At 60.0% G+C, this 57,671-nt stretch carries 46 protein-coding genes and 1 pseudogene (1 of these 47 only partly in view); 33 read left to right on the top strand and 14 right to left on the bottom strand.

Going from position 1 to position 57,671, the window contains the following annotated elements:
• Positions 1-8: 8 nt before the first annotated feature.
• The 3 genes from C7534_RS08345 to C7534_RS08335 all read right to left on the bottom strand — a co-directional run bounded on the left by C7534_RS08345 (position 9) and on the right by C7534_RS08335 (position 2,274).
• A complete protein-coding gene (locus tag C7534_RS08345; protein WP_109785501.1) occupies positions 9-380 on the bottom strand; it encodes a translation initiation factor Sui1 in 372 nt (123 codons plus the stop codon).
• 265 nt (positions 381-645) lie between these two features.
• Positions 646-1,203, bottom strand: coding sequence for an NUDIX hydrolase (locus C7534_RS08340; protein ID WP_077432418.1), 558 nt, complete (start codon positions 1,201-1,203; stop codon positions 646-648).
• Between the two features lie 3 nt (positions 1,204-1,206).
• Positions 1,207-2,274 (bottom strand): DUF2333 family protein, encoded by a 1,068-nt coding sequence (locus tag C7534_RS08335; protein WP_077432417.1) that lies wholly within the window; start codon positions 2,272-2,274, stop codon positions 1,207-1,209.
• A gap of 419 nt (positions 2,275-2,693) precedes the next feature.
• Between C7534_RS08335 and C7534_RS08330 the strand changes: the two genes are divergently transcribed.
• The 13 genes from C7534_RS08330 to C7534_RS08265 all read left to right on the top strand — a co-directional run bounded on the left by C7534_RS08330 (position 2,694) and on the right by C7534_RS08265 (position 20,806).
• Positions 2,694-4,364 carry a response regulator gene (locus C7534_RS08330; protein ID WP_109785500.1) on the top strand — a complete coding sequence of 557 codons (1,671 nt, stop codon included), beginning with the start codon at positions 2,694-2,696 and terminating at the stop codon, positions 4,362-4,364.
• 52 nt (positions 4,365-4,416) lie between these two features.
• Positions 4,417-6,363 carry a methyl-accepting chemotaxis protein gene (locus tag C7534_RS08325; protein ID WP_109785499.1) on the top strand — a complete coding sequence of 649 codons (1,947 nt, stop codon included), beginning with the start codon at positions 4,417-4,419 and terminating at the stop codon, positions 6,361-6,363.
• Between the two features lie 198 nt (positions 6,364-6,561).
• Positions 6,562-8,307 (top strand): protein-disulfide reductase DsbD, encoded by a 1,746-nt coding sequence (locus tag C7534_RS08315; RefSeq protein WP_109785497.1) that lies wholly within the window; start codon positions 6,562-6,564, stop codon positions 8,305-8,307.
• Between the two features lie 132 nt (positions 8,308-8,439).
• On the top strand, positions 8,440-8,892 hold the full coding sequence (aroQ, locus tag C7534_RS08310) for a type II 3-dehydroquinate dehydratase (RefSeq protein ID WP_109785496.1): 453 nt from the start codon (positions 8,440-8,442) through the stop codon (positions 8,890-8,892).
• A gap of 48 nt (positions 8,893-8,940) precedes the next feature.
• A complete protein-coding gene (gene accB, locus C7534_RS08305) occupies positions 8,941-9,405 on the top strand; it encodes an acetyl-CoA carboxylase biotin carboxyl carrier protein (protein ID WP_046032993.1) in 465 nt (154 codons plus the stop codon).
• Between the two features lie 17 nt (positions 9,406-9,422).
• Positions 9,423-10,781, top strand: coding sequence for an acetyl-CoA carboxylase biotin carboxylase subunit (gene accC / locus C7534_RS08300; RefSeq protein WP_027921899.1), 1,359 nt, complete (start codon positions 9,423-9,425; stop codon positions 10,779-10,781).
• Positions 10,782-11,108: 327 nt separating this feature from the next.
• Positions 11,109-11,987, top strand: coding sequence for a 50S ribosomal protein L11 methyltransferase (gene prmA, locus C7534_RS08295; protein ID WP_046032994.1), 879 nt, complete (start codon positions 11,109-11,111; stop codon positions 11,985-11,987).
• A gap of 30 nt (positions 11,988-12,017) precedes the next feature.
• On the top strand, positions 12,018-13,250 hold the full coding sequence (locus tag C7534_RS08290) for a DUF3426 domain-containing protein (protein WP_046032995.1): 1,233 nt from the start codon (positions 12,018-12,020) through the stop codon (positions 13,248-13,250).
• Positions 13,251-13,435: 185 nt separating this feature from the next.
• Entirely contained in the window at positions 13,436-14,446 is a 1,011-nt protein-coding gene (dusB, locus tag C7534_RS08285; protein ID WP_109785495.1) for a tRNA dihydrouridine synthase DusB, read from the top strand.
• Positions 14,443-14,763: a DNA-binding transcriptional regulator Fis gene (gene fis, locus C7534_RS08280; RefSeq protein ID WP_007907419.1), complete on the top strand. Its 321-nt coding sequence runs from the start codon at positions 14,443-14,445 to the stop codon at positions 14,761-14,763. Before dusB ends, fis begins: the two co-directional genes overlap by 4 nt.
• Positions 14,764-14,844: 81 nt before the next feature.
• Positions 14,845-16,452: a bifunctional phosphoribosylaminoimidazolecarboxamide formyltransferase/IMP cyclohydrolase gene (gene purH / locus C7534_RS08275; RefSeq protein WP_046032997.1), complete on the top strand. Its 1,608-nt coding sequence runs from the start codon at positions 14,845-14,847 to the stop codon at positions 16,450-16,452.
• Positions 16,453-16,632: 180 nt separating this feature from the next.
• Complete coding sequence (purD, locus tag C7534_RS08270) at positions 16,633-17,928, top strand: phosphoribosylamine--glycine ligase (protein WP_109785494.1); 1,296 nt, start codon at positions 16,633-16,635, stop codon at positions 17,926-17,928.
• Positions 17,929-18,028: 100 nt separating this feature from the next.
• Positions 18,029-20,806, top strand: a complete 2,778-nt coding sequence (locus C7534_RS08265; protein WP_046032999.1) for a hybrid sensor histidine kinase/response regulator — start codon at positions 18,029-18,031, stop codon at positions 20,804-20,806.
• A 27-nt stretch (positions 20,807-20,833) separates the two neighbouring features.
• On the opposite strand, the gene C7534_RS08260 is transcribed toward C7534_RS08265, so the two are convergent.
• The 3 genes from C7534_RS08260 to C7534_RS08250 form a co-directional block, all read right to left on the bottom strand.
• Positions 20,834-21,514, bottom strand: coding sequence for a hypothetical protein (locus C7534_RS08260; protein WP_046033000.1), 681 nt, complete (start codon positions 21,512-21,514; stop codon positions 20,834-20,836).
• Complete coding sequence (locus C7534_RS08255; protein ID WP_046033001.1) at positions 21,511-22,245, bottom strand: hypothetical protein; 735 nt, start codon at positions 22,243-22,245, stop codon at positions 21,511-21,513. Before C7534_RS08255 ends, C7534_RS08260 begins: the two co-directional genes overlap by 4 nt.
• A gap of 63 nt (positions 22,246-22,308) precedes the next feature.
• Positions 22,309-23,106 carry a hypothetical protein gene (locus C7534_RS08250; protein ID WP_109785493.1) on the bottom strand — a complete coding sequence of 266 codons (798 nt, stop codon included), beginning with the start codon at positions 23,104-23,106 and terminating at the stop codon, positions 22,309-22,311.
• Positions 23,107-23,374: 268 nt separating this feature from the next.
• On the opposite strand from C7534_RS08250, the gene C7534_RS08245 reads away from it, so the two are divergent.
• Positions 23,375-23,971: a MarC family protein gene (locus C7534_RS08245; RefSeq protein ID WP_046033003.1), complete on the top strand. Its 597-nt coding sequence runs from the start codon at positions 23,375-23,377 to the stop codon at positions 23,969-23,971.
• A 50-nt stretch (positions 23,972-24,021) separates the two neighbouring features.
• Here the strand turns inward: C7534_RS08245 and C7534_RS08240 are convergent, their stop codons facing one another.
• The 5 genes from C7534_RS08240 to cobG form a co-directional block, all read right to left on the bottom strand.
• Positions 24,022-31,140 carry a TcdA/TcdB pore-forming domain-containing protein gene (locus tag C7534_RS08240; RefSeq protein WP_109785492.1) on the bottom strand — a complete coding sequence of 2,373 codons (7,119 nt, stop codon included), beginning with the start codon at positions 31,138-31,140 and terminating at the stop codon, positions 24,022-24,024.
• A 269-nt stretch (positions 31,141-31,409) separates the two neighbouring features.
• Positions 31,410-33,119 (bottom strand): precorrin-3B C(17)-methyltransferase, encoded by a 1,710-nt coding sequence (cobJ, locus tag C7534_RS08235; protein ID WP_109785491.1) that lies wholly within the window; start codon positions 33,117-33,119, stop codon positions 31,410-31,412.
• Positions 33,119-33,850, bottom strand: a complete 732-nt coding sequence (locus C7534_RS08230) for a precorrin-2 C(20)-methyltransferase (protein WP_046033006.1) — start codon at positions 33,848-33,850, stop codon at positions 33,119-33,121. Before C7534_RS08230 ends, cobJ begins: the two co-directional genes overlap by 1 nt.
• On the bottom strand, positions 33,850-34,476 hold the full coding sequence (locus C7534_RS08225; RefSeq protein WP_046033007.1) for a precorrin-8X methylmutase: 627 nt from the start codon (positions 34,474-34,476) through the stop codon (positions 33,850-33,852). The genes C7534_RS08230 and C7534_RS08225 overlap by 1 nt, the downstream gene beginning before the upstream one ends.
• Positions 34,469-35,776 (bottom strand): precorrin-3B synthase, encoded by a 1,308-nt coding sequence (gene cobG / locus C7534_RS08220; protein WP_335739949.1) that lies wholly within the window; start codon positions 35,774-35,776, stop codon positions 34,469-34,471. Before cobG ends, C7534_RS08225 begins: the two co-directional genes overlap by 8 nt.
• A 144-nt stretch (positions 35,777-35,920) precedes the next feature.
• Here cobG and cbiE point away from each other — a divergent pair, with 144 nt between their 5' ends.
• From cbiE to C7534_RS08180, 8 genes are all read left to right on the top strand, one after another.
• Positions 35,921-37,132: a precorrin-6y C5,15-methyltransferase (decarboxylating) subunit CbiE gene (cbiE, locus tag C7534_RS08215; protein ID WP_109785489.1), complete on the top strand. Its 1,212-nt coding sequence runs from the start codon at positions 35,921-35,923 to the stop codon at positions 37,130-37,132.
• The gene (locus C7534_RS08210) at positions 37,125-38,222 is read left to right on the top strand and encodes a cobalt-precorrin-5B (C(1))-methyltransferase (RefSeq protein ID WP_109785488.1); all 1,098 of its coding nucleotides are present in this window, start codon (positions 37,125-37,127) and stop codon (positions 38,220-38,222) included. The genes cbiE and C7534_RS08210 overlap by 8 nt, the downstream gene beginning before the upstream one ends.
• Positions 38,219-38,947: a cobalt-precorrin-6A reductase gene (locus tag C7534_RS08205; protein WP_109785487.1), complete on the top strand. Its 729-nt coding sequence runs from the start codon at positions 38,219-38,221 to the stop codon at positions 38,945-38,947. Before C7534_RS08210 ends, C7534_RS08205 begins: the two co-directional genes overlap by 4 nt.
• A gap of 304 nt (positions 38,948-39,251) precedes the next feature.
• The gene (locus C7534_RS08200) at positions 39,252-39,650 is read left to right on the top strand and encodes a DUF2946 domain-containing protein (RefSeq protein ID WP_109785486.1); all 399 of its coding nucleotides are present in this window, start codon (positions 39,252-39,254) and stop codon (positions 39,648-39,650) included.
• A gap of 48 nt (positions 39,651-39,698) precedes the next feature.
• A complete protein-coding gene (locus C7534_RS08195; protein ID WP_077432412.1) occupies positions 39,699-40,178 on the top strand; it encodes a copper chaperone PCu(A)C in 480 nt (159 codons plus the stop codon).
• A 21-nt stretch (positions 40,179-40,199) separates the two neighbouring features.
• Positions 40,200-40,655, top strand: coding sequence for a DUF2946 domain-containing protein (locus C7534_RS08190; protein WP_109785485.1), 456 nt, complete (start codon positions 40,200-40,202; stop codon positions 40,653-40,655).
• A gap of 85 nt (positions 40,656-40,740) precedes the next feature.
• Complete coding sequence (locus tag C7534_RS08185; protein WP_109785484.1) at positions 40,741-42,858, top strand: TonB-dependent copper receptor; 2,118 nt, start codon at positions 40,741-40,743, stop codon at positions 42,856-42,858.
• 114 nt (positions 42,859-42,972) lie between these two features.
• Positions 42,973-44,349 (top strand): PepSY-associated TM helix domain-containing protein, encoded by a 1,377-nt coding sequence (locus C7534_RS08180; RefSeq protein WP_077432409.1) that lies wholly within the window; start codon positions 42,973-42,975, stop codon positions 44,347-44,349.
• Positions 44,350-44,431: 82 nt separating this feature from the next.
• On the opposite strand, the gene C7534_RS08175 is transcribed toward C7534_RS08180, so the two are convergent.
• Positions 44,432-44,749, bottom strand: coding sequence for a hypothetical protein (locus tag C7534_RS08175; protein ID WP_077432408.1), 318 nt, complete (start codon positions 44,747-44,749; stop codon positions 44,432-44,434).
• A gap of 386 nt (positions 44,750-45,135) precedes the next feature.
• On the opposite strand from C7534_RS08175, the gene C7534_RS08170 reads away from it, so the two are divergent.
• From C7534_RS08170 to C7534_RS08155, 4 genes and pseudogenes are all read left to right on the top strand, one after another.
• On the top strand, positions 45,136-45,924 hold the full coding sequence (locus C7534_RS08170) for an ABC transporter ATP-binding protein (RefSeq protein WP_109785482.1): 789 nt from the start codon (positions 45,136-45,138) through the stop codon (positions 45,922-45,924).
• Positions 45,921-46,868 carry an ABC transporter substrate-binding protein gene (locus tag C7534_RS08165; protein ID WP_109785481.1) on the top strand — a complete coding sequence of 316 codons (948 nt, stop codon included), beginning with the start codon at positions 45,921-45,923 and terminating at the stop codon, positions 46,866-46,868. The genes C7534_RS08170 and C7534_RS08165 overlap by 4 nt, the downstream gene beginning before the upstream one ends.
• Positions 46,865-47,875: a FecCD family ABC transporter permease gene (locus C7534_RS08160; RefSeq protein WP_109785480.1), complete on the top strand. Its 1,011-nt coding sequence runs from the start codon at positions 46,865-46,867 to the stop codon at positions 47,873-47,875. Before C7534_RS08165 ends, C7534_RS08160 begins: the two co-directional genes overlap by 4 nt.
• 51 nt (positions 47,876-47,926) lie before the next feature.
• A pseudogene (locus C7534_RS08155) lies at positions 47,927-48,136 on the top strand (amino acid ABC transporter substrate-binding protein); the annotation flags it as partial.
• Between the two features lie 33 nt (positions 48,137-48,169).
• On the opposite strand, the gene C7534_RS08150 reads toward C7534_RS08155, so the two are convergent.
• Both C7534_RS08150 and C7534_RS08145 read right to left on the bottom strand, forming a co-directional pair.
• Positions 48,170-49,015 (bottom strand): hypothetical protein, encoded by an 846-nt coding sequence (locus C7534_RS08150; RefSeq protein ID WP_109785479.1) that lies wholly within the window; start codon positions 49,013-49,015, stop codon positions 48,170-48,172.
• A gap of 1 nt (position 49,016) precedes the next feature.
• Positions 49,017-49,787, bottom strand: coding sequence for a DUF2092 domain-containing protein (locus tag C7534_RS08145; protein WP_046033022.1), 771 nt, complete (start codon positions 49,785-49,787; stop codon positions 49,017-49,019).
• Between the two features lie 443 nt (positions 49,788-50,230).
• Here C7534_RS08145 and C7534_RS08140 point away from each other — a divergent pair, with 443 nt between their 5' ends.
• From C7534_RS08140 to urtE, 7 genes are all read left to right on the top strand, one after another.
• Positions 50,231-50,800 (top strand): YSC84-related protein, encoded by a 570-nt coding sequence (locus C7534_RS08140; RefSeq protein WP_077432405.1) that lies wholly within the window; start codon positions 50,231-50,233, stop codon positions 50,798-50,800.
• Positions 50,801-51,587: 787 nt separating this feature from the next.
• Entirely contained in the window at positions 51,588-51,959 is a 372-nt protein-coding gene (locus C7534_RS08135) for a DUF6124 family protein (RefSeq protein WP_109785478.1), read from the top strand.
• Between the two features lie 324 nt (positions 51,960-52,283).
• A complete protein-coding gene (gene urtA / locus C7534_RS08130) occupies positions 52,284-53,549 on the top strand; it encodes an urea ABC transporter substrate-binding protein (protein ID WP_046033026.1) in 1,266 nt (421 codons plus the stop codon).
• A 127-nt stretch (positions 53,550-53,676) separates the two neighbouring features.
• Positions 53,677-55,176 (top strand): urea ABC transporter permease subunit UrtB, encoded by a 1,500-nt coding sequence (gene urtB, locus C7534_RS08125; protein WP_109785477.1) that lies wholly within the window; start codon positions 53,677-53,679, stop codon positions 55,174-55,176.
• On the top strand, positions 55,176-56,255 hold the full coding sequence (gene urtC / locus C7534_RS08120) for an urea ABC transporter permease subunit UrtC (RefSeq protein ID WP_109785476.1): 1,080 nt from the start codon (positions 55,176-55,178) through the stop codon (positions 56,253-56,255). The genes urtB and urtC overlap by 1 nt, the downstream gene beginning before the upstream one ends.
• Positions 56,252-57,121, top strand: coding sequence for an urea ABC transporter ATP-binding protein UrtD (gene urtD, locus C7534_RS08115; protein WP_046033029.1), 870 nt, complete (start codon positions 56,252-56,254; stop codon positions 57,119-57,121). Before urtC ends, urtD begins: the two co-directional genes overlap by 4 nt.
• Before the next feature lie 142 nt (positions 57,122-57,263).
• Positions 57,264-57,671, top strand: the 5' portion of a protein-coding gene (urtE, locus tag C7534_RS08110; protein ID WP_046033030.1) for an urea ABC transporter ATP-binding subunit UrtE. The gene runs 291 nt beyond the window's last position; the window shows 408 of its 699 coding nt (coding positions 1-408); the start codon lies at positions 57,264-57,266; its stop codon lies beyond the right edge, outside the window.

Raw genomic sequence — 57,671 nt, 5'->3', positions numbered from 1 at the left:
AGAGGCTGCTAGCCGCCGGACTTCTTCGCTTTGAAACCGAGTTTGATCAGTTCGCCCAAGAGTAGCTCGACATGATCGCCCTGGATTTCGATGATCCCGTCTTTCAACGCCCCGCCGGTCCCGCAACGTTTCTTCAACGTGGTGGCCAGCTCCTTGAGCGCGTCTTCGGCCAACGGCACGCCGGTGATGGTCGTCACCGTCTTGCCGCCACGGCCCTTGCTTTCGCGACGCACGCGAGCGATGCCGTCGCCGGCCGGGATAACGGTCTGTTTGCAGATGCAGGCGTCCTCCGGTTTACTGCATTCCGGGCAATGACGACCTGCGTCGGTGGAAAATACCAAGCCACCAAGGGCGGCGAAGGATGCGGCTTTTTTGGCCACCGGCAATCCTCTTGGGAGGACAAAGACTGGTCGCAGCACTTGGGAAGGCTATCGACCGCGAAGCCCCACTCAGGCAGGGGCAGCGCTACTGAAACGGTACAGACTTGTAGGAGCAGAGCTTGCTCGCGATGCACGTCAACGATAACGCGCGGCATCAGACAGCACGTGTCGCTCACTCGTCCTTCGCGAGCAAGCTCTGCTCTTACAAAAGGTCGCGCAGTGTAACGGCAAAAAGCCGACTTGCTAAGAGCCAATCGGCGCCAATTTATGCCTTGTTTGCGACGTCGCTTTGCTGAGCCTTCAAATAGCGCTTCAACGCCGCCAAAGAGTCCGGGCAATAAGGCTTTTGCTCGATTTCCAGCATCACCTGATCGATGGGGATAAAGCGCGCTTCAAGCACCTCTTCCGGCTGCAGGATCAACGGACCGTCCCACACCGCCGAAAACGCCGAACACCACAGGCGGTTACCGGTGTCCTCAAAGAAGAAGTGATCGTGGGCGGTCAGCTCCACGCCACTGACACCCAGTTCTTCTTCGAGTTCGCGGGCGGCCGACTCGGCGTAGGTTTCGCTGGCGAGCACCATGCCCCCTGCCGCCACATCCCAATACCCCGGATAAATGGCTTTGCTCAAGGTTCGGCGGTGCACGCAAAGTTCACCCGCCGAATTGAACAGCATGATGTAGGTACCGCGCCCGATCAGCCCGCGCTCGCGCAAGTCTGACCGGACCAGGGCGCCGAGCAGGTTGTCCTGCTCGTCGACCCAGGCGATCTGTTCGGCATCCGAGGCCGCGCGATGGGCGGCCTCTTTTGAACTATCGACCATGACTCAGCCCTGATTGAGCAATTGACGCAAATCGATCACGGCGGCGTTGGCCCGGGAGATGTAATTGGCCATGACCAGCGAGTGGTTGGCCAGCACGCCGAAGCCGCTGCCATTGAGGATCATCGGGCTCCAGACCGGCTCTTGCGACGCCTCCAGCTCCCGAATGATCTGGCGCACGCTGACCGTGGCGTTTTTCTTGGCCAGGACATCGGCGAAGTCGACTTCAATGGCACGCAACAAGTGGGACAGGGCCCAGGCTTGACCGCGAGCTTCGTAGAACACGTTGTCGATCTGCATCCACGGGGTCTCGACGATTTCTTCGTCAACCTGTGGCACTTGCCCTGGCGCGAGGACTTCGGTCTTCAGCGAAGTGTTGAGTTTGACCCGACCGACACTGGCCGACAGGCGTTGCGACAGCGAACCCAGGCGAGTGCCGACGTCACCCAGCCAGTTGTTCAGGTTGTCGGCGCGGGCATAGAACAGCGCGCTTTTCTGGTTCGGATCAGACAAGCGCGCCTGATAACGGCTCAGGGAATTGATGCCTTCCTGGTACTCGGACTCACTGGAAGGCAGCACCCAGCTCTTGTTGTCAAAGTTGAAGCGCGGCTCGGCCTTGGCCAGATCGGCGTCTTCGGCGGACTGCGACTGGGAGCGGGCGAAGTCTTTACGCAGCGCACGGCTCAGGTCGCGGACCTGGACCAGCACGCCGTATTCCCAGCTCGGCATGTTGTCCATCCACAGGCCCGGCGGAAAACGGTCATTGGAAATATAGCCACCCGGTTTTGTCAGCAACGTACCGGCGACGGTCTTTAGGGTTTCCACCGTGGTGTAGCCGACCACCATCTGCTTGCCTTCTTTCTCGGCGGCAACCTGGGCCGTTTGCTGAACCGGGAACAGTGCAGGCTCCTCGCTCCAATACCAACCCAGCGCAATGGTAACCAGCAGGTAAAGACCGACCAGCGTGGCCAGCGCCCGGCTGAACAGCAGGCCGCCGAAATAACTGCGGGTGGCCGACTTCGGTTCAGCGGCACGTTCAGGCGCGCTGCCCGCGCGGTTCTTCCAGTCCAGCATGGCGATATCCTTTCAATCACTTGAGTTCATCGGTTCGACCACAACCCTACGCCATCGTGCCTCGTTTTGCCGCGTATTAATCGGCGCGCTGCGGTGAGCCAGGATTGCATCGTCGAGGCGCCACTATAAAGGAAGCACATACCTTGTAGCAGCTGGCGAAGCCTGCGTTCGGCTGCGCAGCAGTCGTAAACCTTGAGTGCGAGGTCTTTCTGAAACACCACATCGGCTGATTTCACGACTGCTGCGCAGCCGAACGCAGGCTCCGCCAGCTGCTACATGCGCCGATCCGACTGACCGGTCACAAACTGAATGACGTCGCAATACAGATTATTGATGTACGACACTCATCCAATTGAAAAGAGGTGCTAGCATAGAGCCACCAGTCGATCTCAGCATTTACCCTAACTAGTAGTCAGGTTATGACCGAGCCAGAAGACCCCAGCCATGAGCGCCTCAAGCACCACTTTGCCCAGCGGGTAATTCATCAGGCACGTCAAATTCTTGAGATCTGGCAGCGCCTGCAACGCAGCGAGTGGTCCATTACCGACCTGTCGGAACTGAGCGAAGCCAACCTTCGCCTGCTGCGCTTTGCCGAGCGCTTCGAACAACCGGAACACACTCAACTGGCGCGCCATATCGGCCAGTCGCTGGAAGCTGTCGACGCCAATCGCGGACGCCTGAGCAGCGGTCTGATCACTGACCTCAATCGCTTGATGCAGCGTCTGTCGCGCACCGGCCTGCGCCATGGCGATCAGTTCGAACAAACCTTCCTGCCGCCCTTGCGCAAGCCCATCTACGTGATGCTGCAGGATCACGACCGCGCCGAGCGCCTGGCCAAGCAACTGGAATTTTTCGGACTCAGCGCCCAGTCCCTGGACAGCGTTGCAGCGTTTCGCTCCTCGATGGTCGAGCGTTTGCCGGCGGCGATCGTCATGGACGTGGACTTCAGCGGCCCCGGCATTGGCCTGAAACTGGCGGCCGAAGCCCAGGAAGGTCTCGATCATCGGCTGCCGCTGTTGTTCTTCAGCCTGCACGAAACCGACACCCCGACCCGCCTCGCCGCCGTGCGCGCCGGTGGCCAGGAGTTTCTCACCGGCACGCTGGAGGCTTCGAGCCTGCTGGAGAAAATCGAAGTCCTGACCTGCGTCGCTCAGTACGAGCCTTACAAAGTGCTGATCATCGACGATTCGCGCGCCCAGGCCCTGCACACCGAACGCCTGTTGAACAGCGCCGGGATCGTCACACGCACACTGATTGATCCGATTCAGGCCATGGCCGAACTGTCGGACTTCCAGCCTGACCTGATCATCCTCGACATGTACATGCCGACCTGCACCGGTACCGAGTTGGCCAAGGTGATCCGACACAACGACCGTTACGTCAGCGTCCCGATCATTTACCTGTCGGCAGAAGACGATCTGGACAAGCAGCTCGATGCCATGAGCGAAGGCGGCGATGACTTCCTGACCAAACCGATCAAGCCGCGCCACCTGATCACCACTGTACGCAACCGCGCAGCACGGGCGCGCAATCTGAAAGCCCGAATGGTCCGCGACAGCCTGACCGGCTTGTACAACCACACGCACATTTTGCAATTGCTCGAAGACTGCAGCTTCCGCTCTCGCCGCGAGAGCAAGCCGTTGAGCTTTGCGATGCTCGACATCGACCACTTCAAGCGAGTCAACGACAGCCACGGCCACCCCATGGGCGACCGGGTGATCAAAAGCCTGGCGCTGTTCCTCAAGCAACGGTTGCGCAAGACTGATTTCATCGGCCGTTACGGCGGTGAAGAGTTTGCGATCGTCATGCCGGACACCGATCTCGAATCCGCTTACACAGTGTTGGATGAAATTCGTCAGCGCTTTGCCGAAATCCACTACCCGGCCCAACCACAGGATCTGTGGTGCACGTTCAGCGCGGGCGTGGTGGAGCTGTGCGAACACTCCGACAGCCTGATGATGGCCAGCCAGGCAGACGAGGCGCTGTACCGCGCCAAGGACGCCGGACGTAACCGTGTCCAGGCGGCGCGAACGTCACAGCAAAGTGCCACTTTTTCATCGGAATCTACCGATTCGGTCATAACCCTGTAACACAAACGCAATAAATTCAGGTGCTTACCATTCTGCCGCTGGTAGACCTGCTATGCGCCTGAAGTTGCTGACCAATCTCAACACCCTCCTTTTAGTCGCCGTGTGCGTGGCCCTTGGCGCCACACTGTGGTGGTCGCAAAAGGCCCTGGAGCGTCCCTATCTTTTGATGGAGCGTTACCTCGGCCTGTCCCAGCAATTTCAGAATGAAGTTGCGCGCAACATCGAGGACTACCTTGGCAGTGGCGATGCCCTGCGCCTTAGTAGCGCCAGCCAGGCCATTGATGCCTTGCAAAAGGAGCTCGGTGAACTGCCCCCGGCGCTGGCCGACACCTTGCGCCCGAGCTTGTCGGGCCTGGATGAATTCAGCAAAACCGACCTGTTGGCCGCCGGCAAACTCGCGGGTGACCCGCAAGCATTGTTGCTGCAAGCCGAGCGCGAACTGGGCGCCAGCCTCGACCAGCTCAGCCAATACGCCAGCGCTGACCCGGCCTACCTGACGCCGCTGCTCGCCGCCGCTCAACACTTGGGCAAACTGTCTCTGGCCCGGGACAAACTGGTCAGCAGTGGCCGCAGCGAACTGGCTGCGGACGTCGAGCGCGAAGTGGCCAACATCCGTACACAAGCGGAGCTGCTGGGCACCCTGCCGCTGCTCGGCGTCACCGCCAAAAGCGAATCGAACACCGATGATTTCGCGTCGATGATGGGCCTGGAGAACAACGAAAAAACCGCCGCCGAAGATGCCGGTGTCGGCCTCAAGCGTGAACTCAACAGCTTGCTGACGCGCTACCCGGCCGAGCTGGCGCGCACGCGCGACCAGATTCAGAAACGTACTGACCTCAGTGCCGCCACTCACTTGAAAATCGCCGCCGTGCAGCAAGCCATTGCCGGGCTCGAACCGGTGGTCCGCGCCCAGCACGGGCAGATCCAGAGCGAAGTGAGGTTGATGCAGGGAGTGATGATCGGACTCATCCTGTTGATCGCCTTGCTCATCGACACCCTGCAACGACGCCTGGCCCGAACCCTGACGAACCTGGCGCCGGCGCTGTCCACCTGGGCAGAAGGCGACTTCAGCCGCGACATCGAACTGGGCAATACCAATCGCGAACTGCATGACATTCAAGCGTCGCTCAATCGCTTGCGCGCCTACCTGGTGGACCTGGTCGGGACCATTCGCCTCAACGCCGAGCAGGTCGCTGGCAGCAGCCGAACCCTGGCCGATTTGAGTAGCGACCTGCACAGCGGCGCCGAGCATCAGGCCGGCGACACGGCGCTGATCCGCGATTCCCTCGGCGAACTGGAGGCGACCATTCAACAAGTCGCCGGCGATGCCAGCCAAGCGGCCGACGCCAGTCGCAATGCCGGCCTGGCGGTCGAGCATGGGCAGAAAGTCATCGGGCTTAGCCTGACGGGCCTGCACGCACTGGTGGGTGAAGTGCAGGGCAACGCGCAAATGATCGAGCACCTGGCGGAAGAGTCGGCGACCATCGGCGGTGTGTTGACGGTGATCCGCTCGATTGCCGACCAGACCAACCTGCTGGCCCTGAACGCCGCCATCGAAGCGGCCCGCGCCGGAGAATTGGGTCGCGGGTTTGCGGTAGTGGCTGAAGAGGTTCGCTCGCTGGCGCAACGCACCGCCGGGGCCACAGCCGAAATTCAAACGCTGATTGCCGGCCTGCAAACCGCCGCGCGCCAATCGGTGGAAGGCATGCGCGCCCAGGTCGAACACGCCGAAGCCACGGCCAATCAGGCGCAAGCGGCCGACGGCGCACTGGATAAAATCGTCGGGGCCATCCAGACCATTGCCGACACCGCCGTGCGCATCGCCGATGTCACCGCTCAGCAGAGCGGCGCCGTCAGCGAGATTCGCAACCACAGCGAGCGAATTCACCAATTGGGCGGGGATAATTTGCTGCGCATTGGTGAAGGGCGCGAGCAAGGGGAGAACTTGCTGGTGCTGGGTGGGCAATTGCGTACCGCCGTTCAGGCCTTTCGCGTCTGAAGACTTCTCCTTCCTGCTGATCATTCCCACGCTCTGCGTGGGAATGCCTCAACGGACGCTCTGCGTCCGCTTTTGGGACGCGGAGCGTCCCGGGCTGCATTCCCACGCGGAGCGTGGGAACGATCAACAGAACTCCCCGCCCTGCACGCTGGCTCGCCGTCCGCTATCATGCCCCCAATTCCGATACGCGAGATTGTCATGCGCCGCTTGCTCTGCCTGCTGCTTTTAGTGCTCGCCCTGCCGGCCACCGCCGCCGGGTTGCTGGACACAAGGCCCAGTTCCACCCTGGGCTCGATCAACAACAGCACCGACTTCCTGCCGGTGCGCGAAGCCTTTCAGCTGAGCCTGGTAGACAGCACAGCGCAATCGATCAAGCTGCGACTCGTCGCCACCGAGGGGTATTACCTCTATCGCCATCGTTTCCAGTTTCACGCTGATCCAGCCGAGATAAGCCTGGGCGCTGCACAACTGCCCAAGGGCGAGCAGAAGCACGACGAGTTCTTCGGCGATGTCGAGGTCTATCACGGAATTATCGAGGTCGAGCTGCCGCGCACCGATCCGCGCGCTTTCACCCTGGCCGTGACTTATCAGGGGTGCGCCGATAAAGGCCTGTGCTATCCGCCAGAAACCGAGCGATTGAGCATTGATGGCATTGGCACGCAGGCAACGGTGCAAGACTGGAGCTGGCGCGAACTCGCCCTGTTCTTCCTCGCAGGCCTGGGCTTGACCTTCACGCCGTGCGTGCTGCCGATGTTGCCGATCCTTTCCGGCGTGGTGTTGCGCGATCAGGTCGGCGGACTGCGGGGTTTCAATCTGTCGCTGGCCTATGTGCTGCCAATGGCCGTCTGCTTTGCCCTGCTCGGCGCCTTGATGGGCATGTTCGGTGCGCAGCTCAATCTCCAGGCACGACTGCAATCAGCCTGGGTGCTGGTGCCGTTCGCCATGTTTTTTGCCGTATTTGCACTGGCGATGTTCGGCATCTTCGAACTGAAACTCCCGCAGTTCATCAACAATCACCTGCATCGCATTGCCGGCCGCACTCAAGGCGGTTCGCTGTGGGGCGCGGCAGTTCTCGGGACGGTATCGAGCCTGATCGTTTCGCCTTGCGTGTCCGCACCATTGGCCGGCGCCTTGCTGTACATCAGCGCCAGCGGCGATGCACTGGGGGGCGCACTGAAACTGTTTGTACTCGGCCTGGGCATGGGCGTGCCGCTGATACTGGTGGCGACCGGTGGCGCCGCCCTGCTGCCGAAAAGCGGCCCGTGGATGGTCATGGTCAAAAACATCATCGGTGTCCTGCTGCTGGGTACTGCCATTGGCCTGCTGAGCCGCGTGATCCCCGGGCCGATGACGCTGGTCCTGGTGGGCTTGCTGTGGGCCGGGGTCGGCTTGTTTCTTGGCGCGCTGGAGTTCGTCTACAAACCCCCTCGAAAACGCCTGGCACAACTGCTCGGCCTGTTTCTGCTGTTTTACGCCATGGCCTGCTGGTACGGCGCCTTCAGCGGCCAGGGCGACCTGTTGAACCCCCTCGCTCGAACGCCCGTCGCGGCCAGTAGCAGCCAACCGCAGCTCACCGATGGCTGGCAAACAATCAGTACGCCCGCAGAACTGGATCGCACGCTCGCCGACGCCAAATCCTCCGGCACTCCCCTGCTGCTCGACTGGTATGCCGACTGGTGCATCAGCTGCAAAGTCATCGAACGCGAAGTCCTCAACGACCCCAACGTCGTTGAACGCCTGAAAGGTTATCGACTGATCCGCTTCGACATCACCGCCAGCAATGCCGAACAACGCGCCCTGCTCGACCGCTACACACTGTTCGGCCCTCCGGCCCTGATGTTTTTTGGCAAGGACGGCGTTGAACGCACCTCCATTCGAGTGATCGGAGAGATCAACGCCAAAGACTTCGCCGAACGTGCCGCGAAAGCAAATGACCAGATTTAATTACTTGGTCACATATTTCGCGCAAACATCGGCTATCGTGCTGGCTATTGCATAGAACTGGACAGTCACAAAGGCTTTGCGGCATAGTCGCCGGGTTCTGACAACTGCACACAGATAACCAAGGAACAGCAAATGGCGACTCTACTGGTGCTGCACGGCCCCAACCTGAACTTGCTCGGCACCCGTGAACCGGGCACCTACGGCGCGACGACACTGACGCAGATCAACCAGGACCTGGAACGCCGCGCCCGTGAAGCCGGCCATCATTTGCTGCACCTGCAAAGCAACGCCGAGTACGAATTGATCGACCGCATCCACGCTGCCCGCGGCGAAGGTGTGGACTTCATTCTGATCAATCCAGCAGCTTTTACGCATACAAGTGTCGCATTACGTGACGCGCTGCTGGCGGTGAGCATCCCATTCATCGAAGTGCATTTGTCTAACGTGCACAAACGCGAACCTTTCCGCCATCACTCTTACTTCTCCGACGTAGCGGTGGGAGTGATCTGCGGCCTTGGCGCCAGCGGTTATCGACTGGCCCTGGAGGCTGCACTAGAACAGCTTGAAACACAGGCAACGACTTGAACTACAAGCGTTAAACGCCCCTGACCGACCCTTGGGAGTTGATGATTCATGGATATCCGTAAAGTTAAGAAACTGATCGAACTGCTGGAAGAGTCCGGCATCGACGAGCTCGAGATCAAGGAAGGCGAAGAGTCCGTACGTATCAGCCGTCACAGCAAGACGCCGGCTCAGCAGTACTACGCACCTGCTCCAATGCACGCTCCGGCTGCCGCGCCTGCCGCTGCTGCTCCGGTTGCCGCAGCCGCTGCTCCGGCAGCACCGGCCGCCCCCGTCCTGAACGGCACCGTTGCCCGTTCGCCGATGGTCGGCACCTTCTATCGCAAATCTTCGCCATCCTCGCCTTCGTTTGTTGAAGTCGGCCAGACCGTGAAGAAAGGCGACACCCTGTGCATCGTCGAAGCCATGAAGATGATGAACCACATCGAAGCTGAAACCAGCGGTGTGATCGAATCCATCCTCGTCGAAGACGGCCAGCCGGTTGAGTACGACCAACCGCTGTTCACCATCGTTTGAACCGCGGAGAAACTTTGATGACTGCGAAGTTGGAAAAAGTTCTGATCGCCAACCGCGGTGAGATTGCCCTGCGGATCCTGCGGGCCTGCAAAGAGATGGGCATCAAGACTGTCGCCGTTTACTCCAAGGCTGACAAAGAATTGATGCACCTGGGCCTGGCAGACGAATCCGTCTGCATCGGTCCGGCCTCTGCCGCGCACTCTTACCTGCACATTCCGGCAATCATCGCCGCGGCCGAAGTGACTGGCGCTACCGCCATTCACCCGGGCTACGGTTTCCTTGCGGAAAACGCTGATTTTGCTGAACAGGTCGAGAACTCCGGCTTCGCCTTCATTGGCCCGAAAGCCGACACCATTCGCCTGATGGGCGACAAGGTATCGGCCAAGCACGCCATGATCGCTGCGGGCGTTCCAACCGTTCCGGGTTCCGATGGCCCACTGCCTGAAGACGAAGAAACTGCTCTGCGCATTGGTCGCGAAGTCGGTTACCCGGTGATCATCAAGGCCGCTGGCGGCGGTGGTGGTCGCGGCATGCGCGTTGTGCATAAAGAAGAAGACCTGATTTCTTTCGCAAAACTGACCCGCACCGAAGCTGGCGCGGCGTTCGGCAACCCGATGGTCTATCTGGAAAAATTCCTGACCAACCCACGTCACGTGGAAGTCCAGGTACTTTCCGACGGCCAGGGCCACGCCATCCATCTGGGCGACCGCGATTGCTCGCTGCAACGTCGTCACCAGAAGGTTCTCGAAGAAGCGCCGGCACCGGGCATCGACGAGAAAGCACGCCAGGAAGTCCTCGCTCGCTGCGTCAAGGCCTGCATCGACATCGGCTACCGTGGCGCCGGCACCTTCGAGTTCCTTTACGAGAACGGCCACTTCTACTTCATCGAGATGAACACTCGTGTCCAGGTAGAACACCCGGTTTCGGAAATGGTCACCGGCATCGACATCGTCAAGGAGATGCTCAGCATCGCCGCTGGCAACAAGTTGTCGTACACCCAGGACGACGTGGTGATCCGCGGTCACGCCCTGGAATGCCGAATCAACGCCGAAGACCCGAAAACGTTCATGCCTAGCCCGGGCACGGTCAAGCACTTCCACGCACCAGGCGGCAACGGCGTTCGCGTCGATTCGCACCTGTACAGTGGTTATGCCGTTCCGCCGAACTACGATTCGTTGATCGGCAAGCTGATCACCTACGGCGCAACCCGTGACGAAGCCATGGCGCGGATGCGCAATGCGCTGGACGAAATCGTTGTCGACGGGATCAAGACCAACATCCCGCTGCACCGCGACCTGGTCCGTGATGAAGGCTTCTGCAAAGGGGGCGTGAACATTCACTACCTCGAGCACAAGCTGGCTGGCGAGAAGCACTAAGCTTCGACCCGATCAACAAAGCCGCCTTCGGGCGGCTTTGTTGATTCTGGGCATTGCAACAGCCCTGTAGCAGCTGGCGAAGCCTGCGTTCGACTGCGAAGCAGTCGTGAAATCAAGCGATGCGGTGTTTCTGGAAGACCGCGCACTCAGGTTTTACGACTGCTTCGCAGCCGAACGCAGGCTTCGCCAGCTGCTACAGGTGCGCGTTGCAACATCGCTGCTGCGTTCGGAGCTACCTCACTCCCACAAAAGCCCCGCGCTCGCGTAAACTTGCGCGCTTCTCGCAGCCCGCTAGGCTGCAATCAATATTTTTCAAAGGTGCCCGCCATGCCTTGGCTGCAAGTCCGTCTCGCCATCAGCCCAGAACAAGCCGAAACCTACGAAGACGCTTTCCTTGAAGTGGGCGCCGTCTCGGTGACCTTCATGGACGCCGAAGATCAGCCGATCTTCGAGCCAGAACTCAACACCACCCCGTTGTGGTCGCACACGCACCTGCTGGCCCTGTTCGAAGGCGGCACCGAAGCCGGCCCGGTACTGGCCCACCTTGAGCTGCTGACCGGTAGCCCGCTGCCCGAGCATCACAGCGAAGTGATCGAAGACCAGGACTGGGAACGCAGCTGGATGGACGGTTTCCAGCCAATGCGTTTCGGCCAGCGCCTGTGGATCGTTCCAAGCTGGCATGCCGCGCCGGAGCCTGACGCCGTCAATCTGCTGCTGGACCCGGGCCTGGCGTTCGGCACCGGCACCCATCCGACCACCGCGTTGTGCCTGGAATGGCTCGATGGCCAGGACCTCAAAGACTGCAACGTGCTGGACTTTGGCTGCGGCTCGGGGATTCTGGCGATTGCCGCCCTGCTGCTGGGCGCCAAGGAAGCCGTTGGTACCGACATCGACGTGCAGGCCCTGGAAGCCTCGCGCGACAACGCCGGTCGCAACAACATCGACGACGCGCTGTTCCCGCTGTACCTGCCGCAAGATCTGCCGCAGGTGAAGGCTGACGTCCTGGTCGCCAACATCCTTGCCGGCCCGCTGGTTTCCCTGGCGCCGCAGTTGTCCAGCCTGGTCAAGTCCGGTGGTCGCCTGGCGCTGTCGGGCATTCTCGCCGAACAAGGCGAGGACGTTGCCGCCGCCTACGCTCAAGACTTCGATCTGGACCCGATTGCCAATCGCGATGGCTGGGTGCGCATCACCGGCCGTCGGCGCTAGAATGAACGCCTGCATAGACCGGATCGCCGCATGACCGACAGCTTCGTCACCCAGTGCCCGCATTGCCAAACCAGCTTCCGCGTCAGCCATGCTCAGTTGAGCGTGGCCCGAGGGGTGGTTCGTTGTGGCTCCTGCTTGCAGGTGTTCAACGCCGCCAAACAATTGCTGGACCAACGGGCCGACAAAGAAGCCGTCAAACCGGTAGCCCCAGCCATCGTCGAGCCGCCGGTACAGCGTGCCATCAGCCAAAAGCAATGGACCGCCTCGGAACTGGATCTGGACAGCCTGGACCTGGACAGCCTGGACCTCGACGAAGAGCTCGCCCGGCTCGAACAACGGGAAATCCAGCCGACCACCGAATTTGGCCGGCACCGCGAAGACGGCCTCAGCGCTCGACGCGATTCTATCGAGCACGATGAAGAACCCTGGTCCGACAGCCTCTTCAGTGAGTCGGCGGCCGACCGAGCACCACCCGTAGAAACCGAACAGCCACAAACAGACGCCGAACCGGGCAAACACTCGCGAACCGAGCCTTCGTTTTCGCTGGAACCGGTGGATCTGGACGATGAGAACCAGGTGCCCCATCTGCGCCTGCACGACCCACTCGACTCCCCTCTTAACCGCGACCGCCTGTCGGCGACCGAGACGCTCGACGACGACCTGCCCTCAGTCGAACCGTTGCGCAAACGTCGTGAGCGCAGCGAACCGGGTGTGCGCGCCGAAGTCCTGCAGGACCTGACCGACGACCCGCTGCAACTGGATTGGCAAAAACGTCGATCGCCCTGGGGCCGACGGCTGTTCTGGTTGCTGCTGGTCCTGCTCGGCGCCGCCGCGCTGGCGGGCCAATACATTGCCTACCACTTCGACGAACTGGCGCGTCAGGACCAATACCGCCCCTGGTTCCAGCAACTGTGCCCGCAAATCGGCTGCACGGTGCCCTCCAAAGTCGACATCGCCAAAATCAAAAGCAGCAACCTGGTGGTCCGCAGCCACCCGGACTTCAACGGCGCACTGGTGGTCGACGCGATCATCTACAACCGCGCCCCGTTCTCCCAGCCTTTCCCGCTGCTAGAGTTGCGCTTTGCCGACCTCAATGGCCACTTGATCGCCAGCCGTCGCTTCAAACCCGGCGAATACCTCAACGGCGATCTCGAAGGCATGGCCGAAATGCCGCCGCAAACACCGATCCACATCGCGCTGGACATTCTCGACCCAGGCGCCAAAGCGGTGAACTACAGCCTGAGTTTCCACTCCCCCGAGTGAATCGCATCACCGCTACAGGCTTGACGGCATATTTCTGACTGGGACCGCTCACACCAAACTGCGGGTAATAACAAAATAACTGTTCAGATTTTGTTCAATTCAGCCTTTATCCAGTCATCGAGAGCGGGTATCATGCCAACCCTTTTTCGAACTCTAATGATCCGGCCCCACAACAGGGAAGTCCTATGTCGGCGGTACGCATCGGTCCATACACATTGCAAAACGGCTTGATCCTCGCCCCGATGGCGGGAGTCACCGACCAACCCTTTCGTCAGCTGTGCAAGCGATTGGGTGCGGGGCTAGTAGTCTCGGAAATGGTCACCAGCGACATGAGTTTGTGGAACACCCGCAAGTCGCGGATGCGCATGATCCACGAAGGTGATCCCGAGCCACGCTCGGTACAGATCGCCGGTGGTGATGCGCAGATGCTGGCAGACGCAGCCCGGGCCAACGTCGAGCTGGGTGCTCAGATTATTGATATCAACATGGGCTGTCCGGCGAAGAAGGTCTGCAACAAGGCTGCCGGTTCCGCGCTGTTGAAGGATGAAGCATTGGTTACCGAGATCCTGCAGGCCGTCGTGGCTGCGGTGGATGTGCCGGTGACCCTGAAGATCCGCACTGGCTGGGACCGGGACAACAAGAACGGCCTGACGGTGGCGAAGATTGCCGAACAGGCAGGCATTACGGCGCTGGCGGTCCATGGCCGCACCCGTGCCGATTTGTACACCGGTGAAGCCGAGTACGACACCATTGCCGCGATCAAGCAGGCGGTGTCGATGCCGGTCTTCGCCAATGGCGATATCGACTCGCCCGAGAAGGCCCGGTACGTGCTCGACGCGACCGGTGCCGATGGCTTGTTGATTGGTCGGGCTGCCCAGGGGCGGCCGTGGATTTTTCGCGAGATCGAGCATTTCCTGCGTACCGGCGAGAAACTCCCGGCGCTTGAATTGATCGAGGTGGAACGCATTCTGCTAGAGCATCTGGCTGCCCTGCACGTCTTCTATGGCGATGTCCTGGGTGTCCGTATCGCTCGAAAGCATGTGGGCTGGTATCTCGCAACCTTGCCGGGCGCCAGGGAGTTTCGCGCCCACTTCAATCGTTTGGATGGTACGGAAACACAATGCGCCAACGTTCGGGAGTTCTTCGCCGAACGTTACAAGAGCCTGACAGGGGACGGAGAAGGGGTGGCCGCATGACGATGATGACCGAGACTTTAGTGAGTGGAACAACACCCGTGAGCGACAACGTGAATTTGAAACAGCACCTCAATACGCCCAGCGAAGAAGGTCAGACCCTTCGCGGGAGTGTCGAGAAGGCGCTGCACAATTATTTCGCCCACCTTGAGGGCGCTGCCGTCACGGATGTGTACAACCTGGTGCTCTCCGAAGTCGAGGCTCCCCTGCTCGAGTGCGTGATGAACTACGTCAAGGGCAACCAGACCAAGGCCAGCGAGCTGCTCGGGCTCAACCGAGGCACGCTGCGCAAGAAACTCAAGCAGTACGATTTGCTGTAAGCATTCAATCAAACCAGAAAGGCGCCCGCGTAAAACCGGTCGCCTTTTTTGCTGACTCCTTTGCTTTTGATGGAAATTGAAATGACCGACCAGACTACCCGCCTGCCGATCCGCCGCGCCTTGATCAGCGTTTCCGACAAGACCGGGATCCTCGAATTCGCCAAGGAGCTTGAAGCCCTGGGCGTTGAGATCCTTTCTACCGGCGGGACGTTCAAGCTGCTGCGTGACAACGGCGTTGCCGCAGTGGAAGTCGCGGACTACACCGGTTTCGCAGAAATGATGGACGGTCGGGTGAAAACCCTGCACCCGAAAATCCACGGCGGGATCCTCGGTCGTCGCGGTATCGACGACGCGATCATGAACGAGCACGGCATCAAGCCGATCGATCTGGTCGCGGTCAACCTGTACCCGTTCGAAGCCACCATCAACAAGCCAGGCTGCGACCTGCCGACGGCGATCGAGAACATCGACATCGGCGGTCCGACCATGGTCCGCTCGGCAGCAAAAAACCACAAAGACGTGGCCATCGTGGTGAATGCCAGCGATTACGCCAATGTCCTGGAAAGCCTGAAAGCAGGCGGCCTGACCTACGCTCAGCGTTTCGACCTGATGCTCAAGGCGTTCGAACACACCGCCGCCTACGACGGCATGATCGCCAACTACATGGGCACTGTGAACCAGGCGGCTGACACCCTCAGCACAGAAGGTCGTAGCGAATTCCCGCGCACCTTCAACAGCCAGTTCATCAAGGCTCAGGAAATGCGCTACGGCGAGAACCCGCACCAGAGCGCGGCGTTCTACGTGGAAGCCAAGCCTGCCGAAGTGGGCATCGCCACCGCGACCCAACTGCAAGGCAAAGAATTGTCGTACAACAACGTGGCCGACACCGACGCCGCGCTGGAATGCGTGAAGAGCTTCGTCAAGCCAGCCTGCGTGATCGTCAAGCACGCCAACCCGTGCGGCGTTGCCGTAAGCCCGGACGCCGAAGGCGGTATCCGTCAGGCCTACGAACTGGCTTACGCCACCGACACCGAATCGGCCTTCGGCGGCATCATCGCCTTCAACCGTGAACTGGATGCCGAGACCGCCAAAGCCATCGTCGAGCGTCAGTTCGTCGAAGTGATCATCGCCCCGAGCGTCAGCGAAGAAGCTCGCGCCATTGTCGCCGCCAAGGCCAACGTGCGCCTGCTGGCCTGCGGCGAATGGTCGGCTGATCGCGCCGCTGCCTGGGACTACAAGCGCGTCAACGGTGGCCTGTTGGTACAGAGCCGCGACATCGGCATGATCGGCGCCGACGACCTGAAAGTCGTGACCAAACGCGCACCGACCGAACAGGAAATCCACGACCTGATCTTCGCCTGGAAAGTCGCCAAGTACGTCAAGTCCAACGCCATCGTCTACGCCAAGAACCGCCAGACCATCGGTGTCGGCGCTGGCCAGATGAGCCGTGTGAACTCCGCCCGAATCGCTGCGATCAAGGCTGAGCATGCCGGCTTGCAAGTCGCCGGTTCGGTCATGGCATCGGACGCTTTCTTCCCGTTCCGCGACGGTCTGGACAACGCGGCCAAGGTGGGTATCACTGCGGTGATCCAGCCAGGCGGCTCGATGCGTGACAACGAAGTGATTGCAGCAGCCGACGAGGCTGGCATCGCGATGGTCTTTACTGGCATGCGCCACTTCCGTCACTAAGCGAAACGCGGTCGGTGTAGCAGCTGCCGTCAGGCTGCGTCCGGCCGCGAAGCGGTCGTAATCGATTTATCGCCGGAAGGTCGTACCGACCTTAACGCAGCCTTCGGCAGCTGCTACAGGGGTTGTGCCGCTCTCTAGTGCCAACCCTTCACAGAATTAGCGTCATCCGAGGTTTTTGAAATGAATGTTTTGATCATTGGCAGCGGTGGCCGTGAACACGCCCTGGCCTGGAAAGTGGCTCAGGATCCGCGCGTGCAGAAAGTATTCGTCGCGCCCGGCAACGCCGGCACCGCCATCGAAGCCAAGTGCGAGAACGTCGCTATCGATGTTCTGGCCCTTGAGCAACTGGCCGACTTTGCCGAGAAAAACGTTTCCCTGACCATCGTCGGCCCGGAAGTGCCGCTGGTGGCAGGCGTGGTCGATCTGTTCCGCAGCCGTGGCCTTGACTGCTTCGGCCCGACCGCTGGCGCCGCTCAGCTGGAAGGTTCGAAAGCCTTCACCAAAGACTTCCTGGCGCGCCACAAGATCCCGACCGCCGACTACCAGAACTTCACCGAGATCGAGCCAGCCCTGGCTTATCTGCGTGAAAAAGGCGCACCGATCGTGATCAAGGCCGACGGCCTGGCCGCCGGTAAAGGCGTCATCGTTGCCATGACCCTGGCCGAAGCCGAAGACGCCGTGCGCGACATGCTCGCAGGCAACGCGTTTGGCGAAGCGGGCTCGCGCGTCGTGATCGAAGAATTCCTGGATGGCGAAGAAGCCAGCTTCATCGTCATGGTCGACGGCAAGAACGTACTGCCAATGGCCACCAGCCAGGACCACAAGCGCGTCGGCGACGGCGACACCGGTCCGAACACCGGCGGCATGGGCGCTTACTCCCCTGCCCCGGTCGTGACCAGCGAGGTGCATCAGCGCGTCATGGACCTGGTGATCTGGCCGACCGTTCGCGGCATGGCCGATGAAGGCAACGTCTACACAGGCTTCCTGTATGCAGGCCTGATGATCGACAAGGCTGGTAATCCAAAAGTCATCGAGTTCAACTGCCGTTTCGGCGATCCTGAGACCCAGCCGGTAATGCTGCGCTTGCAGTCGAGCCTGGTCTTGCTGGTTGAGGCCGCTCTGGCACAAGCGCTGGACAAGGTCGAAGCGCAGTGGGATCCACGTCCGAGCGTCGGTATCGTGCTCGCCGCTGGCGGTTATCCGGGTGATTACGCCAAAGGCGTGGCCATCAACGGTCTGGATGCAGCCGCCGCCCTGGAAGGTAAAGTCTTCCACGCGGGCACTGCACTCAAGGACGGTCAAGTCGTGACAGCCGGTGGCCGGGTGCTCTGCGCAACCGCCATGGGCGCCAGCGTCGATGCGGCTCAACAGCAGGCTTACAAACTGGCGGCTAAAATCGATTGGGAAGGCTGCTTCTACCGCAAGGACATTGGCTACCGAGCCATTGCCCGTGAACGTGGCGAAAGCCAGGAATAAGGCCATTCATTTGGCCGGGCAAGGGCCGCTGGTCCTTGCCGCACTATTCCGGCACCGCGCATAGTTATAATCTGGCATCAACCTACGAAGGGATTTCGCCGTGCGCTGGCTCAGGATTGCCATAAGTCTTACCGTCACGCTGCTGACCCTGCTCTGCATGCTCCCGGCCCAGGCCGCGCAAGGCAGTGGTTGGGCGGTATTGCTCGACGAACAGGGCGACCTGCAGCTTAGCGACATCCGTTCCGCTCGCTACACCAATCAATTCAGTCCCATCGAACTCGAGCGCCTCACGGCGGCCGAGCCCGATGGTGCGTTGTGGCTGCGTTTCAGGCTGGCCCCCGGCAAGCATGAACAATTGCTGCGGGTGTTCGCCCCCGATCTGTCGGCACTCAATCTGTATGTACTCGACGGCGACAAGCTGATCGATCAATTGAACACCGGCACCAGGCAACCCCAGGCTAATCGCCCCCTGCCCAACAGCGACTTCATGTTGCCGCTGCCGCAAAGTGACAACACCCTCGACGTCTACCTGCGGCTGGTCTCTGAACACCAGTTACGACCTTATATCACCCTGCAATCGGCGGTCATGACCGCGGCCGATCAGAACCAGACGTTGATCTACGGCCTGCTGTTCGGCTGCATCAGCATGCTGATCCTGCACAACTTCGTCCGCTACGCCTACACACGCTCGCGCAGCAGCCTTTGGCTGGCCTGGTGTGAAGGGTTGTTGATGCTCAGCCTGCTGTTGCTGCTGAACCTGGCCGGCCCATGGTTACCCGACTGGCACGCCATCCAGACGCCGGGCGCCTACCTCGCGTTACTGCTGACCGCGCCGAGCGGCCTGATGTTCGCCTACCGCTTCTTTACCCCGCTCGGCCCGCACCCGCTGAACAAATTGTTGCTGGCGGACATTCTGTTCATTGTCGTCTGCGGCTTGTTGCTGTTGTTCGTCAACACACTGCCGCTGAACATCATCACCTACGTCTTGGTGGCTCTGGCCGGCTTGAGCATGTTGTTCGTCAGCGCCTATCACTGGCAAAAAGGTTATCGCCCGGCACGCTTTTTCGTCGCGGCCATGGTGGTGTTCAACATTGGCGCACTGGTCATCCTGCCCGCGCTGCTGGGACTGACTCAGCTCGCACCGCAAGATCTGATCATCACCCTGTTGGTGGTTATCTGTATCAGCGGCCTGCTGATGAGCATCGCCCTGAGTGAACGTCAGCGCCGCATCACCGAAGACCGCTTCAGCGTCAGCCGTGACCTGGCCGCCAGCAACGCCGAAATCAATGCAAAAGCCGAGTTCCTGGCGAAAATCAGCCATGAAATCCGCACCCCCATGAACGGTGTACTGGGCATGACCGAACTGTTGTTGGGCACGCCCCTGTCGGTCAAGCAACGCGACTATGTGCAAACCATCCACAGCGCCGGCAATGAGCTGCTGACCTTGATCAACGAGATACTCGACATCTCCAAGCTCGAGTCAGGGCAGATCGAACTGGACGACGTGCAGTTCGACCTCAACGCTTTGATCGAAGACTGCATGAGTATCTTCCGCGCCAAGGCCGAGCAGCAGAATGTCGAGCTGATCAGCTTTATCCAGCCGCAAGTACCGCGCGTCATCAGTGGCGACCCTACACGCCTGCGTCAGACCCTGCTGAGCCTGCTGGAAAACGCGCTGAAGAAAACCGACGAAGGCGAAATCCTGATCGTCGTCGCCCTCGATGAACGCAGTGCAAAACCGCGACTGCGCATTGCGGTGCAGGACAGCGGTGTGCCGATGGAGGCAGAAGAGCGCGATGCCCTGATGCACGCCGAACTGCACAGCAAGCACTTCCTTTCGGCAACGAGTCTGGGCGGCAATTTGGGGCTGGTGATCGCCCGTCAACTGATCCGCCTGATGCAGGGCGAGTTCGGCATCAAGACCGGCGCCAACCAGGGCAGCACCTTGTGGCTGACGCTGCCCCTGGACCCGGACCGGCTTGAACACCCGACCTCTGACCTCGACGGACCGCTGCAAGGCGCGCGCGTGCTGGTGGTGGACGATAACGACACTTGCCGCAAGGTGCTGGTGCAGCAATGCAGCGCCTGGGGCCTGAACGTCAGCGCCGTGCCGTCCGGCAAGGAAGCCCTGGCACTACTGCGCACCAAGGCTCACTTGCGCGATTACTTCGACGTGGTCCTGCTGGACCAGAACATGCCTGGCATGACCGGCATGCAACTGGCGGCCAAGATCAAGGAAGACCCGAGCCTCAATCACGACATTCTGCTGATCATGCTGACCGGCATCAGCAATGCACCGAGCAAGATCATTGCACGCAACAGCGGGATCAAACGCATCCTCGCCAAGCCCGTGGCCGGCTATACCCTCAAGACCACCCTCGCCGACGAACTGAGTCAGCGCAACAAAGGCCCGGCCGCTTCGCATCACCTGTCGCCCGGCTCGGCGCTTCCGGTCAAGGTTCCGAGCGATTTCCGCATCCTGGTGGCCGAGGACAACACGATCTCGACCAAGGTAATTCGCGGCATGCTCGGCAAGCTCAACCTGCAACCAGACACCGCCAGCAATGGTGAAGAGGCGTTGCAGGCGATGAAAGCCCAACGCTACGACCTGGTGTTGATGGACTGCGAAATGCCGATCCTCGATGGTTTCTCTGCCACCCAGCAACTACGCGCCTGGGAAGTCGGCAATCAACGCACACGCACCCCCGTGGTGGCATTGACCGCGCATATCCTCGCCGAGCACAAAGAGCGTGCGCGCCAGGCCGGTATGGACGGGCATATGGCCAAGCCGGTCGAACTGTCGCAGTTGCGTGACCTGATCGAGCATTGGGTTGCCCAGCGTGATCAGCAGAATCGGGCAGCCGCTCCGACCTCCTGACTGAACCTCAATCAGGTAACACGCTGCCTATATATCCAGTTCATGCAAATGACGGGTGGTTTCGGCCACCACCGCGGCCGCCACTTTTTTTCTGAAGGTCACGTAGTGAAGCGTGCTGAACGTAATGATCGCCATTTCTTCCCGACTGTTTTCCACGATTTCTTCAATTGGCCAAAACAGGAACTGCGAGACGTTTCGGCGGGTGCTGAACTGTTTGTGGTACAGGGCGATTTCGATCTTTCCAGGGGCTTTCAGGCAACAGGGAATCATTTGAAAGAGCCCCGTTTCACGTTGCAGGCTAAGCCTTTCGAATACCTCAAGTGCATTGGCATTGCGCTTGAGCGACTTGAGCGCATGTTCTGCCGGACTCGAAAAACGCTCGCCGGCCGCCCCTGATATTTGCTGCGCAACGCTTTCCGACATCTGCCCCTGTCCAGCAGGACCTGGACTGACCGCGCGCGACATATCCCAGCCCAGAAACCTGAGTTTGTTTTTGTAGTAATCAAACCAATTGCCGACCAAGCCGTCTTTTTGCGCTGAACGAGTGGCCAACTGCGCATATAGATTACTCAGATAGATATCTTCCCTGTCCTGCGACGACATCCCTTCGTTGAATGAAACAACACTGTTGCCCACCACCGCCGCACGTGGGGAATAACTGCTACTGAGCACTTGACCGGCGGCAAATCTGGAGTCCTTTGCAGTCATGACGGTGCCCCCGCTGTCGATGGCAATCCAACTGGCTTAATGTCAGAAATGTACAGGATGTTTTTCGCCGCCTTATCCCCCAGTTTCTTTACGATGGCATCGCGAAGGGAGACATAAAGGACAGACGACAAGTTGGCTTGAAACCATCTGAGTCGGATATTGCCCAGCACGTTATCTGAGGAAAACAAATGGCCCAAAGGATCAGTTAAGGTATGCACATTGGTTTCGAACTCTATAAAGAGACTGCTCATTACAGCCCCTTGGCCGACGACAATGATTTGCAACCTGACGTCACTCACTGCCTCTGCGGGTGTGCCCGACACCTCGATATTTTTTTGCCTGGACATCTGCTCGCGCAGTAGCTCAGTTGCCGGATGATTGCAGGGTAATTGAGCGATATCGTTAAAGACTCCGGCGATCCCGGCAATCGTAATGTTACCTGCTTGATCTTCCAGTCGGCTCTCGACCCACTGCACCATGGCACGCTTCGATTCGGCATCGGTTCCGAAACTGTCCCACGCCACCGCCCTCTGCAACCAACTATCCTTAAGTACCCCCTGACAGGTGTCATACCACCCATCACCAAGCGTAAATTCCGGGTATTTCTTATTAGCCACCAATTGCGCGAACAACACCGAATTCAACACATCCTGCCTCTCCTGCTCCAGCAGGGCGGAGGACAGTAAGACAACGGCACCGGCATTAACGAAAACTGAATACTGCGCACCCATCAATAACTCCTGACTCATTCAAAATTGGCGACTACAACGTAGTCGCCAAACGATCACACAGGATCAGATTTCGTATTCGTCAATTTTGGTTTGTGCACGATCACCCAACTTCGCGATGATGGTGGCGCGAGTGCGCTCAATAATGGAAGGCACAATGGTCATATGACTTTCGCCTTTGTACAGATCGACGGAACTGCTGTCCCAATCCACAAACAGGACTTTGGTCTGGTTGGTCCGTTTAATGAAACGGACGGCACCCAGCGCCATGATCACTTCGCCGTGCTGGCTTTCCTTACAGCTGGCCACACCAAACCCACCCGTCCCCGAATCCTTGATGTTCTGGTCGAACAGTTGAAGGGGCTTGCCACTGGTTTGTAGCGCAGCCAGCGCATCACCAGCGACTTTCAGCATCAGAACCGAGGTCGGCCCCGGAACGGCAGCGGCAGCGACGGCAGAGCCGAGGATCTTCAGCACCAACTGATCCATCTTGAAGCTCTTGCCGGAAGCGGCAACAGTGTCGTAATACTTCTGCAAGATGGTCCAACCCGAATCCTGCATTACTTGCAGAAAAAGCTGATACCACTCTTTACCTTGATCATCGCGCGGGTATTTTTTATTAGCCACCAACGAAGCGAAGAGATAAGTGTGTTGAATATCGGTTTTATTTTGCTCGCTCATTCCCGATACAAAAGACAAGATGCCGTCTCCCACAATCGAGGCGCGATCCGGTTGATCGACATCGCCACTATTGATGGTCATGGCACGCGGAACAATAATGATACTCTCTGGCATCACGTCATATGCGTTCAAACGCTCAAGACGATCAGACAAAGTTACTACAGGATTAGATTCAATACTCATAACACTTCCTTTATTTAACAAAAGCCCTCCATGGGCCCGAGCGACAAAGTTACACAAACCACTTAAATACAACAAGATCACAACTGTAACGCCATATAGCTTACAACCATGCCACAACTAAAATACGCCAGCAGACCAACTAACAAAAACTAATACGCCGTACAAACCAAGTAGTTTTCTGCACGCAAAACTATCGTGGCCTCAAGCCGACAGACGCCCCCGCGCCTGATAGACTCCACTTCAATTTCAATCGCCGTGAGCTCCGACCATGCTCCAAGAGTTATTCAGCGTTTACCTGAAGATGCTGGTGCTCTACAGCCCATTCTTCGTATTGTCCTGCTTCATCAGCTTGACTCGCGGTTACTCGCGCAAAGAACAACGACGCCTGGCCTGGAAAGTGGCCATCGCCACGCTGGTGTCGAGCGTCTTGCTGTACTTGTTCGGGCGGGTGATTTTCACTGTGTTCGGCATCACCGTGGACGCGTTCCGCATCGGTGCCGGCAGCGTGTTGTTCATTTCGGCGCTGGGCATGGCCCAAGGCAAGTCGGCGGTGCAAACCGACAACGTGCAGCAGGACGTGACCATCGTCCCGCTGACCATTCCCCTGACAGTCGGCCCCGGTACCATCGGTGCATTGCTGGTGATGGGCATCGGCCAGCCGCATTGGGACGACAAACTCACGGCGATTCTCAGCATTGCCCTGGCCAGTTTCACCGTGGGCGTCGTGCTTTATCTGTCCAACCACATCGAGAGGATTCTCGGCGATCAGGGGTTGCAGATCGTCAGCCGGCTAATGGGGTTGTTCGTCTGCGCACTGGCCGCGCAAATCATCTTTACCGGGGTGAAGGGCTACCTGGTGCCCTGACCTTCAAGGCCGCAGAGTCGAAAAAACCTGCGGCCTTGTGTCAACCGGACTCAGCTCAACCCGTTGCCCGAAACCTCCTCTGCGGTCGGCAGATCGATGCGCTGCGCCGGTACAACCTCGCTCAACAAGACGTTGTCCTCGTTACCGAGCTTGATCAGCAACGCTTTCACCAACGCGGACACGGCAAAGGATCGATACCCTTCTACGGCCAGGAACACTTCGCCCTGCAAGGTGACGTCCGCCGAGAACACGTCGCGAAAGATCAGGCTGTGCCCACAGTCGGGATCGACAATGACCAAGTGTTCCTGAACCTTGCTCAGCGTCAGTTTCTCCGTGTTGTCCAGCGCCCAGATCAACTTGCCGGGAATTGACGCCTCACGTCCCGGTATTGCCCGGCAGTCGACAATGACCGACTCCAACCTGAACCAGACGGCCTTCGACAAGCAGTAAGTAACGGCGCCCTGGCCCAGTCGAAGGACCAATGTGTGCACGTCGTCGGGAATCAACGGCATCAGGTCACTGACGGTCATCTGCCCTTCGAGGGTCAGCACTTCAGCATTGCGCTGAACATAACGCACGGGGCCGGCCTGCTCCTTGCCCGGGTAGGTATGCAGCAGCCCGTCCTTGCGCTCATGAAGCAACACATTGATTTGCTGCTGTGTCCCCAACAGTTCGAAGTCGTCGGTATTCGAAGCTTTCGAAACCCGAATCAATCGGCCGGTTTCAGACACATACCATTGCAGGCTGTCGGGTGCCTCAACCGCAAGGAACGCCGCGTGCCGGTGGTTTTCGACCAGCCTCTTGAGACCGTCTTGCAACGGCGCGGTCTGAACAGCCACCCATTGGCTATCAACGCCCGTGATCAACACCGACTCCTGATAGCGCAACTCCACGTTGATCCCTTCAAGCGTCGTAGCGCGAAGTCCTGCGCCTGCTGCTGTTACTTCGGCAAACCGCCAGGGCCCCCACTCTCGCACCGGTGCCGGTATCACGCCGGCCTGCAACAATTGCAAACCCTGGCCAAATGCACTGTCGAGTTGCACAGGATCGATAAAGCCCTGACGGTAAATTTCACCGGTGGACAGCGCCAGCAACCAGGCTGCGCTGCTGTCCGGCGTAACGCTCAGCAAGCGTACTTCCTCGCCACGTCCCAGATCGGATAACAGCAGCCGATCGTTCACGTACCAGGCGCTTAACCGGGCATGGTCGTGCAACTGGCTCAAGCCCACGATGGCAAAACTCGCGACGGGGTATTGGTCGGCCACGCTGTCCAGCGCCAGCCACCAACGTGCTCGATCCTTGAGCCAGTCATCGGTCACCCCACCCAACTGCAGGCGACCGTCGGTAGTCACATTGAAAAACAGACCTTTATCTGTCAGCGCCAGATATTCCTCTTCAATGGCAACCACATTCACCAGCCCTTCGGGTTCAATCTGTTCAACAGACCAGGCCCCGTTGATTCGTTGCTGGCGTGACAGATGCCCGGCAGCCTTGTCGTAGACGACGAACACATCCCCCTCATTATTCGTGGGCGGGACAAGCGTGAGCTCTTTGAGATTTTTGATGGAATCCGGCCAGCCTCGCTCCCGGTGTCGCGGCGCGGCAGGGCGGACAATCAGGCGGTCACTGCGGCGAATCCAGGCCAGGTCGCGCAGCGTCGAATCCACCTTCCAGCAAATCGAGACGTACGCCGCTGGCTGCCAGTCGACAGTGGTTACCACACCGTTTGCCGGCACAGGCGCAAACACAACATGCCCTCCCAATACCTGAGCCCAGTCGCCGAGTGTCTCGCGCTTGCTCACGACCGCTGCCAGCGTCGGGTCCAGGTCGCGCGTCATCGAACTCAAGAACAGTTCGCCGTCATGCAGTTGGTAGACAAACTCATCCACCGTCCGGTCTTTACGAGTGACCTTCTGCACGAGAGTGATCACCCCGTGCGTCGCTTCCTGGCAGTGGGTAATGAGGCTATCGGCAGCCTCGGCGAGCAACAGCCGATAACGTCGGTGGAGCAGGCCAGTCACTGCGTCGACTTGCCAGACAAGGTAATTCAGCGGGTGATAGAAATACGCATACCCATCGACCACCGCGCCCAATAATGCCCCATCGGCCTCCCCCGGATCATCGTCACGAAAATACAGAAAGCGATCGACAGCCGAGTCATACCAGGCGGTCGTAAACCTGGGTTCATCGGGTTTTTCGAACGGGACCGGAAACTGATGTACCGGCGTGTAGGGCATGCCCAGGCGATGCGCTCGGGCCAACGTCTTGAAGTGATCCTGCAATGCCTGGGCATCCATGCCCGGGGTCGCGTCCTGCTCGATAACCATCAACGTCAACTGGGTGAAGTCGACCTTGAACACTTGATCCTTGCCGATTTTTATCAGGACTTCATTGCGTCCCCTGCCGCTCAACTCAACGTTGATTGAACCAATAAAGAGTTCGCCAAAACGCTCCACTCGAACATCGCTTTCCTTCGCCCACGAGGCTTGCAGCAACCAACGCGAGGTCTCCTGGCTCGGCGACTCCAGTTCGATCTTCACCCCGGGATTGAGCACCAGCGAGCAGTTCGCCCCTGCGCCTTCGATTTTATAAGTGATCTTGTCGTGCCACGATGTCGGCAGCGCAGGCACCACCAGCGTGCGTGCGATTGCGTCCAGCCGAACATTGATCATCGTGGGCTGATAGACCGGGCTCAGGCGATAGACAATGTAGTCACCGGGAAACGAATAGAACGAGAACAGAAACAGACGCGTGCCATCCCGTGTCCTCTTCTCGAGGCGACGCGCCGTATCAAACCCGACGCTGTGGCGCAGTGTCGAAAAGGGCAGCCATTTGTATTCATAGCCGTAAACCGTTTTAGGCGTGCACGGCAGCACGATGGCCTGACCCGCAGCGGGTGCAAACGCGGCGCGCCCTGGCAAACCGAGTTCACGACGAATATCAATCGTTCGCTCGTAATCCACATCAAAGTCAGGGACCCCGAAATGATCACGCAGGGGGAACAGTTCAGGGCTGCCGAACGCCAGGGTGCGGGCCTTCAGGTCCAACGTCTGGAAGACCAGGGCCGATTGAGGCAGCCACGCGCTGGCGGCCTCATCGAACCGATAACCGCCTTCGCGATGCGCACGTTCCAACCCGTCAAAAAACAATCCGACTTGTTTGACCTCTTCGGCAATCACGGCAAAACCTTGTGCGAGCGCTGCCGCACCAATCGCCAGGCCACCCAGAATCACACCGGCACCACCCAGCACCGCGGCCGCTGTACTCGCCCCCACCACCCCGGCACCAATTCCGGCCCCTGCCAGCATTACGCTGGCGGAATCGAATGCCAGTTGAGTACCGTATTGCGCGCGCTCGACGTCGTTTTCGGCCGTGGATAACTGATAGATATCGAAACCTGCGTTGGCCAGGCCCAACACCGCACCCACGCCTTCATTGGCGACATGGCCCAAGGCCTCGCTCACCACCGGCGCACAGGTTTGAGCGATCACCTTCTCTTCAGCCAGCGCTTGTCGCACCAGTTTGACCAGCCCAAGAACATCGACCGCATTGCCATGTACCAACTGCGCGTAATTGACGTAAGCGTGCAACCGAACGGCCATCGTCAACGGTTTTCCAGCACCTTCCTGGTTGCGCAACGCGTTCATCAGCGCCTGGATGGTGAACCCTGCGTTCAAGGTATGGACGCTGCCGGCGCCCGTCGGGTCCAGCTCATTGACCGGCGCCCGGGGTTTTGTCGCCAGCGTCGAGAATTGCTCTGACAAATAGGTTTTGATGCGCAGCAAGCGCTGATCGTTAGTGATGACTTGTACCAGGTGCTCGGGCTTTTCGGGATCGATCAGGCTCAAGCGATACTCGCCGACCGGGGTAATTTCCAACGTCTCGAATAACGGGACAAGCCTCTGCGCCAGCTGATTTTTTTCCAGAAGCTCAGTGGTCGCCTCGCGTATCTGCTGGCTCCAGCCATAGCTGTCGAGTTCCAACAGACTGCTGCCCAGACGCGGATTACTCATCAGCGAGTCGCCGTGAGCACTGGCCAGGCGCTGCCTGAGTGCAGGCAATGTCTGCTCCTTCAACGGGCCGGGTTGCAGCAATTCCGCCACACGAATACCGGAAGGCAACGCCGTTTCGGACAGGCGCGTACCGTCCACCTCGATCAGGTCAAACGTTGGCCGCAAGGCGTCGCCATAGGCGGCGTACTGTTGGGCCATTTCATGTTCCAGAAAGAACTGCTCCAACGCTTCGCGAAACAGCAGTGGTTGCTCAAACTCGAACACACCGAAGTTCGGATCGTAGAAGTGATAGAGGCCGCGCTCGCCGACAAAGGTTTTCGCCACCAGCATCGAGTGGTTATTGGAGTTGAGCATCAAGGTGCTGGGGGACGTCTTGGTTTCCAGTAGCGCCACCACCTGCGCCACGTCAGAACGAGCGAGGGATGTACCCACCTCGTTGAGTTGCACGCCGCGCATTTCTTCCACCGCGTGCAGAAAGACCGCGGAGTCGTTTTCCTTTGGATCAATGACCCCAAGGTAGAAACGTTCGCGCAGGGTATTGGCGGCGGCAGGGCTGTGTACCAGCGCCGCGGCCATCGCCAGTGCCAATGGATAACAACGGCCACCCACCCGCTCACCGGCCCCCTGTAACAACAAATCCTGTGGCACCAGTTTCGCCGTACCCGCCTGGAAACTTTCCAGAACAATCCCCACTCGCTCGACAACCCGGTCACGAAATTCAAGCTTCGCGACCTCTTGGATTCGGGCGACGTGCTGCCCCCATTGGCGCAAGGTCAACGGTTGCGCGAGGGCATTTTTCTTGAGTTCCAGTGCGTGCTCAAAGAACGCTGGCGGTTCGCCGGGAGCGCTATTCATTCCCGCCAGGAAGGCCGGCGAATTGTGTTTGAAGAGTTGACGTTCAATGGCCGCATAACGCCCCGAAACGCCCAATTCGCGAACGGTGTTGGCCAGGTTATCGAGTTCGGCACTCAGCGCCTCGAAGCTACGGTTATCCAGTGCCTTGGCGCCCAATAAAGCACCGAGCAAGAGTCGCTGCGCGGGGCTCAATTGCGCCGTCAGGAGCGAGCCGCTGGCAATGGCGGTCAAGACTTCATCGATGGATAAACGTTGCGTCTTCGTGTCGCTCAGCGAAGCCGGAGGCAGCGCTTTTCCGTCCTGGGCGATGATCGATTGCCGGTCATCAAAGCTCAACGGCACGGCCTTTTCAAACGTCAGCTCATCGCTGCGCTGTTCATTCATCGCCTGCAGAAACGGCTCACCAAGTTCATCAGCCAAGCGCTGCAACAGGTCGGTCGACAACACATGGCGCCCCTCGATGACCGGCCAGCCTTCCTCGAAATCAATGGTCTGGTACTTGAGCAGTTCCCCCATGTCACCCATGAAACGGTTTTTGAATCGCCCCTCCTGCCAGCGCTTTTGCTCACTGGCGAGCCATTGGGAGGTGTCACTCGTGTTCTCTTTCCAGGAGTGATCCAGCTCCTCCTCGGTCGACCGGTTGACCGTCGCGATGGGGGCAATAGCAACGTCGTCTCGCCAGGCTTCAGCCGCCTGTGGGGTGAAGTGCATTCTGACGTAGGCCGTGACCGCATCACGCATCGCAGCGGGTCCGGTCAGGTAGATCGTCACTTCGCTCTGGGGGCGAATCCCGTCGCTGTAATAGGTGGCGGCTGCTTCTGTCAGAAAAGCGAGCGACAACTCTTCTTCCATCGGTAGTTCGCCCAAGGAACCGAATCTGTTCTCGACGACCTCTCGCGCAACACCGCTCATGGCCTCGGCGTCGATAAACGCTACCTTTCTCTGCAAGGCCAACCGGGTCGTGGCATCGACTATTTCATAGTTGAGCCTGAAACGTTCGATCACGGCGCTCAGCATCGCCGACCCGGGATGAGCCATGATGAATGCATTACTCAAACTGCTTTGTTCGGCGACGGCTCGCAGTCCGTCCGGACGCACCAGACGCTCTGCCGGCGGGCGAAAAACGCTGTTCAACGCCGGATGACTTTTGGCAAAACGTTCCAGCGCGGGAAGATGCTCCTCGGGAATCACCTGGTCATAGTTTGTGTACTTGCTACGCAGCGCCTGGCGACCCGGCATCCATTCGGGATTGTGATCCAGCAACAATTGCAGGACGCCCAGACGCGCATCGGGGGCAAATTGGCTGATGTCCACCTCGCCCAGGATGTTCGGAAGAGGCGGCAGGTTATCGACATCCGCGTAACTGCCTCCTTCAGCCATCAAGGCCTCGACGCGGACCACATCGGAAGCCGCGGCAAAGTTGCCGCGCAGGCTGATCTCTCGATCGTAGATAGCCTGCAAGCGCAGCGGTGTGGCCTTGCTGGCCAGGTCACGAAGTTCAAGAGCACCCTCGACCAGTGCCGAAAGACTCTCACTGTTTTTGACCTTCAAGGCTTTCAAGTGCGCTTCGTGCTGTCCATAAGCGCGGACCAGCAGATCAATGCGAGCATCGTCGGCTTTCTCGCCGCGACTTACAGCGTTGGTGATATGCGCGCTCATCTGTTGCTTGAGGACAATCGCTCGCTCTTCGTACTTGTCACCCAGTTCAAGCGCGGTCTCGCTGGTCGCCCCACCCTTAATCATCGCATCAGCCTTGGCGGCCTCGACAATAATCCGGTTGGTCTCGTAGGCCAGCAACGCGTCACTGTCATACCAGAGTTTGAGGTTATAGCCTTCCCCCGCGAGGGCCTGTTTCCAGACATTGATGTAATCGCGCTGAATATCCCCAATGCCACCGCCTAGCCATACAAAGTGCAGGTTTTTCGGCACTTCGGTGGCGGCGACCGTTAATTGTTTAACACTGTTGGACAAACGCGCCTGAAAACTTTCAACGCGGTTGAGAATGTTCGTCAGGGTGGGGGACTGACCTTCACCAGGTTCCGCCGGCACCTTTACTTCCGCCGAACGTCGGCGTCGCCTCGAGGGTTTTGCAAACGACCCCAATGCCTGGATCAGCAGCCCGAGTGGCGCACGCATCCGTGGAAAATCGAGTTGACCAATACAACCGAAGTAATACCGAAACACCGCCTCGTATTCATCAGTCCCTTTATGTTCATGTAACGCCTGTTCAAGATCAGACAGTTTGAAAAGATCGATGAAACTTACATACCCATCAGCACGACATTTATCTTGCTCATGCATAAACACACTTCCCTGTAGAGTAACAATTGACGATCTTATTAAAACGTTAAATCAACACTAACCGAATTGATTTTCCGCCTCAAAAAACAAAACAGACAATTGATTACCAACAAAACATTCAGAAATGCGAAAACCGCAACAACAACCCGCTGCACCGGCAGTTAAAAACATTAACTTACAGCCGCACTTTTAATAACAGTGTTGCAAGAGATTGATATTAATTGAACAGCAGCCGATAGAGTGCGGCCTCAGAATGAGGCCGCTGACTATTATGAAGTTGGCTTATCGCCATACCAGCGCGGCGTATACACCCACTCGCCACCCTCGGCACGCGGGAACACACAGGTGGTGGAGGAGCCGATCAGCACCATCGTGCGCATGTCCACTTGATCCGGGGTCAATAGCCCCAGCGTGGTGACGCGCAAGGTCTGGCCCGGACGCCCGATGTCTCGTCCCAACACCACCGGCGTTTGCGCGGTGCGGTGTTGCGCGACGATCTCCAGTGCCCGCCCCAACTGCCAGGGACGCGAACGGGAGATCGGGTTGTAGAACGCCAGCGCCAGGTCCGCCTGAGACGCCAGGTCCAGACGTTTCTCGATGATTGCCCAAGGCTTGAGGTTGTCCGACAGGGACATCACGCAGAAGTCGTGCCCCAACGGCGCGCCGGCCTGAGCCGCGGTTGCCAGGGAAGCAGAAACACCCGGAAGGATCTCCAGATCAACGCTGTGCCATGTGGGCTCATTCGATTCGTGTAGCGCTTCGAGCACCGCGGCCGCCATGGCGAACACGCCGGGATCGCCGGACGAGACGACCACCACCGAACGCCCCTGGGCTGCCAGTTCAAACGCATGGCGAGCGCGCTGCATTTCCTCACGGTTATCGGTGCAGTGCAGCACCTGATCGTCGCGAAACGGGCCGGCCATGCGCACGTAGGTTTCATAACCGAGCACATCATTGGCACGCGCCAGTTCGGCCTTGACCGCCGGCACCATCAGTTCGGCGGCGCCAGGGCCCAGGCCGATCACCGCCAGACGACCGCGCGCACGACCGATGCGGGCGGGGTCCAGCGGTTGGCTGGCCACTGCAATAGCAAGACCCAAGTCCGCCGAAACGACGGCAGCGTCCGGCACGCTGTGGCGGGCCAGTTCGCCGACGCTGCCGCTGCCGCTGAACGTCGCAAAACGCAGCGGCACGCCCAGTTCAAGCGCCGCTTCACGCAAGGCCGGGTTGGCCATGTGCCGCTCGCTGGCCACCAGGCACGCCAGCGATTGCACGGCGATGTTCGCCTGATGCAGCGCCGCGCGAATCGCATTCGGCAGCTCCGCCACATCGCCATTCACCGCCACCAGCACGCTGCGCGGGTAGATCAGCAATTCATTAGCCGCAGGCAGGCGCTCGGCACTGCCAACGTGAATCGACAACTGCGCCTGCGGATCCTCGGGCAATTGCGCCTGCGCCAACCATGGCGCCGCGCCTTCGATGCGCACGCTCTGGCCGGCGAGCAAATCCGAGACAAAGCGTTTACCCAGTTCCAGATCACCCAACGCGTAACCACTTGGCGGATTGAGCAGGCAGGTGCCAAAGCGCAATTCACCGCTGGTGGTAATCGCTGCCGCAACGTCGAGACCGTCAGCGATCTCCCGGGCCATGACGTTCACACCACCGAGCCCGCCGAGCAGCGGCACCACGGCGCTGCCGTCTTCGGCCACCGCCAGCACCGGCGGCTCGGCGCCTTTTTCGAGCAACAACGGTGCGAGCGTGCGAATGACAATGCCCGCCGCACACAGGGCGATGATCGGCGTGTCCTGTTGATAGAACTCACGCAAGGTTGCGCCGAACTCGTGATAGACACGGTCTGCGCCTTCAACCCGTTCAGCCAGGCCGTGGATCAATGCGCCGGGGTAAACCTGCTGAATCTTGCGCGCGGTCGCAAGGCTGCCGTTGCCCAGAATGACAATCGCCGGAACGGGACGGGCCATCAGCCTTGCCACCGTTCGCCGGGCACGATAATCAGCGAGAAGTACGGCGAGGACATCGGCTCGACCTCATTGAGCGGCACTATTTTCTGATTGGCCATGGTTGCGCGTTCGACGTACAGCGCGCGGTCTGCCAGACCGAGTTCTTCGAGCACCTGACGGACCTTGGGGAAATTGCGCCCCAGCTTCATGATCACCGCCGCATCGGCATCGGCCAGCCGACGCTTGAGGTCGTCGTGAGGCAGCACACCGGACAGCACCGACAAACTCTGATTGCGGTACACCAGCGGCGCGCCCAGCACCGAAGCGCCGCCGAGCATCGAGCAGACCCCCGGCACGACTTCGGCTTCATAGCGCTCGGCCAGTCGATCGTGCAGGTACATGTAAGAGCCGTAGAAGAACGGATCACCTTCGCAGATCACCGCGACGTCACGGCCCGCGTCCAGATGCGCGGCGAGTTCTTCGCCGGCCGCATCGTAGAAATCGCTGATCACTTGCTCATAGGACAGCGGTGCCGGCAATGCCTCGGTGGTTACCGGGTACACCAACGGCAGCAGCGTTTGTGCGTCTTGCAGATGCGCTTCGATGATGCCGAAGGCATTGCCCTTTTTGCCCTTGGCGACGAAGTACGCCACCACCGGGGATTCGCGCAACAGGCGCAGGGCTTTGACGGTAATCAACTCCGGATCACCGGGGCCGACGCCCAGGCCAATCAAGCGTCCAGGTTGCTGCATCATTCGATCTCCGTGGCGAGGGCATTAACAGCGGCGGCGGCCATGGCACTGCCACCCAGTCGGCCTTGCATGATGACAAACGGCACGCCGCGACTGTCGGCGGCGAGCGCGGCCTTGGACTCGGCAGCGCCGACGAAGCCCACCGGGAAGCCGAGGATCAGGGCCGGTTTCGGCGCGCCGGCGTCGAGCATTTCCAGCAGGTAGAACAGCGCGGTCGGCGCATTGCCGATGACCACGACGCTGCCTTCCAGGTGCGGGCGCCACAGTTCCAGCGCGGCGGCGGAGCGGGTGTTGCCCAACTCGCGGGCAAGCTCTGGAACGCTGTCGTCGCGCAGTGTGCAAATCACCTGATTGTTGGCTGGCAGGCGCGCGCGGGTCACGCCTTCGCTGACCATCCGCGCGTCGCACAGAATCGGCGCACCGGCCGCCAGCGCATCGCGCCCGGCCTTGCCCGCGCCTTCGGAAAACTGCAAGCCGTCGATGGCATCGACCATGCCGCAGGCGTGGATCACGCGCACTGCGAGTTTCTCCAGGTCGGCGGGGATTCGTGCCAGGTTGGCCTCGGCGCGAATGATCGCGAAGGAGTTGCGATAGATCTCCTGACCGTCGCGTATGTAATCAAGCATCCAGGGGGCTCCGTGAGCGGTCGTCGAGCAAGGCTGCGACCGCTTCAATAGTAAGACTGCGGGCGTGCAGCGCGCCGAAACCGGGCTGTGCTGCATCGCGAAAATAGAGGTCGTAGCGACCGGCAGAAACCGCCAGCAAGGTGATCGGCGCCCGGTGCGCCGCCGCGCAGGAACGCGTGCAACCGGACAGATGAACGTTCAACGCATGCCCGTGACGTTGCAGCAGCGCCGCCAGTTGCCGGGCATCGCCCTTGGTGTCGGCCAGGCCTTTGCCGCACCCGGTCGAACCGGTGCAGGCAATCAGTCGGGCCAAGGCATCATCGGCCGAGCATTGCAGGCCCAGTTGTTCAAGACTGTGGATAACGTACGGCGCATCGACGCGCTGGACAGCGGGCAGCAACAGGCTTTGCCACGGGGTAAAGCGCACGCTGCCATCGCCCTTCTCCCGAGCCAGTCGGGCGACGCCCCGGAGCATGGCGGGGTCGAGGCGTCCCAGCGGCGGTACGGCGCCGACATACACCTGCCCGGCGTCACGCTGCGGATGAGCGCCGATGTGCAGGATGCCGGCACTCGCGTCGCGCTGCCAATCGGTGACGGGCATCAGCGGAACGCGTTCGGCCAGATCAGCGAGAAACTCGTCGAGCGGACATTCAGCGAGCAAATGACGCATGCGCGTCTGATCCGGGCGCGCCCGTTCCAGAAACACTTCAAGCACCGCAACGACCAGCGCATGGCCCTGATCCAGCGCCACCGAACTGACGGGCACGTCTGTCTGGCAACCGGCCAGACCAAACGCCCAGCGCTGTTCGCCGTTCCACTCGACCGCAGAAAGCCACAGGTCATGCGGATGTTCGAGCATGGCCAAGGCTTCGCCGCCATCGAGTTGCACGGCGAATTTGGCGCTGAGGTCATGGAAGGGTTCGTGGTTTTGCAGGGAGGCGAGAATCTGCCCGGCCAACGGACGTGTGTCGATCAACATGTGCTGATCGATCCCGGCGCTCGGGCTGAGCATCAGGTTGCGCACATCATCGCCAGCGACAGTGCTCGGGCCCAGCCCGGCCGCCATCAGGCTGTCGATCAACGCCCCGTGCTGCGTACCGATCCCGCGAATTTGCAGGTTGGCGCGGTTGGTCGCCTCGATCACACCGCCAGCAAAGCGCTCGGCTGCACAAGCCACCGCCTCAGCCTGAGCGGCACTGATCGAACCGCCATTCAATTTGATCCGGCAGATACCGCCATCCAATGCCTGAACGATACGTAGCAACCCCGGGCAAGCCGAGGGGCGTAAGGCAGTGGACATCGGACGTTCGTTCAAAGGGGCGACCGGCTCTGTGGGAAAGGCGCTTCGCGGGCGAAGGCGCGGTATTATGCCTGCTTTGTCAGGCGGCATGAAAAGCCTGCCCGTCGGAACTGTCCGATTGCGAACTATTTTTGAGGGCTGCAGATGTCACCCTGGCTGACAGTAGTGGGAATCGGTGAAGACGGCTTCAAAGGCCTGGGCAGAAATGCCCGGCACGTGCTGCTGCGTGCTTCGCGGATTATTGGCGGTCAGCGTCAACTGGATTTGTTGCCCGTGTGCATTCGTGGCGAGCGGCAGTTGTGGCCGAGTCCTTTTTCCCTGGAGCCGATGTTGGCCCATCGAGGCGAGCCGGTGTGCGTGCTGGCCAGCGGCGATCCGATGTTCTTTGGCGTCGGCGCCAGCCTGGCGCGGCAAGTGCCGGCAGCTGAAATGCAGATTCTGCCCGCCCCCTCCTCCTGCTCGCTGGCGGCGGCGCGAATGGGCTGGCCCTTGCAAGAGGTCGTGACGCTGTCGGTGGTGGCCCGCCCGGTCGCCGCACTGAACGCCCATCTGTCCAGCGGCGTGCGCCTGCTGGTCTTGAGCAACGACGGCCACAGCCCTGCCGTAATTGCCCGGTTACTGCGTGAACGCGGTTTCGGTCCGAGCCGCCTCACGGTGCTGGAGCATCTGGGCGGTGAGGCCGAGCGGCGCATCGAAGGCGTTGCCAATGACTGGAATGATCCGACGGTCGCCGATCTGAACCTGATCGCCATCGAGTGCATCGCCGAACCGAACACTCCGCGTCTTTCGCGCCTGGCCGGGCTGCCAGACTCTGCGTTCAAGCACGATGGGCAACTGACCAAGCGCGACGTTCGCGCCATCACCCTCGCGCGCCTGGCGCCGGTGCCCGGTGAACTGCTGTGGGATGTCGGCGCGGGCAGCGGCTCGATTGGCATCGAGTGGATGCGCGCGCACCCCGGTTGTCGTGCACTGGCGATCGAAGCCGATGCGGGCCGCCAACAGTTGATCGAATTGAACCGCGACGCCCTTGGCGTTCCCGGCTTGCAGCTGATCCGTGGCAGTGCGCCACAGGCGCTCGCCGGGCTCGAACGCCCGGACGCGATTTTCATCGGTGGCGGTGTCACCCGCGAAGGCGTGCTCGACACCTGCTGGGCACAACTCAAACCCGGTGGGCGACTGATTGCCAACGCCGTGACGCTGCAAAGTGAAATGACCCTGATGGCCTGGCGCGAACAGCACGGCGGTGAATTGACCCGCATCCACATTGCTCAGGCCCAGCCGCTGGGAGAGTTCGACACCTGGCGTCAGGCGTTGCCGATTACCTTGCTGGACGTGACGAAGCCCTGCGATGCGTGACGAAACCGCCGAGCAACCCGCCCCGCTGCGCAGCGGCCTGACCACCGGCAGCTGCGCCACCGCCACCAGCCTGGCGGCCGCACGCTTGTTGTTGGCCGGGATGAGTGCTGACGCGGTAGAGATCGTTTTGCCCAAGGGCAAGCAGGTGCAGATGCGCCTGGAGTTTTGTCGCCTGACGGACGACGGCGCCGAAGCCGGGACGATCAAGGATGCCGGCGATGACCCTGACGTGACCCACGGCGCCCTGCTGTTTACGCAAGTGCGCCTGAGCGCCGAGCCGGGCATACGCTTCAACGCCGGTCGCGGCGTCGGCACGGTGACTCGGCCTGGGCTGGTGCTCGGCGTCGGCGAGCCGGCGATCAACCCAGTGCCACGCAAGATGATCAGCGATCACCTGAGGTTGTTGGCCGAAGAGTTCGGTTACAGCGGCGGTTTCGAGGTCACCGTTAATGTCGAGGACGGCGAAGCCCTGGCGCTGAAAACCATGAACCCACGACTGGGGATTCTTGGCGGGCTTTCGATTCTCGGTACCAGCGGCATCGTCCGGCCGTTCTCCTGTGCGGCGTATATCGCCTCGATCCACCAAGGCATCGACGTCGCCAAAACCAATGGTTACCTGCACATCGCCGCGTGCACCGGCAACGCCAGCGAAGACACCATGCGCCGGGTCTACGACCTGCCGGAAATCGCCCTGATCGAAATGGGCGACTTCGTGGGCGCCGTGCTCAAACACCTGCGCAAAGTGCCTGTGGATAAACTCAGCCTGTGCGGCGGCTTCGGCAAGATCAGCAAACTGGCGGCCGGGCACATGGATTTGCACAGCCGGCACTCCAGCATCGACCTGCCGCAACTGGCGGAATGGGCAGCGGCGGTTGGCGCTGATGAAACGCTGCAACAGGCCATTCGCGAGGCCAACACCAGCCAGCAGGCCTTGGCCATGGCCAGCGCGGCAGGCATCGCGCTGGGTGATGCGGTGTGCCAGCACGCCCTGGATTTTGCTCGCAGCGTGGTGCCGGCGCAGGTTCAGGTCGAAGTGTTTGCCATCGACCGCCAGGGCGGGATCGTCGGTCATGCGGGGGCTTTTCAATGAAGCGCATTTTGCTGCTCGGCGGCGTGACGGAAGCCCTGGCCATCGCTCGAACCCTCGGGGCGCAACACCTCTATAGCCTGGCCGGCGTGGGTCGCGTGCCGAGCGATTTGACCTGCCAGGTGCGCGTCGGCGGCTACGGCGGCGCGGAGGGTCTGGCGCAGTTCATTCGCGATGAAGGCATTGACCTGCTGCTGGACGCCACCCATCCCTACGCCGCACAAATCAGCCAGAACGCCGCCACTGCCGCGCAGTTGACCGGCATCGCCTGCTGGGCACTGCGCCGTCCGGCCTGGCAACCTCAGGCCGGGGATGACTGGCGCGAAGTCGGCGACTGGGCCGAACTGATCGACGCCCTGAAACCCTTCCACCGCCCCCTGTTCACCCTCGGCCGCGAACCCTTGCAGCACCTGCACGAAATCCCGCCGGAGCAATTCTGGACCTTGCGTGCGCTGGACGTTTACCCCGGCAACGAGCGCTGCGAAGTGATCGGCGCACGCGGGCCGTTTCTGCTTGGCGATGAACGCGAGCTCTTCGAACGTCGGCAGATCGATGTGCTGATCAGCAAAAACAGCGGCAGCACCGCCACCGAGCCGAAGCTGGACGTGGCACGGGAGCGCGGGGTGCCGGTGATTGTGTTGAAGCGACCGGTGTTGCCGGGGGTTGATCGGGAGTTTGGGGCGGTGGCAGACGTGCTGGCCGCCCTGACAGCTGAGATCAACACATGACCCGTAGCAGCTGGCGAAGCCTGCGTCCGGCTGCGAAGCAGTCGTAAATCCTGCATCCACGGTTAACCTGAAAAATCGAGGTGCCTGATTTTACGACTGCTTCGCAGCCGGACGCAGCCTTCGGCAGCTGCTACAAAAAGTTCGTGATCGGCGCTGGACGGCACTGGCAATCTGAAATTCGCGACTATCATAAATTTATAAATGCATGGCACTGCGACACCACACCGCACGCCGCTTTTTTACTTATCGCCCCTGATCAGGCTAAATAGCCGCGCTTGATCGCCCACTCAACCGGATTTGTCCCATGTCCCGACATCGGCTTGCAATTGCCTGGATCGCCTGCTTCGCAGTGCTGTTCAACATGCTCGCCATGCCGATGAGCAACGCGATGGCACAAACGGCGAAGTCGCCGGCCGAGCAGTTGTTGTGGGGCAGTTTCTGCACGTCCAGCGGCACCAAAATGGTGGCGATTTCCCTAGGCACGCTGGAGCAGAAAGCACCACAAGGCGACGATCATTCCAACATGCAGCATTGCTGGTGCTGCTCGGGCTCCGCGCCACTGGTGGCGTTGCCGGGGCACGAACCACAGTTGTACTTCGCGCAGTTCGAATCCAATCGAAGCCTGCCCGCCACCACACTCGATACCCCTACACCGCGCCAGCAATGGCCCAGCCTCAACCCCCGCGCTTCCCCTCTGGTGTGATTCCTTCTCGCAATTGACCTGCGTTTTGAATCGCTCTGGAGAACTGCCATGTTGAACAAACTCATCGTTCTGGCCGCGTTGCTGCTGCCTGCCTGCTTTGCCAATGCCCACGAATATAAAGTCGGCGAACTGGAAATCGCTCATCCGTGGTCGCAAGAATTGCCGCCCAACGCGCCGACCGTTGCTGCGTATTTTGTGATCGACAACAAAGGCAAAACGGCTGACCGACTGCTCAGCGTTGACTCGCCCATTGCCGGCGAAGCCCAGTTGCATGAACACATCATGCAAAAGGATCTGATGAAAATGCAGCAGGTGCCGAGCGTCGACATCCCTGCCGGCGGCAACGTCACGTTTGCGCCGATGGCCTATCACGTGATGCTGGTAAACCTGAAAGACCGCAGCCTGCTGAGCGATGGCAAACACTTCCCGCTGACAATGCACTTCGAAAAAGCCGGTGACGTGACCGTCGAAGTCGCGGTGCAGAAGAAGCCACAGGAAGATACGCAGATGCACGCCCACGCCCAGTAATCGACTGAGCTGAACACGCCCATGCGCCCGCTTAGCGCCAAGTCATCCGCGTCACGTCGTCAGTCCTTGAGCCTGACGCGCGGCAGCTGGATCAGCCTGTTCGCCATGCTGATGATCTTTATCGGACCGCTGATTTCTCAGTCGATGCCGATGGATCAACGCGCCTCTTCAATGACCATGAACATGTCGATGGACATGAGCATGGACATGGATATGTCGGCAATGGAGCACGCCGACCACGGCGCGCAACCCACTGCCGAGCATTGCCCGCCTACCACGTCGCACCACGCGATCTGGGAAAAATGCGGCTATTGCAGCCTGCTGTTCAATTGCCCGGCGCTGACCGGCGGTGTTTCGTTTACCGCCTTCGATACCCCGCCAGCCCCCACGTTCACCACCCCGTCCACCCGCCTGGGCCACGCCCGGCAAACCGTCTTCCCCGGCGCCCGAACCCGCGCCCCACCCGTCGTCGCGTAAACACCCCACCGCTGATTTCACACGGTTTAGAAGACAGCCAAAGGCTGCCGGCCGTGTCGTTTACGACTGTTCGATGGAAATTGTCATGTCCAGGTTTTCTGCTGACTCACGCTTGAGCGCTGCCCAAGCAACTTTCGCCCTGAACGAATCCAGTGTTCGTTTCAGGCACGCCACCGCATTGCTGTGTGGCGCCTTATTGACCCCGATGGCGATGGCTAATGAACACGCCGGCCACGCTGAAGAACTGAGCCCGACGGTGATCACCGCGATCGCCCCGAGTTCACCGCTGACCATCGTCACCAACCCCAAGGACCCGCGCCAACCCGTGCCGGCCAGCGACGGTGCCGACTACCTGAAAACCATCCCCGGCTTCGCCCTCGTGCGTAACGGCGGCACCAATGGCGACCCGGTGCTGCGCGGCATGTTCGGCTCGCGGATGAACATCCTCACCAACGGCGGCCAGTTACTCGGCGCCTGCCCCGGCCGGATGGATGCCCCCACCTCCTACCTTTCGCCGGAAACCTACGACAAACTCACCGTCATCAAAGGCCCGCAAACCGTGCTCTGGGGCCCGGGTGCTTCGGCCGGGACCATCCTGTTCGACCGTGAACCGGAAAGCTTCGGCGAACTCGGCTCGCGGGTGAACGCCAGCGTATTGGGCGGTTCCAACGGTCGTTTCGACAAAGTAGTGGACGCCGCTGCCGGTGGCTCGCTGGGGTACGTGCGGGTGATCGGCAACACCGCGCATTCCGACGACTACCGCGACGGCAACAACGACACCGTGCCGTCGCGCTACGACAAGTGGAACGGTGACGTCGTGCTCGGCTGGACCCCGGACGCCGACACACTGCTGGAATTGACCGCCGGCAAAGGCGACGGTGAAGCGCGTTACGCCGGGCGCGGCATGGACGGTTCGCAGTTCAGGCGCGAAAGCCTGGGCCTGCGTTTCGAGAAGTCGAACATCGGCGACGTGCTGGACAAGGTCGAGGCGCAGATTTACTACAACTACGCCGACCACGTGATGGACAACTACACCCTGCGCACGCCCTCCGGCACCGGGATGATGTCCGGGCCGATGGCGTCGAACGTGGACCGCCGAACCCTCGGCGCACGAATCAAAGGCACCTGGCGCTGGGCCGACATTCAGCTGATCAGCGGCATCGACGCGCAAACCAGCGAACACCGCCAGCGCGGCAGCATGGGCATCGACACCTACAAAAACCTGCCATACACCGAGGACGCCGACTTCCACAACTACGGCGTCTTCGGCGAACTGACCTGGTACGCCGCCGACCGTGACCGGCTGATTACCGGCGCACGCCTGGATCGCGCGACGGTCAAGGATTACCGGCAAACCATCGGCTCGGGGATGATGACGCGCCCCAACCCGACTGCCGACGACACCCGCGCTGACACCCTGCCCAGCGGCTTCGTGCGTTATGAACATGACCTGGCTGACAGCCCAACCACCCTGTATGCGGGCCTCGGCCACACCGAGCGTTTCCCGGATTACTGGGAACTCTTTTCACCCAAGAACGGCCCCGCCGGCTCGGTGAATGCCTTCGATTCGATCAAGCCCGAGAAAACCACGCAGATCGACTTCGGCCTGCAATACAAAAACCAAGACCTCGAAGCCTGGGCCTCGGGTTACATCGGCAAAGTGCACGACTACATCCTGTTCAACTACACCCCGACCATGATGGGCACCACCTCCCAGGCACAGAACATCGACGCGCGAATCATGGGCGGCGAGCTCGGTGCGGCGTATCAACTGACGTCCAACTGGAAAACCGACGCCACCCTGGCCTACGCCTGGGGCAAGAACAGCAGCGACGGCAACGCGCTGCCGCAAATGCCGCCACTGGATGCGCGTTTCGGCCTGACCTACAGCGAAGACAACTGGAGCGCCGGGGCCTTGTGGCGCGTGGTCGCGGCGCAAAACCGCATCGACCTGAACAAGGGCAATGTGGTCGGCAAGGACTTCGGCAAGACCCCGGGTTTTGGCGTGTTCTCGCTCAACGGTGCCTACCGGATCAACCAGAACTGGAAGGTCAGCACGGGCGTCGACAACCTGTTCGGCAAGGCCTACGCCGAGCATTTGAACCTGGCCGGCAACGCCGGTTTTGGCTACCCGGCCAATGACCCGCAAGCCATTAAAGAACCGGGGCGAACGCTCTGGACCAAGGTGGACATGAGCTTCTAACAAGAAAAGTAAAAGATCGCAGGCTACGCCACGCGCACCCCCTGTAGGAGCTGTCGAGTGAAACGAGGCTGCGATCTTTCACAAACAATTAAAACGCCAAGCGGAGCACAACCGATGAAACAGCCCAAAGTGAATTTCTACAACCTGGCCTGGCGCTGGCATTTCTATGCCGGTCTGTTCGTGGCGCCTTTTATGGTGATGCTGGCCCTGACCGGCACTCTCTACCTGTTCAAACCGCAACTCGATCCGTTGATGTACGGCAGCCTGATGAACGTCCCGGCCGGCCACCACACCGTGTCCGCCGATGACCTGCTCAAGCGCGTGAAAGAGGCTTATCCACAGGCAACGATCAAACAGTACCTGCCGCCGGTCAACGCCGAACGCAGTGCGCAATTCGTCGTGATCAACGGCGGCACCGAATTGAACGTGTTCATTGATCCGTACCACGGCGACATCCTCGGTGAGCAAGACGCCAAGAAGAACCTGCAAGCCATCGCACGGGCGATTCACGGCGAGCTGATGATCGGCACCGTCGGTGATCGACTGATCGAAATGGCCGCCGGTTGGGGCATCGTGCTGGTGGTGTCTGGTGTGTTCCTGTGGTGGCCGCGCGGCCAGGCAGCGGGCATTTTGTGGCCGCGCCTGAGCAGTCGCGGTCGTGTGCTGTGGCGTGACCTGCACGCCGTGACCGGTTTCTGGGGCGCGTCGTTGCTGTTGGTGATGTTGCTCAGCGGCATGACCTGGACCGGTTTCTGGGGAGAGAAATACGCAGGCGTCTGGAACGTGTTCCCGGCCGCCATGTGGGACAACGTGCCCAAATCCGATGAACAGGCCCGCAGCCTCAACACCGCCACGCGCCAGACCGTGCCGTGGGCGATGGAAAACACGCCGATGCCGATGTCTGGCGACCACGCCCAACACATGGCCCACGGCGGCACGCAAGCCGGCCCCGCCGCACCGACCATCAGCCTGCAAGACGTGCAGGACATCGCCGAGCAACGCAACGTCGAGCCGGGTTACAGCATCACCTTCCCGAAAACCGCGACGGGCGTGTTCACCATCGCCGTGTTCGCCGACGACCCGCGCAACGACGCCACGCTGCATGTCGATCAATACAGCGGTGAAGTCCTCGCCGATGTGCGTTTCGAACAGTACGGCACCGTCGCCCGCGCCACCGAAATCGGCGTGATGCTGCATGAAGGCAAGATGTTCGGCGTGGTCAACCAGATCATCGTCCTGCTGATTTGCCTGATGATTCTGCTCAGCGCCGTCAGCGGCGTGGTGATCTGGTGGAAGCGCCGTCCGCAAGGCAAGTTCGGCGTTCCACCGCTGCGCCACGACCTGCCGAAGTGGAAAACCGCGACGGTCATCATGCTCGCACTGGGCGTGATGTTTCCGCTGGTGGGGGCTTCCATGGTGGTGGTCTGGGCGCTGGACCGGGTGCTGCTGGCACGCCTGACTCGACAAACTGAAACGGGCCCGGTTGTCTGAGTAATGAACGGATACCGAACCGTGCAAGCAACATGAGGAATAGGGGCTGGTGCTCGCTCTGGCCCCGTTCAAGTTACCCGCCTCAGCAAGGATCAACCTGAAGGTAGCCGTTGCAATTGTGGACACTACTCAATGCGTCCATGTCGATGTCCCGGGACAGATTGGGTACGCCACCACCGTACTGATTCTCGCAAGTAACGGTCATTCGACACTGGCCATTCTGCAGGTCGATGACCATCGGCACGACCTGATCTGGCGAGGTAGCATTTGAGTACTCCTTGCAGCTTTGGCTAACAGGATTCTGCTTCCAGGCGCTGATGCAGTCTTGTCCGGCAGTGGCCGCGGCAGCGCTCCATAGAACCAGCACACAGGCCAATGTTGTGATGGTGAAGATCGGCATGATCAGTATCTCTCTGCCCATGAAGAGATTTAACGCTAACGCTCGCGAGGACCACGGTCTACTGTCACAAATGACAGTCCGGCATAACTTTTGGCGATTGAATGAATCTCAAACCAGCAAACTGAATCGGTCTCATCTTCATCATGAAACAGGCGAGATGCGCGGATTAGAGAGGTCTGTAGACTCCCCGCGCTTATCTTGCGGTCATTTTTAGTGTTACTGTGTAACGCAAAATGACGCTCTGACCCTAAGACCCCATCGCGAGCAAGCTCGGCTCCTACAGGAATTGCATGAACCCGTATCGCGATGGCGCTGCGTGACCCTGTAGGAGCCGAGCTTGCTCGCGATGGCGCCATCAGCAATACCCAATATCTCCGAGCAAACGCATGACCTCGCTGAACCTCTCCCACCTCGCCTGGACACCCCAGGGCCATGGCCATTGTCATCACCAGTTCCAGCTGCGTGATGCCTCCTTGCACGTGGCCGCCGGTGAGTTCGTCGGGTTGATCGGCCCCAATGGCAGCGGCAAGACCAGCCTGTTGCGGTGTGCCTGGCGCTTCAGCAAACCCGAAAGCGGCGAGGTCCGGCTCGACCATCAAAACGTCTGGAAACAGTCCTCGCGCTGGTGCGCGCAACGCATCGCCGTGGTGCTGCAAGAATTCCCGGACGCGTTCGGCCTGACCGTCGACGAAGTTGTCGCCATGGGCCGCACGCCACACAAAGGCCTGTTCGATGGCGACACCCTGGATGACCGGAACCTCGTGACCCAGGCGCTGGAATCGGTAGGCCTAAAAGGCTTCGAAGACCACGCCTTCGCCACCCTCTCCGGCGGCGAAAAACAACGCGTGATCCTCGCCCGCGCCCTGGCCCAGCAACCGCAACTGCTGATCCTCGACGAGCCGACCAATCACCTCGACCCGCGCTATCAGCTCCAATTGCTGCAACTGGTCAAACGCCTGCAAATCGGCACCCTGGCGAGCATCCACGACCTCAACCTCGCCGCTGCTTTCTGTGACCGCTTGTACGTGATCAATCACGGCCGCATCGTCGCCAGCGGCACACCCCGGGAAGTGCTCACCGAGGCATTGCTGCGCAACGTCTTCGGCGTCGACGCCTTGATCGATGAACACCCCCTGCACGGCTACCCACGAATCACCTGGATAACCCAACCATGACTTTGCGTTCCCTGCTGTGCGCCGCCCTGTTGCTGGGCAGCGCCCAGGCATTGGCCGAGGCCACTCATTACCCGTTGACGATTCAAAGCTGCAATCGCGAAGTCACCTTCCAGCACGCGCCGAAACACGCGGTCAGCCACGACATCAACATGACCCAGATGATGCTCGCCCTCGGCCTCAAGCCGAGCATGGCCGGTTACAGCGGCGTGACTGGCTGGAAGTCGGTGACGCCCGAGATGCAGAGCATCCTCGACGGCTTGCCAGAGCTGGCGGCCAAGTACCCGTCGGTGGAAACCCTGCTCAACGCCAACGTCGATTTCTTCTTCGCCGGTTGGGATTACGGCATGCGCGTGGGCGGAGACCTGACGCCGCAAACCCTGCAACCGCTGGGCATCAACGTCTATGAACTGACCGAGTCCTGCGCGTTCGTGATGAGGCGCCCCGCCGCCAGCCTGGAAGACACCTACAACGACCTGCGCAACCTCGGCAAAATCTTCGACGTGCAGGACCGCGCCAACGCCTTGATCGCGCAGATGCAGGCGCAAGTCGACGAGGTGCGCCAGGACCTGCCGGCGGACAAACCGCGCGTGTTCCTTTACGACAGCGGTGAAGACCGCGCCATGACCTCCGGCCGCCTCGGCATGCCGCAAGCGCTGATCGATGCGGCGGGCGGGCGCAACATTCTCGATGACGTCGACGCGAGCTGGACCCGGGTCAACTGGGAGAACGTGGTCGAGCGCAATCCGCAGGTGATCGTGATCGTCGACTACGGCGAAGTCACCGCCGAACAGAAGGTGCAATTCCTGCTCAACAATCAAGCGCTGCAATCAGTGGACGCGATCAAGCACCAGCGCTTCATCATCATTCCCTACGTGCAGGCGACGCCGGGCATCGACAACGTGTTGGCGGTCGCAACCCTGGCCAAAGGTTTCCACGGCGAATGATCAACCATCGTTACGCGTTGTGGCTGCTGGCCCTCGGCGCGTTGTTACTGGTCTCGTGCGTGGTGTCGCTGGGCTTCGGCCCGGCGCGGGTGCCGGTGGACGTGGTGTGGCGGATTTTGCTGCACAAGGCATTGGGTGTTGGCGACGTGAACTGGAGCGCCGGGCAGGAGCACATTGTGTGGCTGATCCGCGTGCCGCGCATGTTGCTCGGTGCATTGGTCGGCGCTGGGTTGGCGTTGATTGGCGCGGTGTTGCAAGCGGTGACGCGCAATCCACTGGCCGACCCGCACCTGCTCGGCGTGACCTCGGGTGCCACCCTCGGCGCGGTGATCGTGGTGCTGCATGTCGGTGAAATCGTCGGCCTGCTGACCTTACCGATGGCCGCGTTTATCGGCGCGCTGGTGAGCATGTTGCTGGTACTGATGATCGCCAACCGCAATGGGCGACTGGACAGTGACCGGTTGCTGCTGTGTGGCGTGGCGGTGTCGTTCGTGATGATGGCGATTGCCAATCTGCTGCTGTTTCTCGGCGATCACCGTGCCAGTTCCGCGGTGATGTTCTGGATGCTCGGCGGGCTCGGGCTGGCGCGTTGGGAATTACTGGCGGTGCCGGCAGCCAGCGTGTTGCTGGGGTTGGTGTTGCTGCTGGGCATGGCCCGACCGCTGAATGCGTTGATGGCCGGCGAACAGACGGCGGTGACCCTGGGGCTCAATGCGCGCACCGTGCGGTTGCGGGTGTTTTTGATTGCATCACTGATGACCGGGGTGCTGGTGTCGATCAGCGGGTCCATCGGCTTTGTCGGGCTGATGGTGCCGCACATTGCGCGGCGCCTGGTCGGGGCGGAACACCGGCGATTGTTGCCGGTGTGCGTGTTGCTCGGCAGCGTGTTTCTGGTCTGGGTCGACGTCGCCGCCCGCACCCTCATCGCCCCCGAGGACTTGCCCATCGGCGTCGCCACGGCGGCCATCGGCGGGTTGTTCTTCATCGGCCTGATGCGCCGCCGTTGACGCTCACAAGAACACCACTGAACTCTGTGGGAGCGAGCCTGCTCGCGAAGACGACGGCACATCAATCGGGGACTGGCCAACCAGACGTATGTCTCCGTAGCGGGAGGCGTGACCGAGGAGTGGATCCGACAGCAGATGCGACTGCTGGGCGTGGTCGCCACCTTGATCACCGTCGACTCCACCACCGCAGGCCTCAAGCTGGCGGCCAAAGGCAAGGCCGATGCGATGTTCGCCGAGCGGATGACACTCAAGAACCTCCTCGACCATCAGTACCCCAACGGCCCGCGCTTTGCTTCAGGGCGCTGGAACCACAACGTAGTTCACGTTGCTCCCTTGATACTGTGGCTGATACCAGGTTGACCCGCACTGTAAATACGTCGTGTTGTTGCGCATGACCTGCGAGCAATCGTTGGGCATTTCGTCAGGCTCCATGATTGACCCGATAGCCGCTGCGGTAACCGCTACCGTAGCGCCTACCACTAATGCCGCCGCGAGCGGATTATCGAAGTCATCATCGTCGTCATAGTGGCCGTAACCATCCGCATTGACGTTGACGTTACGGTTGATGTTGCCATTGTTGACGTTGCGGTTGACGTTGCCATTGTTGACGTTGGCCCGGTTGCCTACGTTGTTCCCGGCAGCGGTGCGGTTGCCGGCATTCACATTATTGCCAGTACGGTTGGTCGCATTGAGGTTGTTCGCCGTATTGGCGCGGTTCTCGGCGTTGACGTTTTTCCCCGCATTGGCACGGTTCTCGGCCTTGACGTTTTCCCCCGCATTGGCACGGTTCTCGGCGTTAACGTTTTTCCCCGCATTGGCACGGTTCTCGGCCTTGACGTTATTCCCCGCATTGGCACGGTTCTCGGCCTTGACGTTATTCCCCGCATTGGCGCGTTGACCCGTATTGGCTTTGTCCCCTGCGTTGGCGCGATTACTCGGTTTGGCAGTGTTCGCGCGTTGCTGTGGCGGATTGACCCGTTGAGCCCTTTGCGCGTTGGCTGGCGGTGGCCGGTTCACCGAAGTCTTGGCCTGCCCTTGAGCACGTTGAGGTCTGGCATCGGCCATGGGGATTGTACCGACGGTGAGTACCGATGCGGTTGCGAACGCAAACAACAGGTTCCACGCCAATGTGCGTTTCATGTCATTGCCCTCCCTGCTCAGCCACTTTTTTCAACGGAATAGCTGCATCGCCTTTGCCCGGTTTGAAGGTGAACATTGACTCCTTCAACTGCGGTTTCAGATTCCAGCGATATACCGCGCTGTATTCCGGAAAACTGGGTGCATCGGTGGTGGTAATCACCAGCTTGCACGGTAGCGGTGTTTGCGAACGAGTGATCCACAGCTGCCAGTCGACGCCCTCCTGCCTGAACGCCAAATGGTCACACAGCTTGCCGTCGATCGTCGAAGGCCCAACGTAGGCCGCTTCCTTGAGTGCATCAATTTGCGACTGATCGCTGCCGAACAGGAACAGGTCCTCCATGGGCACTTGAATACCGTAATGTTCCTCGAACAGGTGCAGGGCTTCGGACAGTGTTGGCGGCGCGTCTACTGTTGTGTAGTACTTGAGGAATGGGGCGTATTGGGTCAGCTGCTTGCCGTTGTAGAACAGCTCCCGGTTGCGCACGTCGCCGTCTGCCTTAGCGTAAAACCGATTGTGGTCGAGGACTTTCAGCGTATTGGTGGATTGGGTTTTGATCTTCTGCCCAGACTCAAGAACCGAGTCCCGCGTCACTTCGGCGTCCACCTGAAACTTCGGCAAACTGCGCAGGTAATTGCCCATATCAATGAGCTTGTCGACAACACGTGTGTTGATTAGCGGGTTGCTCGGCGTCGCGGGCGGATCCTCTGCATGGGCCACGGATGCCAGGGCCACGGAGAACATCAGGCAGAAAACACGCGTGCTGGCTTTCATACATCCCACTCCTGGCTCGACGTTGATGTGAAACAACACCCTATTCACATGACTGCTGGCTGAGCCTAGTTCGCCATTGACCACAACGCCACTAAGGCGGGTCTCGTCGGTTTGCGGGTTTGAATGTTGTTTGGTGTTGGCCTCGTCACCGGTTCAACCCGCGCTGTCCGAGTGCCATCGGAGTCATCCCGGCATGGGGCGACAGCTGTTTACAGCGCTGAAAACCACCGGCACCTCAGTTTCGTTTACCGGTGTTTTTTTGCATCAAGCAATAAAAAGCCATCAGTCCACCGGATGGCCCTGTTATCAATTCGCATAGCATTTGACCAACCGCTTAATAGGATTACAGTCTAAGTGAAAGGTCGACCCCGTCGGTCTTTGAGCCGCAACGGCTGTCGCCACGCAGGTTCCTCAACGGCAGGTACAAAAACGGAGTATTGCTCATGATCAAATACCTTCGAATGATCGCAATGATTTCAATCTTCGCGATCGCTGCGGGCTGCCAAATGAATCAATCAACTTCCGCCTCTAGTGCGAAGGCTGCTAACGCGGAAATGGACCGCGACGCGAAGGCGGCGTTACAGAGTTTGTATACCAAAACGCCGCAAGCGCGCGCCCTCGCGCAGCGAGCCAAGGGTATCCTCGTTTTCCCTGATGTGCTGAAAGCGGGCCTCATCGCCGGCGCACATCATGGCGAAGGCGAATTGATCGAGAACGGAAAAGTCACGGGATACTACGCCACCACAGCAGCCTCATACGGCCTTCAGGCGGGCGTGCAGAGGTTTGGTTACGTGATGTTCTTCATGACCTATTCAGCGATGAACGATCTGAAAAATGTTAATGGATTTGAGGTCGGCGTGGGCCCAAGCATCGTGGTCGTAGATTCAGGCATGGCCAAGTCGATGACTACCTCAACGGCTCAGTCCGATGTCTATGCGTTCATCTTTGATCAAAAGGGCTTAATGGCCGGGCTGGGATTGCAGGGTTCAAAAATTACCAAGCTCAGTCGCTAACCAGCATGTCCTGCGTACCGGAGGGGCTTAGTTGAACTGACACCCCCTGTTTGCGCCAAGATGCGCTGTATCGATGAATGGTTTCGATCAAATAGTTGGGCGATCTGCTGGAGAGCAGTCGCCTTACTGCCAGTGATCCCACATCAGTTTTTTCTGGCTTTCGGTGTAATAGATCCGAGATCTCTTTCATCTGCAACACGCCTTCTACTTACACAGAATTTAGTTGTGTTGCATCGACCTGCTGAATCCACAGTCCCTGGCTGCCCTTAGCGGAGGGCAGCAATGGGGCGCTCTCTGCCGGTCGTCACTACGGCGTGTGCTGGTCAAGTCGAATACAAACAATTGGTCAGCACGGATGCAATTGACCGGTCAGGGGCAATGCAAATGGGTGCTCAAGTCCATGCAAATACGCACAAACCCGCTCTCGCAGGGGAGTTGTGATTCTGGGCTTGTTTATGTGTGTTTATACGGACGCAAAAAGTCAGGACGTTTCCCACGGGTTTTTCAGGTTGTTCGTCGGACGTGAGCTGTCTAGTCTGGGGCCGTCACTGCACATCAGTGATCGGGCGTGAGAACCCGGGAAATATAGCCACGCAGTACTCGTATCAGCATAATTGCCGTCAGCTTATCCGCTGCCTGCAAATGCGTTATGGCGGCTGTGTGTGGGCGGACTTCGGTCCGGCCGGTTTCTTGGCTTCCCGGTTTCTCACCCTGCACATAGCTGCCTCCCTCTTCGCCGCGTGAGAAACGGCAATTGGTGGCTCCAACTTGAAACCAAGGTATTCACATGAATAAGAAGCTCGTACCAGATCCACCCATCGACACCACCATCTCCGATCCCGAAACATCTCGCGACGAAGATCTGCTCAGGGACCGCGACGCCATCAAACGCGCCCTCGACTACTACCTCGATCCCCCGGCGCACTACACCGAAAAACCCCGCCGCCCCAGCACCATGTTCATGATCGCCCCGAACAACGACACCGAAAGCCTGTTGGTCAACGCCTGTGAATCCCTGGCATCCGCCAGCGTCATGGCCAGCGATTTCGCCACCGACCTGATCGGCCCGCAACGCCACAAGGCGATGGCGATCCAGCAGATCATCATGCTCGCGGAACTGGCCGTGAACCGCGCGGTGGATAACGTCGTCCCCACTTAGAAACACCGCAAAAAAATGTAGGAGCGAGCCTGCTCGCGAAGACGGCGGCACATCCAGCATCAATGTGACTGACACACCGCTTTCGCGAGCAAGCCCGCTCCCACATTTGATCGATGTTGCTTGCAAGGACTACGCCCCAATGTGGCGCACCTCGTCGCACCACCGCCCCGCCCTCGTCCCTTCCTGGTGCGCCGCCAACTCGCGCAACCGCTCTAAACCGACATTTCCCTGCCTTTCGCCGACCGGGCACAGCCCTTGCAAAACACCCTTCAGTAGTCCGCATCTGCCAACCAAGAAAATTCATAAGTTCATGGAGATCGCACAATGAAGCGTCGTAGCTTGATCAAGGCTTTCACACTCTCGGCATCCATTGCCGCGATGGGCATGACCTGGACCGTCCAGGCCGCCGAGACCATCAAGGTCGGTATTCTGCATTCGTTGTCCGGCACCATGGCGATCTCTGAAACATCGCTCAAAGACATGGCGTTGATGACCATCGACGAGATCAACGCCAAGGGCGGCGTGAACGGCAAGATGCTGGAGCCAGTGGTCGTGGACCCGGCGTCGAACTGGCCGCTGTTTGCCGAAAAGGGCCGACAGTTGCTGACTCAAGACAAAGTGGCCGTGGTGTTTGGTTGCTGGACTTCCGTGTCGCGTAAATCGGTATTGCCAGTGTTCGAAGAACTCAACGGCTTGCTGTTCTACCCGGTGCAATACGAAGGCGAAGAGATGTCGCCGAACGTGTTCTACACCGGCGCCGCACCGAACCAGCAGGCGATCCCCGCCGTTGAATACCTGATGAGCGAAGAAGGCGGCAGCGCCAAGCGCTACTTCTTGCTGGGCACTGACTACGTCTACCCGCGCACCACCAACAAAATCCTGCGTTCGTTCCTGCACTCCAAAGGTGTGGCCGACAAGGACATCGAAGAGGTCTACACCCCGTTCGGTCACGCCGATTACCAGACCATCGTTGCCAACATCAAAAAATTCTCGGCCGGTGGCAAGACTGCCGTCATCTCGACCGTCAACGGCGACTCCAACGTGCCGTTCTATAAAGAACTGGCCAACCAGGGCCTGAAAGCCACCGACGTGCCGGTCGTGGCGTTCTCGGTGGGTGAAGAAGAACTGCGCGGCATCGACACCAAGCCGTTGGTGGGCAACCTCGCGGCGTGGAACTACTTCGAGTCCGTCGAGAACCCGCAGAACAAGAAATTCGTCGCCGACTGGAAAGCCTACGCCAAGAAACACAACCTGCCGGGCGCCGACAAAGCGGTGACCAACGACCCGATGGAAGCCACCTACGTCGGCATTCATATGTGGGCGCAAGCGGCTGAGAAAGCCAAGTCCACCGACGTCGACAAAGTCCGCGAGGCCCTCGCCGGCCAGACTTTTGCCGCGCCGTCCGGCTACACCCTGACCATGGACAAGACCAATCACCACCTGCACAAACCGGTGATGATCGGCGAGATCCAAGCCGACGGTCAGTTCAACGTGGTGTGGCAGACCGAAGGGCCGATCCGCGCCCAGCCGTGGAGCCCGTTTATCGATGGCAACGACAAAAAGCCTGACTATGCGATGAAGAGCAACTGATTCCCGGGAATAAGCCCCTAACCCTGTAGGAGCCGAGCTTGCTCGCGATTGCGGTACGTCAGACACACCGCCATCGCGAGCAATCTCGGCTCCTACAGGGTCCATCGTCGCCTTTCAGGACGTAGCTATGTCCCTTTATCGCCTGCTTCTCACCATAACTTTTTTGCTGTTGCCGATGGTTTCCCACGCCAGCGACGCCGAAGACTTCGTCGCCGCCAACCCCGTGCAGCAAGCCAAACTGCTGGAAGCCTGGGCCGCGCAGCCCGATTCGGCCCGTATCGAACTGATCAACGCCCTGCAACAAGGTGAGTTGACCGTCGACGGCCAAGCCAAAACCCTGCGCCTGAATAATCGCCTGCGGGGTCTGATCGACACCGCACTGGCCAGCCACCAATTGCTCGCCGCCGACGCCAAAACCCGTCTGACCGCTGCGCAACAACTGCAGAAAAGTGCCAAACCCGCACAGCTGAAATTCCTCGGTCAGCAACTGGCGGGCGAACAGGACGAAAGCGTCCATGCCGCTCTCAGCCTGGCGCTGGCCAACCTTCAACTGGTCGACACCGACCCGGCTGTACGCCTCGCCGCCATCCGGCTGCTGGGTGAAACCGGCGACCCGTTGGCCCGCACTCGCCTCGAAAGCCTGCTGGAACCGGGTGTCGAAGCCGACGCCACGGTGCGCACCGCCGCCGAAACCAGCCTCGCCCAAGTCAAACGCAAACTGCTGATCGGCGAGATGCTCGGTCAGGCGTTCAGCGGCATGTCCCTCGGTTCGATTTTGCTGCTCGCCGCCCTGGGCCTGGCGATCACCTTCGGCCTGCTCGGCGTGATCAACATGGCGCACGGCGAGATGCTGATGCTCGGCGCGTACTCGACGTACGTCGTGCAGATGCTGCTCCAGCGCTTCGCTCCGCAGGCCATCGAGTTCTACCCGTTGATTGCCTTGCCGGTGGCGTTTTTCGTCACCGCCGCCATCGGCATGGCGCTGGAGCGTACGGTGATTCGTCACCTCTACGGCCGCCCATTGGAAACGCTACTCGCCACGTGGGGCATCAGCCTGATGTTGATTCAACTGGTGCGCCTGGTGTTCGGTGCGCAGAACGTTGAAGTGGCCAACCCGGCGTGGTTGTCGGGCGGGATTCAAGTGCTGCCGAATCTGGTGCTGCCGTACAACCGCATCGTCATCATCGCCTTCGCGCTGTTTGTGGTGGTGCTGACCTGGCTGTTGTTGAACAAGACACGACTGGGCCTGAACGTGCGCGCCGTCACCCAGAATCGCAACATGGCCGCGTGCTGCGGCGTACCCACCGGGCGCGTGGACATGCTCGCCTTCGGCCTCGGCTCGGGCATTGCAGGCCTTGGTGGCGTGGCCCTCAGCCAGATCGGCAACGTCGGCCCGGACCTCGGCCAGAGCTACATCATCGACTCGTTCCTGGTGGTGGTGCTCGGCGGTGTCGGTCAGTTGGCCGGTAGCGTATTGGCCGCGTTCGGCCTGGGGATTGCCAACAAGATTCTCGAACCGCAAATCGGCGCCGTACTCGGCAAAATCCTCATCCTCGCGCTGATCATTTTGTTCATCCAGAAGCGTCCGCAAGGCCTCTTCGCACTGAAAGGACGGGTGATCGACTGATGAACCAGCCCCTGCTCGTTACTGCCACACAAAAAGCCGGCCCCACCGCCACGATTGCCGTCGGTGCGGTCGTCCTCGTTCTGTTGCTGGCATTGCCACTGCTGTCGTTGTTGCCGGCGGACAGTGCATTTCACGTGTCGGCTTACACGCTGACGCTGGTGGGCAAAATCCTCTGCTACGCCATCGTCGCCCTCGCACTCGATCTGGTCTGGGGATACGCCGGACTGCTGTCCCTCGGCCACGGCCTGTTCTTCGCCCTCGGCGGTTACGCGATGGGCATGTACCTGATGCGCCAGGCATCGGGCGATGGTTTGCCGGCGTTCATGACGTTCCTGTCGTGGACTGAATTGCCGTGGTACTGGACCGGCACCAGCAGCTTCCTCTGGGCGATGTGCCTGGTGGTGTTGGCCCCGGGGTTGCTGGCGTTGGTGTTCGGCTTCTTCGCCTTCCGCTCGCGGATCAAGGGCGTGTATTTCTCGATCATGACCCAGGCCCTGACCTTCGCCGGGATGCTGCTGTTCTTCCGCAACGAAACCGGGTTTGGCGGCAACAACGGCTTCACCAATTTCCGCACCATTCTCGGCTTCGGCATTACTGAACCGGGCACCCGCGCCGTGTTGTTTTTCGCCACGGTGGTGTTGCTGGTCGCCAGTTTGTTCATCGGCTGGCGCCTGGCGCAGAGCAAGTTCGGCCGGGTGCTGACGGCGCTGCGCGATGCGGAAAACCGCCTGATGTTCTGCGGCTACGACCCGCGCGGTTTCAAGTTGTTTGTCTGGGTGTTGAGCGCAGTGTTGTGCGGCTTGGCCGGGGCGCTGTACGTGCCGCAGGTCGGGATCATCAACCCGAGTGAAATGTCGCCGACCAACTCCATCGAAGCAGCGGTGTGGGTCGCTTTGGGTGGTCGCGGAACCTTGATCGGCCCGCTGCTGGGCGCCGGCGTGGTCAACAGTATGAAGAGCTGGTTCACCGTGGCGTTCCCGGAATACTGGCTGTTTTTCCTCGGCGCGCTGTTCATCGTCGTGACCTTGTATCTGCCTAAAGGCGTGATCGGTCTGCTGAAGAAAAGGGGCGAACAATGAGAATCACACCGACGGCGGAATTCATGCTCGAACCTGCTTTTTTTCCTGTGGAACCGAATAAGGATGCCGGCACCAGCCGCGATTCCATTGGTCTTGGCCAACGCGTCGGTCCGGGCCTCGATACCCGCCACGGCACGATCCTGACCCTGGAAGACATCAGCGTCAGCTTCGACGGCTTTAAAGCGCTGAACGCGCTGAACCTGTACATCGGCGTCGGTGAACTGCGCTGCATCATCGGCCCCAACGGCGCGGGCAAAACCACGCTGATGGACGTGATTACTGGCAAGACCCGCCCGAGTCACGGCAAGGCCTGGTTTGGTGAAACCCTGGACCTGACGCAGATGAGCGAAGTGCAGATCGCCCAGGCCGGCATCGGGCGCAAGTTTCAGAAGCCAACGGTGTTCGAGGCTTTGAGCGTGTTCGAGAACCTGGAGCTGGCGCAGAAAACCGACAAGTCGGTGTGGGCCAGCCTGCGCGCGCGCCTGAGTGGCGAACAGAAAGATCGCATCACTGACGTGCTGGAAACCATTCGCCTGACGACGTCGGTCAATCGTCCGGCGGGTTTGTTGTCCCATGGTCAGAAGCAGTTTCTGGAAATCGGCATGCTGCTGATGCAAGACCCGCAACTGCTGCTGCTCGACGAACCGGTGGCGGGCATGACCGACGCCGAAACCGAATTCACCGCCGAGTTGTTCAAAAGCCTGGCCGGCAAGCATTCGCTGATGGTGGTGGAGCACGATATGGGTTTCGTCGGCTCGATTGCCGACCACGTCACCGTGTTGCACCAGGGCAGCGTGCTGGCCGAAGGGTCGCTGGAACAGGTGCAGGAGAATGAGCGGGTGATTGAAGTGTATCTCGGTCGCTGAACCTGCAAACACCTTGATCGTTCCCACGCTCCGCGTGGGAATGCCGCCATGGACGCTCCGCGTCCGCCGTTATGTGACGCGGAGCGTCACGGGATGCATTCCCACGCAGAGCGTGGGAACGATCACTGAGGAGAATTTGAGAATGTTGCAAGTCGACAAGCTGCACCAGTATTACGGCGGTAGTCACATCCTGCGGGGCCTGACGTTTGAGGTGAAGGTCGGCGAAGTCACCTGCCTGCTCGGCCGCAACGGGGTGGGCAAGACCACGCTGCTCAAGTGCCTGATGGGTCTGCTGCCAGCCAAGGAAGGTGCGGTGAATTGGGAAGGCAAACCGATCACCTCCTTCAAGCCGCACCAACGCGTGCATGCCGGCATCGCCTACGTGCCGCAGGGCCGTGAAATCTTCGGCCGGCTGACCGTGGAAGAAAACCTGTTGATGGGGCTGTCGCGTTTTCCCGGCAGCGAAGCCAAGGAAGTCCCGGCGTTCATCTACGAGCTGTTCCCGGTGCTGCTGCAAATGAAACAGCGTCGCGGCGGCGACTTGTCCGGC

The organism is Pseudomonas sp. OV226 (assembly GCF_003148705.1).
In the GTDB taxonomy this organism is placed as follows: domain Bacteria; phylum Pseudomonadota; class Gammaproteobacteria; order Pseudomonadales; family Pseudomonadaceae; genus Aquipseudomonas.
This window is presented reverse-complemented; position numbering and strand designations above follow the sequence as displayed.

Excerpts from the sequence above, each read along its gene's own strand:
- C7534_RS08290 (WP_046032995.1), top strand. The coding sequence starts at position 12,018 with ATGACCGACAGCTTCGTCACCCAGTGCCCGCATTGCCAAACCAGCTTC.
- fis (WP_007907419.1), top strand. The coding sequence starts at position 14,443 with ATGACGATGATGACCGAGACTTTAGTGAGTGGAACAACACCCGTGAGC.
- purD (WP_109785494.1), top strand. The coding sequence starts at position 16,633 with ATGAATGTTTTGATCATTGGCAGCGGTGGCCGTGAACACGCCCTGGCC.
- C7534_RS08240 (WP_109785492.1), bottom strand. The coding sequence starts at position 31,140 with ATGCATGAGCAAGATAAATGTCGTGCTGATGGGTATGTAAGTTTCATC.
- urtB (WP_109785477.1), top strand. The coding sequence starts at position 53,677 with ATGTCCCTTTATCGCCTGCTTCTCACCATAACTTTTTTGCTGTTGCCG.
- cobJ (WP_109785491.1), bottom strand. The coding sequence starts at position 33,119 with ATGGCCCGTCCCGTTCCGGCGATTGTCATTCTGGGCAACGGCAGCCTT.
- purH (WP_046032997.1), top strand. The coding sequence starts at position 14,845 with ATGACCGACCAGACTACCCGCCTGCCGATCCGCCGCGCCTTGATCAGC.
- C7534_RS08170 (WP_109785482.1), top strand. The coding sequence starts at position 45,136 with ATGACCTCGCTGAACCTCTCCCACCTCGCCTGGACACCCCAGGGCCAT.
- C7534_RS08175 (WP_077432408.1), bottom strand. The coding sequence starts at position 44,749 with ATGCCGATCTTCACCATCACAACATTGGCCTGTGTGCTGGTTCTATGG.
- C7534_RS08185 (WP_109785484.1), top strand. The coding sequence starts at position 40,741 with ATGTCCAGGTTTTCTGCTGACTCACGCTTGAGCGCTGCCCAAGCAACT.
- cobG (WP_335739949.1), bottom strand. The coding sequence starts at position 35,776 with ATGTCCACTGCCTTACGCCCCTCGGCTTGCCCGGGGTTGCTACGTATC.
- C7534_RS08325 (WP_109785499.1), top strand. The coding sequence starts at position 4,417 with ATGCGCCTGAAGTTGCTGACCAATCTCAACACCCTCCTTTTAGTCGCC.
- C7534_RS08260 (WP_046033000.1), bottom strand. The coding sequence starts at position 21,514 with ATGACTGCAAAGGACTCCAGATTTGCCGCCGGTCAAGTGCTCAGTAGC.
- C7534_RS08140 (WP_077432405.1), top strand. The coding sequence starts at position 50,231 with ATGATCAAATACCTTCGAATGATCGCAATGATTTCAATCTTCGCGATC.
- C7534_RS08255 (WP_046033001.1), bottom strand. The coding sequence starts at position 22,245 with ATGGGTGCGCAGTATTCAGTTTTCGTTAATGCCGGTGCCGTTGTCTTA.
- C7534_RS08210 (WP_109785488.1), top strand. The coding sequence starts at position 37,125 with ATGCGTGACGAAACCGCCGAGCAACCCGCCCCGCTGCGCAGCGGCCTG.
- C7534_RS08200 (WP_109785486.1), top strand. The coding sequence starts at position 39,252 with ATGTCCCGACATCGGCTTGCAATTGCCTGGATCGCCTGCTTCGCAGTG.
- C7534_RS08335 (WP_077432417.1), bottom strand. The coding sequence starts at position 2,274 with ATGCTGGACTGGAAGAACCGCGCGGGCAGCGCGCCTGAACGTGCCGCT.
- prmA (WP_046032994.1), top strand. The coding sequence starts at position 11,109 with ATGCCTTGGCTGCAAGTCCGTCTCGCCATCAGCCCAGAACAAGCCGAA.
- C7534_RS08315 (WP_109785497.1), top strand. The coding sequence starts at position 6,562 with ATGCGCCGCTTGCTCTGCCTGCTGCTTTTAGTGCTCGCCCTGCCGGCC.
- C7534_RS08135 (WP_109785478.1), top strand. The coding sequence starts at position 51,588 with ATGAATAAGAAGCTCGTACCAGATCCACCCATCGACACCACCATCTCC.
- cbiE (WP_109785489.1), top strand. The coding sequence starts at position 35,921 with ATGTCACCCTGGCTGACAGTAGTGGGAATCGGTGAAGACGGCTTCAAA.
- C7534_RS08330 (WP_109785500.1), top strand. The coding sequence starts at position 2,694 with ATGACCGAGCCAGAAGACCCCAGCCATGAGCGCCTCAAGCACCACTTT.
- C7534_RS08195 (WP_077432412.1), top strand. The coding sequence starts at position 39,699 with ATGTTGAACAAACTCATCGTTCTGGCCGCGTTGCTGCTGCCTGCCTGC.
- urtD (WP_046033029.1), top strand. The coding sequence starts at position 56,252 with ATGAGAATCACACCGACGGCGGAATTCATGCTCGAACCTGCTTTTTTT.
- C7534_RS08145 (WP_046033022.1), bottom strand. The coding sequence starts at position 49,787 with ATGAAAGCCAGCACGCGTGTTTTCTGCCTGATGTTCTCCGTGGCCCTG.
- C7534_RS08160 (WP_109785480.1), top strand. The coding sequence starts at position 46,865 with ATGATCAACCATCGTTACGCGTTGTGGCTGCTGGCCCTCGGCGCGTTG.
- C7534_RS08165 (WP_109785481.1), top strand. The coding sequence starts at position 45,921 with ATGACTTTGCGTTCCCTGCTGTGCGCCGCCCTGTTGCTGGGCAGCGCC.
- C7534_RS08205 (WP_109785487.1), top strand. The coding sequence starts at position 38,219 with ATGAAGCGCATTTTGCTGCTCGGCGGCGTGACGGAAGCCCTGGCCATC.
- urtC (WP_109785476.1), top strand. The coding sequence starts at position 55,176 with ATGAACCAGCCCCTGCTCGTTACTGCCACACAAAAAGCCGGCCCCACC.
- C7534_RS08245 (WP_046033003.1), top strand. The coding sequence starts at position 23,375 with ATGCTCCAAGAGTTATTCAGCGTTTACCTGAAGATGCTGGTGCTCTAC.
- C7534_RS08190 (WP_109785485.1), top strand. The coding sequence starts at position 40,200 with ATGCGCCCGCTTAGCGCCAAGTCATCCGCGTCACGTCGTCAGTCCTTG.
- C7534_RS08180 (WP_077432409.1), top strand. The coding sequence starts at position 42,973 with ATGAAACAGCCCAAAGTGAATTTCTACAACCTGGCCTGGCGCTGGCAT.
- C7534_RS08340 (WP_077432418.1), bottom strand. The coding sequence starts at position 1,203 with ATGGTCGATAGTTCAAAAGAGGCCGCCCATCGCGCGGCCTCGGATGCC.
- dusB (WP_109785495.1), top strand. The coding sequence starts at position 13,436 with ATGTCGGCGGTACGCATCGGTCCATACACATTGCAAAACGGCTTGATC.
- aroQ (WP_109785496.1), top strand. The coding sequence starts at position 8,440 with ATGGCGACTCTACTGGTGCTGCACGGCCCCAACCTGAACTTGCTCGGC.
- C7534_RS08230 (WP_046033006.1), bottom strand. The coding sequence starts at position 33,850 with ATGCAGCAACCTGGACGCTTGATTGGCCTGGGCGTCGGCCCCGGTGAT.
- C7534_RS08150 (WP_109785479.1), bottom strand. The coding sequence starts at position 49,015 with ATGAAACGCACATTGGCGTGGAACCTGTTGTTTGCGTTCGCAACCGCA.
- urtA (WP_046033026.1), top strand. The coding sequence starts at position 52,284 with ATGAAGCGTCGTAGCTTGATCAAGGCTTTCACACTCTCGGCATCCATT.
- accC (WP_027921899.1), top strand. The coding sequence starts at position 9,423 with ATGACTGCGAAGTTGGAAAAAGTTCTGATCGCCAACCGCGGTGAGATT.
- C7534_RS08250 (WP_109785493.1), bottom strand. The coding sequence starts at position 23,106 with ATGAGTATTGAATCTAATCCTGTAGTAACTTTGTCTGATCGTCTTGAG.
- accB (WP_046032993.1), top strand. The coding sequence starts at position 8,941 with ATGGATATCCGTAAAGTTAAGAAACTGATCGAACTGCTGGAAGAGTCC.
- C7534_RS08225 (WP_046033007.1), bottom strand. The coding sequence starts at position 34,476 with ATGCTTGATTACATACGCGACGGTCAGGAGATCTATCGCAACTCCTTC.